This window comes from Pseudomonas sp. SID14000, assembly GCF_002165135.1.
Taxonomy (GTDB): domain Bacteria; phylum Pseudomonadota; class Gammaproteobacteria; order Pseudomonadales; family Pseudomonadaceae; genus Aquipseudomonas.
In genome coordinates this window covers 171,103-228,773 of sequence record NZ_NFZQ01000002.1, presented here as the reverse complement: position 1 = coordinate 228,773, position 57,671 = coordinate 171,103, and the positions used below count along the sequence as shown (strand labels likewise).

Sequence of the window (57,671 nt, the reverse complement as noted above, 5' to 3'; positions counted from 1 at the left end):
GTCTGGCTATCGGCCGCGACATTGGCCTCGTGACGGTAGCCGGGCAACTGCTTGCGCCCTTGCTTGCCGGCGGTGTACTGGCCACGCACGGAGTTTTTCAGGGCCATCTTCGCCGACCACGGGCGGATGGCGCCGACCACCTTGGCCTTTTCGCTGCGCACCGCATCAGCGGCGAACGCGGCCGGTGGCTCCATGGCCACCATCGCCAGCAACTGGAACAAGTGGTTGGGCACCATGTCGCGCAGCGCCCCGGTGCTGTCATAGAACGCACCACGGGTCTCTACGCCGACGGTTTCCGCAGCGGTGATCTGCACATGGTCGATGTAGTGGTTGTTCCAGAACGATTCGAACAAGCCGTTGGAAAACCGGCTGACCAGGATGTTCTGCACCGTCTCTTTGCCCAGATAATGGTCGATGCGGTAGATCTGCCGCTCGCCCATCACCTTCAGCAGGCAAGCGTTGAGCGCCTCGGCGCTGGCCAGGTCGGTACCAAAGGGCTTTTCGACCACGACGCGGCGAAAGCCGCCGGCCGACTCGTCGAGCAGCCCGGCCTGCCCCAGGCGCTGGGCCACCTCGGGGAAGAAGCGCGGCGAGGTCGCCAGGTAGAAGATGGCATTGCCATGGCTGGTTTTATCGATGCGCCTGGCGAGGGCCTGGTAGGTGGCCGGATCGAGGAAATCCCCGGTCTGGTAATCCAGGCGCTTGGCCAGGCGTGCCCAGATCTTCTCGTCCAGGCACTTGGCCGTGCCCTCGCCACCTTTGTCACGCTCGACCATGAACGCATGCAGGCGCCCGGCGAATTCCTCGGCACTGGCCGGGTTGTGGTCGACACCGACGATACGCAGGTTGCGGTCCAGCAAACCGTCACGGCTGAGGTTGTACAGCGCCGGCATCAGCAGGCGCTTGACCAGGTCGCCATTGGCGCCGAACAGGAACAGGGTGCATGGCGGTGCGGCCGGAATGCTCTGCCTGGTCATTCGCCTTTCTTCTCGACATGGCCACCGAAGCCCAGGCGCATGGCCGAGAGAATCTTGTCACCATAGGTGCCCTGCTGCTGGCGCGAGCGGAAGCGGGCGAACAGCGCGCTGGACAGCACCGGCACCGGCACCGCCTGCTCGACGGCGGCGTCAATGGTCCAGCGGCCTTCACCACTGTCGGACACCGAGCCACTGAACTGCGACAACTGCGGGTCGGCCACCAGCGCATCGGCGGTGAGGTCGAGCAACCACGAGGTGACCACGCTGCCACGCCGCCATACTTCAGCGATTTCCGCCACGTTCAGGTCGAAACGCTGATCCTCCGGCAGTTCGTTACCGCCCTTGCTGCGCAGCAGGTCGAAGCCTTCGGCGTAGGCCTGCATCAGGCCGTATTCGATGCCGTTGTGCACCATTTTCACATAGTGCCCGGCACCCGCTGGGCCGGCGTGGATGTAGCCGTGCTCGGCGCGCTGGTGCTCGCCGCTGCGGCCATGGGTACGCGGGATGTCACCTACTCCCGGTGCCAGCGCCCTGAACAGCGGCTCCAGCCGCTCGAACACGTCCTTTTCCCCACCGATCATCATGCAGTAGCCACGGTCCAGGCCCCACACACCGCCTGAAGTGCCAACGTCCAGGTAATGCAGCCCGCGCTTGGCCAGTTCACCAGCGCGGCGCATGTCGTCCTTGTAGAAGGTGTTGCCGCCGTCGATGATTGCATCGCCCGGCTCCAGCATCTCGGCCAGTTGGGCGATGGTCTGCTCGGTGGGTTCACCAGCGGGCAGCATCACCCACACCGCGCGCGGTGCTTTGAGCTTCTGTACCAGCGCACCGAGGTCGTGCGCGCCCTGGGCGCCTTCGGCCTCCAGGCCGTTGATAGCCTCACGGTTGTGGTCATGCACCACAGTACGGTGGCCGGCGCGCATCAGGCGCCTTGCGATATTGCCGCCCATGCGGCCCAGCCCGATGATTCCCAGTTGCATGAGCCGATGCTCCCCTTTCGAAATAAATGACGACACAGTCCAGTTTTTCAGATTAGTCCAGCGAACCGCTCGAGGGTTCAGCGACGAACGGCGAGACAACGATAAACAAAAAAGTTCCCAAGCCCTGCGAAAGAATTCAGAATGCGCTCCGCGTGAAGCGTCTACGCTTTGACTTGTCACCAGCCAAAACCACGAGGTGTGCTCATGGGTACCTTGATGCCTGCAACCCCAACCCAGACCCTCTATGTCTCTGTGCGCCGTGATGAGCTGCGTAAATTGAAGGACGAACGTGACCAACTGCGTCAGCAGGTCGCTCAACTGAACCTGCTGCTGGCGCAACAGCGCGCTGAAGACAAAGCTGTGAGCCTTTGATTCTACCTTCCTCCCGTGGGGGCTGAATGGCTCCCACCCCTGTTGAATTCTCTCTACTCCACTTTTCCAGGTCCGGCCTCTTCGCGGGTAAACCCGCTCCCACAGAGAGCGCGCCACTTCTGAATTGCGCTCCGTTATGGTGCACCAGCCCACGCAAGCCACAATTTGGCGCACCACCAAAATCCTCTCGCTCCACACCTGTCCCACCCCTTTCACATCCAGTCACATACGCCAACGTTTGCGTCTATTCCGCGCATGGCAATAGTGACCAGTGGGTCACCTTTTTATCTATTTCTCTCCTACACTCGGGTTTCGGCCCGCCATTTGCTCAACGGAAGAGCGACGAAAAAAAGTCGAACTTTCGGGAACGCCGGCAGGTCAGGAACTAAGTAGGCCAAACGCAAGGGACATTCCCTGGCTCGGCCCACCCATCCCAACCAGTCCAATCGCCTTCGGCCGGAATGCCGATCGCGCCGTGCCTGCGCGCACGATCCTGGGGCATGGAACGCACTACGCAAAATTCAGAAGCAGAGAGAACCAACACGAAACATCGCCACGGGTGCCAACACCCAGCCAAGCATAGGGACGGAGAGAAGTATGATCAGTGCCGCTGTCGAGCCTCACGTAGATTCATTCACCCCGGACAACCGCGAACCGCTCACCCCGGACTTCGCCGCGACAGGCAAGGCACCCGGCGCCCAGCGCCAGCACAACCGCAACAAGCGCAAGATATTGTTCGTGACCTCAGAAATCGCCGACCTGGTGAAAACCGGCGGCCTGGGTGATGTGTCCGCTGCCCTGCCCCGCGCCCTGGCACACCTGCACGATGTGCGGGTGCTGATCCCCGGCTACCGCCAGGTGATGGAAAGCGACAACCCCATCCACATCGTCGGTGAACTGGGCGGCCACGCCGCCCTGCCGCCGTGCAAGATCGGGCGCATGGACATGGCCGACGGCCTGGTCATCTATGTACTGATCTGCCCCGAACTGTACCAGCGCGACGGCACCCCCTATGGCGCCAACAACGGCCGCGACTGGCCCGACAACCACATCCGCTTTGCCCGCCTGGGCCTGGCCGCCGCCGAAATTGCCGCCGGTGAAGGCAGGATCCACTGGAAGCCCGAAGTGGTGCACGCCCACGACTGGCCCGCTGGCCTGGCGCCGGCCTACATGCACTGGCGCGGGCTGAACACACCAACCTTGTTCACCATCCACAACCTGGCCTACCAGGGCGTGTACAGCCGCGGCTGCAGCCCGGAGCTGGCGATCCCCGAGCACGCCATGCAGCAGGAAGGCATGGAGTTCTACGGCAAGCTGTCGTTCCTCAAGGCCGGCCTGGCCTACTCCAGCCACATCACCACGGTCAGCGCCACCTATGCCCGGGAAATCACCACCCCGGAATTCGGCTGCGGCCTGGATGGCTTCCTCGCCAGCAAGGCCCAACAAGGCCTGCTCGGCGGCATTCCCAACGGCATCGACGAAAGCTGGGACTCGGCTACCGACAAGCACCTGCAGCACAACTTCAGCATCAACGATTGGGAAGGCAAGGCGCGCAACGCCCAGGCAGTGCGCGCGCTGTTCGAACTGCAGCCCTCCGAAGGCCCACTGTTCGCCGTGGTTTCGCGCCTGGTCTACCAGAAAGGCCTGGACCTGACCCTGGGTGTGGCCGACTACATCGTCGAGCAAGGCGGGCAGATTGCGATCATCGGCCGTGGCGAGCCGGAAGAGGAGCAGGCCATGCGCGAGCTGGCGCTACGCCACCCGGGTCGCATCGGCGTGCGCATCGGCTTCAACGAAACCGATGCCCGACGCATGTTCGCCGGCAGCGACTTCCTGCTGATGCCGTCACGCTACGAGCCGTGCGGTCTCAGCCAGATGTATGCGCAGCGCTTCGGCTCGCTGCCGGTGGCGCGCAACACCGGCGGCCTGGCCGACACCATCGAGTGCGGTGTTACTGGCTTCCTGTTCAATGAGTCCACCGTCGAGAGCTATCGCCAGGCACTCAGTCGCGCCTTCTATGTATACGGCAAGAAGGACCTGCTGAACGCCATGCGCTGCCTGTCGATGACCCAACCGTTCAACTGGTGCCAGGCCGTGGAACCCTATGCACGCCTGTACGAGGATCTGGTCAAGCAAGCGCAGCACAGCCATTACTGAACGGGGAGCAGAAGATGCACAGGCATGGCGCACACCTGCTGGACGCCACGTCGGCGCGCTTCGCCCTCTGGGCCCCGGATGCGCGCAGCGTGAGCTTGGAACTGGAGCAACAGCCGGCCATCGAGCTGTTGCCTGATGATGATGGCTGGTACACCGGCGTAGCCCCGTGCCAGGCCGGTGACCGTTACCACTACCGTATCGACGGTGAACTGCAGGTGACCGACCCGGCTTCGCGCTACCAGCCCGAGGGCGTGCAGGGGCCGAGCCAGGTGGTGGATGTGGCCAGCTACGTCTGGCAACACCCCTGGCAGGGCCGGCCCTGGCACGAGGCGGTAATCCAGGAACTGCATGTCGGCCTGCTCGACGGCTACGCCGGGGTCGCCCGGCAACTGCCTCGCCTGGCCGAACTGGGCATCAGCGCCATCGAGCTGATGCCGCTGGGGCAGTTCCCCGGCGAGCGCAACTGGGGCTACGACGGCGTGCTGCCCTATGCGCCGCAAAACACCTACGGCAGCCCCGAGCAACTGTGCGCGCTGGTCGATCAGGCCCATGGCCAGGGGCTGATGGTACTGGTCGACGTGGTGTACAACCACTTCGGCCCCGACGGCAATTACCTGCACCAGTACGCCAGCACGTTCTTCCGCGACGACCGGCAGACCCCGTGGGGCGCAGCCATAGACTTCCGTCGCCCGCAGGTTCGCGAGTATTTCATCCAGAACGCCCTGATGTGGCTGTGCGACTACCGCTGCGACGGCCTGCGCCTGGATGCCGTGCACGCCATCGACCAGCCCGACTTTCTGGTCGAGCTGGCGCAACGGGTACGCGCTGCTATGGAACCAGGTCGTCACGTATGGCTGGTTCTGGAGAACGAGCACAACCAGGCCTTCTTGCTGGAACAAGGCTTCGATGCCCAGTGGAACGACGACGGCCACAATGCCCTGCATGTTCTGCTGACCGGCGAAACCCAAGGCTACTACGCCGACTACCAACAGCGCCCCATCGACCAGTTGGCCCGCTGCCTTGCCGAAGGTTTCGTGTTCCAGGGCCAGGCCAACCGCCATGGCACGCCCCGCGGCGAACCCAGCGGGCACCTGGCGCCCACCGCCTTCGTGCTGTTCCTGCAGAACCACGACCAGGTCGGCAACCGCGCCCTGGGCGAGCGCCTGACCCGCCTGTGCCCGCCGCCGGCGCTACGGGCGGCCACCGGCCTGTTGCTGCTGGCCCCGATGATACCGCTGCTGTTCATGGGCGACGACGACGGCAGTTGCCGGCCGTTCCTGTTCTTCACCGACTTCCATGACCAGTTGGCCGACGCTGTGCGCGAGGGTCGGCGTAGCGAGTTCGCCCACTTCGCCGCCTTCGCCGACCCGGAGCAGCGCCAACGCATCCCCGACCCCAATGCCGAACAGACCTTCGAGGCCTCCCGCCCGCAGGCCACGGAAGTGGTCGCCGGCTGGCACGGCCTGTACCAGCAGTTGCTCGACCTGCGCCGCCGCCATGTGATCCCGCACCTGCCTGGCAGCCGTGCGCTGGGCGCCGAGGTACTCGGCGACAAGGCACTGACCGCACGCTGGCGCCTGGGCGATGGCAGCACCCTGCGCATCGACCTGAACCTGGCCGCCACCCCGCAGGCAGTCGAGCTGCCCGCGCCAGCCACCCGGCTGTTCGACAGCGCCGATACCCGGCACCCCGATACTCATCTGGCCGCGTACAGCTGCGTGGTCAGCCTGCTTCCCCCTGCCCAGGAGCGCCCATGAGCGAAACCGCCCTGCACCGTCTGGCGACCCGCGTCGGGCTAAGCCGCGACTGGATCGACGCCAACGCCCGGCCCCAGCGCGTCAGCGACGAGGTACTGCGCAATATCCTCGAAGGCCTGGGCCACCCAGCCGCCGATGACGCCGCCATTGCCGCCAGCCTGCGCGCCGTCGACGCGGCCGAAGACAGTGAGCACCTGCCGCCACTGCTGACCGCCGACCTGGGCCAGCCACTGCCACTGGCGCGCTACTTCAGCGCCGCCAGCGTCGCGCACTGCACCCTGGAGGACCACGCCTCACTCACCCTCAACCTCGACAACCAGGCTCGCCTGCCCGGTGAACTGCCCATCGGCTACCACCAGGTGGAAATCGACAGCCGCCGCTTCACCGTGGCCGTGGCCCCGCCACGCTGCCACAGCCTTGAAGACCGGGTGCAGCAGCCGCCCCCGCGCTGCTGGGGCCTTGCCGTGCAGTTGTACAGCCTGCGCCGCCCCGGCGATGGTGGCTACGGTGACTGCCTGGCCTTGGAGCAACTGGCCCGCGCGGCCGCCGAGCGCGGTGCCGATGCCCTGGCCATCAGCCCGATCCACGCCCTGTCGGCCATCGACCAGGAGCACTACAGCCCCTACTCACCCTCCAGCCGCCTGTTGCTCAATACCCTGTACGCCAGCCCCGCCGCGCTGCTGGGCGAGCGGGAGGTGCGCATGGCCATCGAAGCCTGCGGCCTGGAGCAGCAACTGGAAGACCTGGAGCAATGCCCGCTGGTCGACTGGCCGCGTGCCGCCAGCGCCCGCCAGCGCCTGCTCGAAGCCCTGTACCAGGGTTTCAGCCAGGGCGACCACCCGCTGCGCAAGGATTTCGACAGCTTCCGTGACGCGGGCGGCCAGGCCCTGGAACACCACTGCCGCTTCGAGGTGCTGCAGGCCCAAGCCGTGGAGCACGGCCTGGGCGCCGACTGGCGCCATTGGCCCAAAGCCTGGCACGACCCGTACCACCCGGAAGTAGAGGCCTTCGCCAACACCTACCCGGCCAAGATCGAGTTCCATGCTTTCTGCCAATGGCTGACCGAACGGGGCCTGCAACGCGCCCAGGAAGCAGCACGCGGCAACGGCATGGCGGTTGGCCTGATCGCTGACCTGGCGGTGGGTGCCGACGGGGCCGGCAGCCAGGCCTGGAGCCGTCAGGACGAGCTGCTGGCAGACCTGAAGGTGGGCGCACCGCCCGACATCCTCAACCGTGCCGGCCAGGACTGGGGCATCTGCGCCTTCTCGCCCGAGGGCCTCAAACGCAACGGTTACCGCGCCTTCATCGAAATGCTGCGGGCCAACCTCGCCCACGCCGGCGGCCTGCGCATCGACCATGTCATGGGCCTGCGCCGGTTGTGGCTGATCCCGCAGGGGGCCAAGCCCAGCGAAGGCGCCTACCTCAACTACCCAGTGGACGACCTGCTGCGCCTGCTGGCGCTGGAGTCGGTGCGCCACCAGGCAATCATCCTCGGCGAAGACCTGGGGACCGTGCCTGACGGTCTGCGCGAGCAACTGGCGGCCAAGGCCGTGCTGGGCATGCGCGTGCTGCCCTTCGAGCAGACCCAGCCAGGCCATTTCAAGCCGATTCTCGACTGGCCGGACAACGCCCTGGCCACCACCGGCACCCACGACCTGGCGCCGCTGGCCGGCTGGCTGGAAAACCGCGACATCGACTGGAACCACCGACTGCAACTGATCGACGCCGCCACCGAATTGCACTGGCGCCACGAGCGGCAGAAGGAGCACGACGGCCTGCGCCGCATCCTGGAGGCCAACTACGGCACGCTGGCGGACAACAACGCGCTGATCGACGCGGCCATCCGTTACGTTGGCCACACCCGCGCACCGCTGGTGCTGGTACCGCTGGAAGACCTGCTGGGCTGTGACGAGCAACCCAACCTGCCGGGCACCACCACCGGCCACCCCAACTGGCGCCGGCGCTTTGCCCGGCCGGTACGCGAGCTGCTCGACGACGAAGACGCCGCCAGGCGCCTGGAGTTGTTGGCACAAGCCCGCGAACAGGCCTGGGAGCGTGACCGATGAAACCGCTGACCGCGACCCTGCGCCTGCAGTTCCATAGCGACTTCAGCCTTGATCACGCCGTGCCGCTGGTGCCGTACTTCGCCCAGCTGGGCATCAGCCACCTGTATGCCTCGCCCATCCTCAAGGCCCGCACCGGCTCACGTCACGGCTACGACGTGGTCGACCCGACCTGCGTCAACCCCGAGCTGGGTGGCGAGGCGGCGCTGGAAAGGCTGGTCGCAGCCCTGCGCCAGCACGGCATGGGGCTGATCCTCGACACGGTGTCCAATCACATGGCCGTGGGCGGTGCCGATAACCCTTGGTGGCAGAACCTGCTGGCCTGGGGCCGGCGCAGCCCGTATGCGGAGTTCTTCGACATCCAGTGGCACTCCAGCGACCCGCTGCTGGCCGGCCAACTGCTGTTACCGTTCCTCGCCAGCGACTATGGCGTGGCGCTTGAAAATGGCGAGATACCGCTTCAGTTCGACAAGCACCTGGGGCTCCTGCAGGTCGCTCATTACGAGCATCGCTTCCCGATCTGCCCGATCGACTACGGCTGGATTCTCGCCCTGAGCCCGGAGCCGGCACTCCAGGCCCTGGCCGAACGCTTCACCGCATTGAGCGCGTCTGCCACCCCGCTGGCTGACGCCCTGCCCCTGCAAGCCGAACTGGCGCGCCTGATCCGCGAAGGCGCCGATATCGAATCGGCCTTGGCGGCATTCGACAGCCGTAGCGACAAGGGTTTCAAGCGCCTGCACCTGCTGCTGGAACGCCAGACCTACCGCCTGGCCAGCTGGCGCACCGCCGCCGACGACATCAACTGGCGACGCTTCTTCGACATCAACGAACTGGGCGGCCTGCGGGTTGAGCGCGCCGTGGTATTCGAGGCCACCCACGCCAAGCTGTTCGAACTGATCGAACGTGGCTTGGTGGATGGCCTGCGCATCGACCATATCGACGGCCTGGCCGACCCGCGCGGTTATTGCCGCAAGCTGCGCCGACGGGTCGATGGCCTGCTGGCGCGGCGGCCGTTGAATGCTGCCCTGGAGCATTTCCCGATCTACGTGGAGAAGATTCTCGGTGCCAACGAACACCTGCACCGCGACTGGCTTACCGATGGCACTACCGGCTATGAGTTCATGAACCAGGTCTCGCTGCTGCAGCACGACCCGGCGGGCGAAGCAGCGCTGACCGAGCTGTGGAGCAATGTGAGCGAACGCCCGGACTTCCCCGAAGAAGTGCGTCAGGCCCGCCATCTGGTGCTCAATGCCAGCCTGGCCGGCGACTGCGAATCGGTGGCCCAGGCGTTGTTGCAGGTAGCGCGCAACGACCTGATGACCCGCGACCTGACCCTGGGCGCTATCCGTCGCGCCTTGCAGGCGCTGGTGGCGCATTACCCGGTGTACCGCACCTACTTCAATGCCTGCGGGCGCCCGGCAGAAGACGAAGGGTTTTTCCAGCAGGCCCTGGCCAATGCCCGCCAGGACCTCGGCGAAGCCGACTGGCCATTGCTCGATCAGCTTGACAAATGGCTGGGCGGGCAAGCCTGGCGCCGCCTGCCGGCGGGGCGGGCACGCAAGCAGCTGCGCCACGCCTGCGTGCGCTTCCAGCAACTGACTGCGCCCAGCGCCGCCAAGGCCGTGGAAGACACCGCCTTCTACCGCAGCGCCCGGCTGCTGTCGCGCAACGACGTGGGCTTCGACGCCGAGCGCTTCAGCGCCCCGCTCGAACACTTCCACAACGAGGCCCAGCGGCGCCTGCGCGACTTCCCCGACAACCTGCTCGCCAGCGCCACCCATGACCACAAGCGCGGCGAAGACACCCGCGCGCGCCTGGCCGTGCTCAGTGAGCGCGGCCCGTGGCTGGCCAGCCGGATGGAACACTGGCGCGAACTGGCGACACCGTTGCGCACGCAACTGGACGACGGCCTGGCGCCCAGCCCCGGCGATGAGCTGATGCTGCTGCAGACCTTGCTTGGCAGCTGGCCACTGGACCTCGACCTGCACGATGACAACGCCCTGCGCCAGTACGCCGAACGCATTCGCCAGTGGCAGCAGAAGGCCCTGCGCGAGGCCAAGCTGCGCAGCAGCTGGAGCGCGCCGAACGAGGCCTGCGAAAGCGCCTGCGCCCGTTATATCGACGGCCTGCTGCTGGACAGCGAGAACCAGCAGCTGCGCAAATCACTGGCCGATGCCGCGCACCTTCTGGCCTGCCCCGGCGCCCTCAATGGCCTGGTCCAGGCCCTGTTGCGCATGACCACGCCGGGCGTGCCTGACCTGTATCAGGGCACCGAATACTGGGACTTCAGCCTGGTCGACCCAGACAACCGCCGCGCCGTGGACTACGCTTGCCGGCGTCGCACCCTGGACGATGCAACACCAGTAGCCGAGCTGCTGGCGCACTGGCGCGACGGCCGCCTCAAGCAGGCGCTGATCGCCCGGGTGCTGGACTGCCGCCAGGCCCACCCCGAACTGTTCCGCCGTGGTGGCTACCTGCCGCTGACCGCGCACGGCCGGCATGCCGATAAGGTGGTGGCCTTCGCCCGCCTGGGCGAAGGCGAGCGGGCCGTCATCATCGCGCCACGCCTGGCCAGTACCCTGCTGGCGGGAGCACCGATACCCCTGATCCCGGCACAGAACTGGGACGACACCCGGGTAAGCCTGCCGTTTGCCTTGTCGCCTGCCAACTCGACAGGACTTTTCCCCAGTGCTGCGGTCAGCTCTTCCAAGGAGCTGTTGTTGAGCGCCGTGCTGGCGGAGTTTCCGGTCAACCTGCTGATACAACAATCTTGAGCATCAGGAGCGTCATGATGAGTGTCGATGAAAAACGTATCCGCGAATTTGCCTACCAGATCTGGGAATCCGAGGGTAAGCCCACCGGCCAGGAGGACCGCCATTGGGACATGGCCCGCAAGCTGGCCGAAGCCGAGGCCTTGGCTCCCAAGGCGGCGCCGCGCAAGCGGGCACCGGCCAAGCCCAAGGTAGCCGCTGAGCCGGTTGAGAAGGCCGTGGCAGCGAAGAAGCCCCGGGCGGTGAAAAAGCCGGCTGCCGGTTGACCCGGCACTGGCCTCTTCGCGGGTGAACCCGCTCCCACAGGTACGGCGTAATGCTCAGGCCTGGCCCCATTCCTGTGGGAGCGGGTTCACCCGCGAAGAGGCCGGTGCAGGACTGCACAGTTCCCCCTCCGCCACGGCCACAGAGGACCGCCATGAGCCCCCGCATCCCGAAGAAAACCCGCTCGGTCGCCCCATCGCGCATCCGCGAAGGCCTGCCCTTCCCCCTCGGTGCCACCTGGGATGGCCTGGGTGTCAACTTTGCCCTCTTCTCGGCCAACGCCACCAAGGTCGAGCTGTGCCTGTTCGATTCCACTGGCGAGCACGAAATCGAACGCATCGAGCTGCCCGAATACACCGACGAGATCTACCACGGTTACCTGCCCGACGCGCACCCCGGCCTGGTCTACGGCTACCGCGTGCACGGCCCCTACGAGCCGGAGAACGGCCACCGTTTCAACCCCAACAAACTGTTGATAGACCCTTATGCCAAGCAATTGGTCGGCAGCCTGCAATGGTCCGAAGCGCTGTTCGGCTACACCATCGGCCACCCCGACGGCGACCTGTCGTTCGACGAGCGTAACAGCGCGCCCTTCGTGCCTAAATGCAAGGTGATCGACCCTGCCTTCACCTGGGGCCGCGACCAGCGCGTACAGATCCCCTGGGAACGCACGATCATCTACGAGGCTCACACCCGTGGCATCAGCATGCGCCACCCGGCGGTGCCAGAAAAACTGCGCGGCACCTTTGCCGGCCTGGCCAATGACGAGCTGCTCAGGCACATCAAGGAGCTGGGTGTTTCCAGCATCGAACTGCTGCCGATTCACGCCTTCGTCAACGACCAGCACCTGCTGGACAAGGGCCTGAACAACTACTGGGGCTACAACAGCATCGCCTTCTTCGCCCCCCACCCGCGCTACCTGGCCAGCGGCAAGATCGCCGAATTCAAGGAAATGGTCGCGCACCTGCACGACGCCGGGCTGGAGATAATCCTCGACGTGGTCTACAACCACACCGCCGAAGGCAACGAGCGCGGGCCAACGCTGTCGATGCGCGGCATCGACAACGCCTCGTACTACCGCCTGATGCCGGACGACAAGCGCTATTACATCAACGATTCCGGCACCGGCAACACCCTGGACCTGAGCCACCCCTGCGTGCTGCAGCTGGTCACCGACTCGCTGCGCTACTGGGCCGGCGAAATGCACGTGGACGGCTTCCGCTTCGACCTGGCGACCATCCTTGGCCGCTACCACGACGGCTACAGCGAGCGCCACGGGTTCCTCGTTGCCTGCCGCCAGGACCCGATGCTGAGCCAGGTGAAGCTGATCGCCGAACCCTGGGACTGCGGCCCGGGCGGCTACCAGGTGGGCAACTTCGCCCCGGGCTGGGCAGAGTGGAACGACCGCTTCCGCGACACGGTGCGCGCCTTCTGGAAAGGCGACGAAGGCCAACTGGCCGACTTTGCCTCGCGCATGACCGCCTCGGGGGACATGTTCAACAACCGTGGCCGGCGCCCCTATGCCTCGGTCAACTTCGTCACCGCCCACGACGGTTTCACCTTGCGCGACCTGGTGTCGTACAACCACAAGCACAACGAAGACAACGACGAGAACAACCAGGACGGCACCGACAACAACCTTTCGTGGAACTGCGGTGTCGAGGGGCCGACTGACGACCCGGGCGTGAATGCCCTGCGCATGCGCCAGATGCGCAACTATTTCGCTACCCTGCTGTTGGCCCAGGGCACGCCGATGATCGTCGCCGGTGACGAATTCAGCCGCACCCAGCACGGCAACAACAATGCCTATTGCCAGGACAGCGAAATCGGCTGGGTGAACTGGGACCTGGACCAGGAGGGTGAAGAGCTGCTGGCCTTCGTCAAGCGCCTGACCCGCCTGCGCCTGGCCTACCCGGTACTGCGCCGCTCGCGCTTTCTGGTGGGCGACTACAATGAGGCAATCGGGGTCAAGGACGTGACCTGGCTGGCACCGGATGGCAACGAGATGAGCGTGGAGCAATGGGAAGACCCGCACGGGCGATGCCTGGGCATGTTGATCGATGGCCGCGCGCAGGTCAGCGGCATTGCCCGACCAGGCGCCGAGGCCACCGTGCTGCTGATCGTCAATGCCCACCATGACATCGTACCGTTCAAGTTGCCTACCGTACCCGATGGGGATTACTGGAGCTGCCTGGTCGATACCGACCGGCCAGAGCTGCGCAAGGGGCAGCACCTGCAATTCGACAGCGCTTTCGAGGTGAAGGGGCGGTCGTTGCTGCTGATGGTGTTGCAGCGTGATGAGGAATGAACCTGACAGCCTGGTATCTGTCCGTTGTAGGAGCAGCCTTGTGCTGCGAAGAGGCCATTACCGGCACAGCAAATGGTTTGCCTTATCGGCCCTTTCGCAGCACAAGGCCGCTCCTGCAAGGATCCGCGCAAACCGTTGATTGAGGAGTAACCGTGAACCCCGAAGCCGGCAGTAAAGGTTTCGCCAGCGTCAACCAGGCCCCGGCCGTTAAGCGGCTGCGGGTGCTGACGGTGAATACCCACAAGGGCTTCACCGCCTTCAACCGGCGCTTCATCCTGCCGGAACTGCGCGAGGCGGTGCGCAGTACCCAGGCCGACATCGTCTTCCTCCAGGAGGTGCTCGGCAGCCACGACCGCCACGCCGCGCGCTACCCCGGCTGGCCGCAGACCTCGCAGTACGAGTTCCTCGCCGACAGCATGTGGAGCGACTTCGCCTACGGCCGGAACGCGGTCTACCCCGACGGCCACCACGGCAACGCGCTACTGTCCAGATACCCGATCATCGAACACCGCAACCTCGATGTGTCGATCACCGGCCCCGAACGTCGTGGCCTGCTGCACTGTATCCTCGACGTGCCCGGCCAGCGCCAGGTGCATGCCATCTGCGTGCACCTGTCGTTACTGGAAAGCCACCGCCAGAAGCAACTGCAACTGCTGCGCAAGCTGCTCGAATCCTTGCCTGCCGACGCCCCGGTGATCATCGCCGGCGATTTCAACGACTGGAAATCCCACGGCAACCGCACCTTGGGCCTGCAGCGCGACCTGCACGAGGCCTTCGAACGCCACCACGGCCACCTGGCCCGCACCTATCCTGCGCGCTTGCCGCTGCTGCGTCTGGACCGCGTCTACCTACGCAACGCCGAAAGCCATGGGCCGCGGATTCTGGGGCACAAACCTTGGTCGCACCTCTCGGACCATCTGCCGTTGGCGGTCGAAGTCAGGCTCTAGCAATCATTCTTCATAGCCACGGAACGGCAAATAGCGAACCCCGCTATAACCTGTTTTTTTATCATTTAAATCAAATGGTTGAGCAAAGTTACGGAACACGAACACTTCTTTAACGATTTCTTGACGCAAGCGGCTCCCTCTCCTTAGCTGAACATATCTGGCAGTAATGATCTCGCGCCGGGCCTCTAGCTCGCGCCTTCGTGCGCGCTGACGAAAGCCTGGCGTGCTGGTTTGGGTCGCCCACTGTTTTTGCCGTACAGCTCGTGACAACAGGCCAGGTCCTAGGGCTGTAACACAAAAACAAAGGAGATCCGCCATGAAAAGCACCTCGAAACCCTTGCGCTTCGACAGCATTTTCTACGCGGTTTCCACGTCGCTGCTTCTGGCAACCCCGGTGGAAACTATCGCGTATGAATTGCAGGACGACCCGGCCTCGCCCGGTTTCCTGCAACAACCGGCAGTACCACAGCTGTCGCTCGACCCGGTCAACGCCAGCGGTTTGAATATCAGTACCTTGAATGCGTTTTCGCACGAGATGAGCGAGCGCCATAGGCAAGCTGCACCGGACCTGGTCGCCAGCCAGTGGGCGCAGTTCTTCCCCGGCACTGCTCGCAGTGGCGCGCAGCCCCCCGACCAGCTGGAGGCCCCCAGCCAGCAATTGATGATCGGCCCGGACCTGTTCGTGCGTGAAACGGCAGCGGGCAATGTGCACCGCGCGGGGATCTTCGTGGGGCAAAACAACCTGCAGACCAATTTCAACGGCATGCGCCGGCTGCTGGGCGACAAGCAGCGCAATGCGGTGAACCTGAGCGGTGAAAGCCTGGGAGTGTACTGGAGCATGACCCATGAACAGGGCTGGCACCTGGATGCCGTGGCCATGGGTTCGCGCATCGACGTCAATGGCCGTGGCGAAAACGGCAAGCGGCTGGACGACAGCGGTCACGCGATGACTTTCTCGCTGGAAGGTGGCATCCCCATCGGCCTGGGTGGTGGCTGGGTGATCGAGCCGCAGGCGCAGTTGATCAATCAGCAGTTCTTCCCTGGCAGCCGGGCGCAGGAAGAGACCCTGCAGGCCTTCGACAGCCAGCCGAGCTGGAGCGGCCGGGTCGGTGCCAGACTGTCCGGGCGCTATGAAGTGCGCGGTATGCCGATCGAGCCCTATGTGCGGACCAACGTATGGTATGACTTCAGCAATGCCGATGAGGTGAAACTGGACCAGGTCGACAAGATCTCCAGCTCGCGCTACTCGACCACGGTGGAACTGGGGTTGGGGCTGGTGGCGCGGGTGACGCCTTCGGTGGCGCTGTTTGTCAGTGCCGATTACAGCAGTGACGTGGATGACAATGACCTGAATGGGTTGATTGGCAGCCTTGGGGTGCGGATGCGGTGGTAGGCAGGTTCGGCCCTTTCGCGGGTGAACCCGCTCCCACAAGGACCGCACAGGGTCTGAAGCTTGTGCAATACCTGTGGGAGCGGGTTTACCCGCGAAGAGGCCAGTACCAGCAACACATCAGGCTGGTTTCATTATCAGAACCCCAAGTGGCGGCAGGTTCAGGGCCAGCGACAGCGGCTGGCCATGGCTGGCTATCTCGTCACTCTCCACCACCCCCAGGTTGCCGACATTGGACCCGGCATACAGCTCGGCATCGCTGTTCAACAGTTCCTGCCAGCGCTCGCCGAACGGCACGCCAATGCGATACCCCTCACGCGGCACCGGGGTGAAGTTGGCCACCACCAGCACCGGCTCGCCACTGCTGCTCCAGCGCAGCCAGGCATACACGCTGTTCTGCGCATCGTCACCAATCAACCACTGGAAACCCTGCGGCTGGCAATCCTGCTCGTGCAGCGCCGGCACTTCGCGGTACAGGCGGTTGAGGTCGCCCACCAGGCGCTGTACCCCCTGGTGTTCAGGGTACTGCAGCAGGTACCAGTCCAGCTCGCCATCGTGGTCCCACTCACGCCACTGGCCGAACTCGCAGCCCATGAACAGCAGCTTCTTGCCCGGATGCGCCCACATGAAGGTGAGGTAGGCTCGCAGGTTGGCGAACTTCTGCCAGCGGTCGCCGGGCATCTTGTCGATCAGCGAGTGCTTGCCGTGCACCACTTCGTCGTGGGAGATGGGCAGGATGAAGTGCTCGGAATAGGCATAGATCAGCCCGAAACTCATCTCGTTGTGGTGGTAGGTGCGGTGCACCGGGTCGTTCTGGATGTAATGCAAGGTGTCGTGCATCCAGCCCATGTTCCACTTGTAGGCAAAGCCCAGGCCACCCTGCTGGGTCGGCTGGCTGACGCCGGGCCAGGCAGTGGACTCTTCGGCGATGATCAGCGCGCCCGGGGCCTCGTGGGCCGCCACGCCGTTGAGGTGGCGGATGAAGTCGATGGCCTCCAGGTTCTCGCGCCCGCCGTGGCGGTTGGGCACCCACTCGCCGGCCTTGCGCGAATAGTCGCGGTATAGCATCGAGGCCACCGCATCGACGCGCAGGCCATCGATGTGGAAGTGCTTCAGCCAGTGCAACGCCGAGGCCATCATGAAGCCGCGCACTTCGTTGCGACCAAGGTTGTAGATCAGCGTATTCCAGTCCTGGTGGTAGCCCTCCAGGGGGTTGTCGTATTCGTACAGGGCGGTGCCATCGAAACGCGCCAGGCCGTGTTCGTCGGTGGGGAAATGCGCTGGCACCCAGTCCAGCAGCACGCCAATGCCGCCCTGGTGGCAGGCGTCGACGAAGGCGGCGAAGTCCTCGGCGCTGCCGTAGCGCGAGGTGGGCGCGAACAGCGACAGCGGCTGGTAGCCCCAGGAGCCGCCGAACGGGTGCTCCATGATCGGCAGCAGTTCGATGTGGGTGAAGCCCAGTTCCTGAACGTACGGCACCAGGCGCTCGGCCAACTCGCGCCAGTTGTAATAACGCCCGACTTCACCCGCCTCATCCAGCTCGCAGCGCCACGAACCTGGGTGCAGCTCGTAGATCGACAGCGGCGCGTTGTAGGCATGGCGCTGCGCGCGTTGCGCCATCCAGTCGTGGTCTTGCCAGTCGTGGCTGAGCGGCCCCGCCACCTTGGAAGCGGTGCTCGGCGGCAGTTCGGTGGCGCGCGCCAGCGGGTCGGCCTTCAGGGGCAGTATGCCGTCCTTGCCCAGTACTTCGAACTTGTAGGTTTCGCCCACACCCAGGCGCGGGACGAACAGTTCCCAGACCCCGGCGCTGTGGCGCAGGCGCATGGGGTGGCGGCGGCCGTCCCAGTTGTTGAAATCACCCACCACCGACACCCGGCGCGCGTTCGGCGCCCACACCGAAAAGCACACGCCGTCGATGCCATCGGCCTGGATCGGCTGGGCGCCGAAGCGCCCGGACAGGTCGCGATGGTTACCTTCGGCGAACAGGTACAGGTCCATGTCACCCAACTGCGGGCCAAAGCTGTAGGGGTCTTCGGTGACCTGCTCGCCGCCGGCCCAGCCGATCTGCAGCAGGTACGGGTGTGCCTCATCGAGGTGCGCCCAGAACAACCCGGGCAGGCTGCCCTGCTCCATTTCGGCGAGGATGCGCCCGTCATGCCGGGCCAGGATGCGCACATTCAGGGCATTGGGCAGGAAGACACGGACCACCTGCCCCCCCGCGCCGTCGCCGTGGGGGCCGAGTACCGCAAATGGATCGGCGTGCTCGGCGCGGGCCAGGGCGTCGAGGTCCCGTTGCCAAAGGCCGCCGTTTTCACGCGTGGTTGCATTCATCTATGACTCTCCCCAGGTACTGATCAGTCCATGCAGACCATGCAAAGGCACGGCCAGCCAACTCGGACGGTTCTCGGCTTCGTATGTGATTTCATAGGCGGCTTTTTCCAGGCAGAACAGCTCCAGTGCGGCACGCTCGCCCTCGGCCTGCTGCCAGGCATGGGGCATGGCCGCAGTGGCCAGACCATAGGCTTCGACAAAGGCATGCCGCGACTGGTGCAGGTACTGCCTGGCAACCCGTTGCCGGGCTTGGCGTGCCGGGTCGGAAAGGTCGACCGCAGACGCGCTGCGCAAGATCATGGCAGCAGCATAGTCGAAGGATCGCAGCACGCCGCTGACATCCTTGTACGGGCTGTGTTTTGCCCGGCGCTCTTGCAGCGGCCGGGCGGGTTCACCTTCGAAATCGATGAGGTAGGCATCGCCCTGCACCACCAGCACCTGGCCCAGGTGCAGGTCGCCGTGCACGCGCATCAGCAGGCCGCCCTGGGCCTGACGGGTCAGGTTGGCAATGTGCTGGGCCAGGCCGTCGCGCTGTTGCTGCAGGTCGTCGACCAGCACCTGGCTGTCACTGTCGAGGCTGTCGCGGTGCTGGGCCAACAGATCGAGAGCATGGGTAAGTTCGGCACTGATCTGGGCACTCCAGCGCTCGCTGTCGTCGGCATCGCTTGGGCGCGGCTGAAAGGCCTCGTCACTGGTCGGTGCGGCCAATAGCAGGTGCATCTCGCCCAGGCGCTGACCTAGCAAGGCGGCAAAGCCGGTGAGTTCGGCCAGTGCGTCGGTGTGCGCGTCGGCGTCGAGGCTGGAAGGTTCCATCTGGTCGCGGATGGCCCGCTCCAGGGTGTTCTGGGTCCAGGCCCAGGCATCACCCTGGTTGCTCAGGTAGCCCTGGGCGATCATCAGCAGGTGTGGCGCGCCCTGCTCGTCCACCCGGCTGACCCAGGCCAGCAACGGCGAAATATTGGCAAAGCCTGCAGCGGTCAGGTAGGCACTCATTTCCAGCTCCGGGTGCACGCCCGGGTTGACCCGGCGGATCAGCTTGAGCACCACATGGTCGCCGATCACCACCGAGCTGTTGGACTGCTCGGCGCTGAGGTAGCGCACGGTGCTTTCGTCGTTCAACGCCAGGCCCGCCAACTGCTGCGTACTTTCGAAGCGCAGCTCGCCCTCACCGTTGCCACAAGGCAGTTGCATGCCCTCCTCACAGGCACGCAGCACCGCGCGGATGAACGGTTCGAGAACAAAGGCGTCGGTGATCAGGCCAACCTGATGGGCACGGCGTACCCGCGCCAGGGCCAGCTGTTGCGGCAGCGCGCTGTTGATCTGCTCTTCGGGCAGCAGGCCGAACGGCAGTTGGTAGCGGTTGGCCACACCGTCGCTGAGCACTTCGATTTCACCGAGCAGCACCGGCGTGGTGGCCGTGCCGAAGCGCACGCCGTAGCACAGGCGCACGGCGTCGATCGGCCCTTCCTTGCCGGCGAACCAGCGCCGCTTGGGCAGGTACTGCGGCAGGATGGCGCTTTGCAGGGTATCGCTGGCGGGGGCTTGCAGCAGTTCTTCCATGCGTTTGCGCAGTACCAGCGTGGTCAATTCGGGTAACCCCTCGGAGGCCTGGATGTGCCAGCTGGGCATGCGGTCGTGGGAGGCCAGCAGGAACCAGTAGAAGGCGTAGGGTGGCAAGGTCAGCAGGAACGGCAGTTGGCCGATCGGCGGGAAGGCGCTGCCGCCGAGCATCTCCACCGGTACTTTGTCGGCGTATTGTGACAATTCCAGTTCGGCCGCCTGGGCGGCACGGGAAACGTTGGCCACGCACAGGATGACCTCGGTGTTGCCCTCGGCGTCGGTGTACTCGCGCAGGTAGGCAAGGATGCGCCGGTTGTTCGGTGTGAGGGTGCGCAGGCTGCCACGGCCAAAGGCCTTTTGCTGCTTGCGCACCGCCAGCATGCGCCGGGTCCAGTTCAGCAATGAGTGCGGGTCGTTGGCCTGGGCCTCGACGTTGACGGTCTGGTAACCGTACAGCGGGTCCATGATCGGCGGCAGCACCAGGCGCTGCGGGTCGGCGCGGGAGAAACCGCCGTTGCGGTCCGGTGACCACTGCATGGGCGTGCGCACGCCGTCGCGGTCGCCCAGGTAGATGTTGTCGCCCATGCCCAGTTCGTCACCATAGTACAAGGTAGGCGTGCCGGGCATCGACAGCAGCAGGCTGGTGAGCAGTTCGATGCGCCGGCGATCACGCTGCAGCAACGGCGCCAGGCGGCGGCGGATGCCCAGGTTAATGCGCGCGCGGCGGTCTTCGGCGTAGTAGTTCCACAAATAGTCACGCTCGCGGTCGGTGACCATTTCCAGAGTCAGCTCATCGTGGTTGCGCAGGAAGATCGCCCATTGGCAGTTGGCGGGGATTTCCGGGGTCTGGCGCAGGATATCGGTGATCGGGAAACGGTCTTCCATGGCCAGGGCCATGTACATGCGCGGCATCAACGGGAAGTGGAAAGCCATGTGGCATTCGTCGCCCTCGCCTTCGCCGAAGTACGGGCGGGTGTCCTCGGGCCACTGGTTGGCCTCGGCCAGCAGCATGCGGTCGGGGTAGTTGGCATCGATTTCGGCGCGGATCGCCTTGAGTACGTTGTGGGTTTCGGCGAGGTTCTCGTTGTTGGTGCCGTCGCGCTCGATCAGGTAGGGGATGGCATCCAGGCGCAAGCCATCGACACCCAGGTCGAGCCAGAAGCGCATCACCTTGATCACGGCCTTGAGCACTTGCGGGTTGTCGAAGTTGAGGTCGGGCTGGTGCGAGTAGAAGCGGTGCCAGAAGTACTGGCCGGCGACCGGGTCCCAGGTCCAGTTGGACTTCTCGGTGTCGAGGAAGATGATGCGCGTGCCGTCGTACTTCTGGTCGTCATCCGACCACACATAGAAGTCCCGCGCCTTGCTGCCGCGCTTGGCATGCCGGGCGCGCTGGAACCAGGGGTGCTGGTCACTGGTGTGGTTGATGACCAGCTCGGTGATTACCCGCAGGCCGCGTTTGTGCGCTTCGGCGATGAAGCGGCGGGCATCGGCCAGGTTGCCGTAGTCGGGGTGCACGGCCTTGTATTCGGCGATGTCGTAGCCGTCGTCACGGCGTGGCGAGGGATAGAACGGCAGCAGCCACAGGGTATTGACGCCCAGCTCGGCAATGTAGTCGAGCTTGCTGATCAGGCCGGCGAAATCGCCGATGCCGTCGTTGTTCGAATCGAAGAACGACTTGATGTGCAGCTGGTAGATGACGGCGTCCTTGTACCACAGCGGGTCGTCGATGAAGGCTGCCGGGCGGGAACGCTTGGCCATGTGCGACTCCTTTCAATTCCAGGTTGCTCTGGCCCCAATGCACACGCAACTGACTTGACACGATCCCTGTGGGAGCGGGTTTACCCGCGAACACCGGCGAAGCCGGTGCCATGCTCCGCGGCGCCTGCTTCGCGGGTAAACCCGCTCCCACAGGGGATGGCGTGCACCGTGTTAACGGGCCTTTTCGATGCGCCAGATGCCGAACGGCAAATGCCAAGGCTCGATGCGCATCCATTGGGTCTTGCCGTACCACGACCAACGGTGGCCGTTCATCAGGTCTTCACCCTGGGTTTCGGCGTTGTCGTCCAGCCCCAGCTCCCACAGCGGCAGCTCGAAATGCGCCTCCTGGGCGTTGTGCGGGTCGAGGCTGATTGCCACCAGGATGTAGTTGTCACGCTCGGGCGTGCGCTTGGCGAAGTACAGGATGTTGTCGTTCCAGCAGTTGAAGAACGCTACGCCCAGGTGGGTCTGCAAGGCACGGTTCTGCCGGCGGATGCGGTTGAGCTGGGCGATCTCGGCGATGATGTTGCCCGGCTGGCTGAAATCGCGCGGACGGATTTCGTACTTCTCCGAATCCAGGTACTCCTCCTTGCCCGGCAGCGGCGTGCCTTCGCACAGTTCGAAGCCCGAGTACATGCCCCACAGGCCCGAGCCCATGGTCGCCAGCGCCGCACGGATGAGGAAACCGGCACGGCCGGAGGTGTGCAAAAAGTATGGGTTGATATCCGGCGTATTGACGAAGAAGTTCGGCCGGTAGCACTGGCTCCACGGCGGCTGGTTGAGCTGCTCGTAGTACTCGCGCAGTTCCTGTTTGTGGTTGCGCCAGGTGAAATAGGTATAGCTCTGCGCATACCCGATCTTGCCCAGGCGAGCCATCATCGCAGGCCGGGTAAAAGCCTCGGCGAGGAAGATGACCTCGGGGTGCTGGCTACGCACATTGGCGATCAGCCATTGCCAGAACGGCAGTGGCTTGGTGTGCGGGTTGTCGACGCGGAAGGTTTTTACCCCTTCCTCGACCCAGCCGACCACCACGTCACGCAGGGCCAGCCACAACGAGGGCACGGCGTCGGGAGCGTAGAAATCGACGTTGACGATGTCCTGGTACTTCTTCGGCGGGTTCTCGGCGTAGCGGATGGTGCCGTCCGGGCGCCAACTGAACCAGCCGGGGTGCTCCTTGAGCCAGGGGTGGTCCTGGGAGCACTGAATGGCGAAGTCGAGGGCGATTTCCAGGCCATGTTCGGCCGCCGCGGCCACCAGCCTGCGGAAGTCGTCGCGGCTGCCCAGTTGCGGGTGAATCGCCTCGTGGCCGCCTTCCGGGCTGCCGATGGCATACGGGCTGCCCGGATCGCCGGGCTCGGCTTTCAGGGCATTGTTACGGCCCTTGCGATGCTGCATGCCGATGGGATGAATGGGTGGGAAGTACAGCACGTCGAAGCCCATGTCGCGGATCATCGGCAGGCGCTCGTGCACATCATTGAAGGTGCCGTGGCGCTCGGGGCTGTCGGTGATCGAGCGCGGGAACAGCTCGTACCAGCTGGCGAATTGCGCCGCCGGGCGGTCGACATCGACGGGGAACTCACGGCTGCGGGCCAGGTAGCTGCGGTGCTCGGCGTCGCCCATCAGGCGGGCGGTGGCAGGGTCGAGAAACAGCGCCACCTGGTCGTCGGCATCCAACGTGGAAAGGCGCTGCTGTATGGCCTGGAGTTCCTCGCGCAGGGCACCGTTGCACAGCTCGATGCCCTTGCCCAGCATCAACCGGCCTTCCTCCAGTTCCAGCCTGACCTCGACACCGGCGTGGTACTTCTTCTCCAGGTCGTGGCAATAGGTGGCGAACGGGTCGATCCAGGCCTCGATGCTGAACAGGTGCGGGCCCAGTTCGATGGGGGTGAACTCGGCCAGCCACAGGTCGTTGCCCGGCGAGTGCATGGGCACGCAATGCCAGCGCCGGCTGTGGGCCTGGCGCCAGTGGAGCATTACCGCCAGGCGGTCGTGGCCGTCAGTGAAGACCTTGCTGCTGACGGCAACCACCTGGCCGCTGACCGCCTTGGCGGCGAACGCCCCAGCGTCGAGCACCGGCTGGGTGTCTTCGATAACGATGCGCGGCGCCAGCAGCGCCTGGGACAGGCTGATGGCCTGATCCGGGTGATCGTTGGCCATGGGCACGCTTTCGAAGGGCTCGTTTCGTGACATCGGACCTTGCTCCCTCAGGCTGGTAGCGGTAAGGGTTCAGAGCCGGGCACAGGCGTGGGGTTCAAAAAAAATGAGCGAACGGCAGCTGCCAGGGGTCGAAGCCTGCAGCACCTCTTCAATTACCCATGCGAGGTCAGGCCATGAACATTCCCATTCCACCGGAGACACCCGACCCCAACATCGACGACCCGAGCCTGCCGCCACCCGTGCCGGAAGAAGACCCGGACGAGCTGCCGATCAAGCCGACCGTGCCGCCGACGGTGGGCGACCCACCCAACCAGGAGCCACCGGTAGAGGCTTAAGGGTAGACCAGGATTCTGTGCTGGCAGGGCCGGCCTCTTCGCGGGTAAACCCGCTCCCACAGGTACAGCACCAACCTCGAAGGCGGCGCAATACCTGTGGGAGCGGGTTTACCCGCGAAAGGGCCGGCGGACCTGGCCGATCAACCGGCAGATACAGCCGAAATCTCCGCCACACTGATCTCCCGCATGCGGAACTTCTGCACCTTGCCGGTCACCGTCATCGGGTACTCGTCGACGAAGCGGATATGCCGCGGCACCTTGAAGTGTGCAATGCGCGCCTTGCACCAGCCCTGCAGTTCCTCGACCGTGGCGCTGTGCCCCGGGTGCAGCTTGATCCAGGCGACGATCTCCTCGCCATAACGGCTGCACGGAATGCCGATCACCTGCGCATCGGCCACCGCCGGGTGGGTGTAGAAGAACTCTTCCAGCTCACGCGGGTAGATGTTCTCGCCGCCGCGAATGATCATGTCCTTGTTGCGCCCGACGATGCGTACATAACCGTGCTCGTCCATCACCGCCAGGTCACCCGAATGCATCCAGCCAGCCGGGTCGATGGCATCCGCCGTGGCCTCGGGGTTGTCCCAGTAGCCGAGCATCACGCTGTAGCCGCGGGTACACAGCTCGCCGATCTCGCCGCGAGGGACGATGCAGCCGTCGGCATCCACCAGCTTGGTCTCCAGTTGCGGCTGAGTGCGGCCGACGGTGGTCACGCGCAGTTCCAGGCCGTCGTCCGGGCCTGTCTGCAGCGACACAGGGCTGGTTTCGGTCATGCCGTAGGCGATCTGCACTTCGGCCATGTGCATCTGGTCGATGACCCGGCGCATCACCTCGATCGGGCAGGTGGCACCGGCCATGATGCCGCTGCGCAGGGTCGACAAATCCATTTGCGCGCGCGCGGGGTGGTCGAGCATGGCGATGAACATGGTCGGCACGCCGTAGAGGATGCTGGCGCGCTCTTCGACGACGGCGCGCAGGGTGAGTTCGGCGTCGAAGGCGTCGTTGGGGTAGACCATGGTGCTGCCATGGGTGATGCAGCCGAGGTTGGCCATGACCATGCCGAAGCAGTGGTACAGCGGCACCGGGATCACCATGCGGTCGCTCGCGGTCAGGCCCAGGCTTTCGCCGACCATGAAGCCGTTGTTGAGGATGTTGTAGTGGCTCAGCGTGGCGCCCTTCGGCGCGCCGGTGGTGCCGGAGGTGTACTGGATGTTCACCGGCTGGTCGAACTGCAGGCTTTGCTGGCGCGCCGCATAGGCCTCGGGCGAGGTCTGCCCTGCCCGCTCGGCCAACGCTTGCCAAGGCAGGAACCCCGTCGGCGGGTTGGCGGCCAGGCTGACCACACCACGCAGGTCGGGCAGGCGTTCACTGGCCATTTCGCCCGGGGTGGCGCTGGCCAGCTCCGGTGCCAGTTCCTGGACCATGGCGTGGTAGTCGGACGTCTTGAAGGCATCGGCACACACCAGCCAGCGGCAGCCGGACTGACGCAGCACGTATTCCAGCTCGCCCACCCGGTAGGCCGGGTTGATATTAACCAGAATGGCGCCGACCTTGGCGCTGGCCAACTGCAGGATGCACCACTGGGCGCAGTTGGGCGACCAGATGCCGACCCGATCGCCGGTGTTCACGCCCAAGGCCATCAAGGCACGAGCATGCACCTCGACCTGCCCGGCCAGCTGCCGCCAGCTGTAGCGCAAGCCCTGGTGGCGCGACACCAAGGCCTCGCCATCGGCACAACGGGCCACGGTGGCGTCGAAGGCCTGGCCGATGGTCTGGGTCAGCAAGGCTTGGTCCTGACGACCGCGGGTATAGCTTGGTTGACTCATGGGTGTCCCTTCTTGTGGTTGTTCTGGGCACGACTGAAGCAAGCGGGGAATACTCTGGCGCAGATTTACGTTTACGTAAAGGTGATGAGTCGATTGACAGTGAGCTCATGCAGGTTTACGTTAACGTAAAGGTGAAAACGACATCGGGTTTGTCGGCGTATCACCGACCCTGTGGGAGCGGGTTTACCCGCGAATGCGATCATCCAGGCAATGACGGTGGCCCTGCTGACGCATTCGCGGGTAAACCCGCTCCCACAGGGCCGGTGGATAGCCCTTGAGCTACGGTGTTACCCAATTTCAAGAACAAGAAGGTGCCCCAGCATGCATTACCCCACCCTGAACTTCGCCCTGGGCGAAACCATCGACATGCTGCGCGACCAGGTGCGCACCTTCGTCGCCGCCGAACTGGCCCCGCGCGCCGCGCAAATCGACCACGACAACCTGTTCCCTGCCGACATGTGGCGCAAGTTCGGCGACATGGGCCTGCTGGGCATCACCGTGCCGGAAGAATACGGCGGCGCCGGCCTGGGCTACCTGGCCCACGTGGTGTCGATGGAAGAGATCAGCCGCGGCTCGGCCTCGGTGGCCCTGTCCTACGGTGCCCACTCCAACCTCTGCGTCAACCAGATCAACCGCAACGGCAGCCACGAGCAGAAGCTCAAGTACCTGCCCAAGCTGATCAGCGGCGAGCACATCGGCGCCCTGGCCATGAGCGAACCAAACGCCGGCTCCGACGTGGTATCGATGAAGCTGCGCGCGGAAAAGCGCGGCGACCACTATGTGCTCAACGGCAGCAAGACCTGGATCACCAACGGCCCGGATGCCAACACCTACGTGATCTACGCCAAGACCGACCTGGACAAGGGCGCGCACGGTATTACCGCGTTCATCGTCGAGCGTGACTGGAAAGGCTTCAGCCGCAGCAACAAGTTCGACAAGCTGGGCATGCGCGGCTCCAACACCTGCGAGCTGTTCTTCGATGGCGTCGAAGTACCGGAAGAAAACATCCTCGGCCAGCTTAACGGTGGCGTGCGCGTGCTGATGAGCGGCCTGGACTACGAACGCGTGGTGCTGTCCGGCGGGCCGACCGGCATCATGCAAAGCTGCATGGACCTGGTGGTGCCCTACATCCACGACCGCAAGCAGTTCGGCCAAAGCATCGGCGAGTTCCAGCTGATCCAGGGCAAGATCGCCGACATGTACACCCAGCTCAACGCCAGCCGCGCCTACCTGTATGCCGTGGCACAGGCCTGCGACCGTGGCGAGACCACCCGCAAGGACGCCGCCGGGGTAATCCTGTACACCGCCGAGCGCGCCACGCAAATGGCCCTGGAGGCGATCCAGATTCTGGGTGGCAACGGCTATATCAACGAATTCCCGGCGGGCCGCCTGCTGCGCGACGCCAAGCTGTACGAGATCGGTGCCGGCACCAGCGAAATCCGCCGGATGCTGATCGGCCGCGAACTGTTCAACGAAACCCGCTGAGCACAGGGGACGGGCGCATATGGCTACCTTGCACACCCAGATCAACCCGCGTTCGGCGGAGTTCGCCAGCAACAGCGCGGCCATGCTCGAACAGGTCCATGCCCTGCGCGGCCTGCTCGCCCAGGTGGCCCAGGGCGGCGGGCCCAAGGCCCAGGAGCGGCACACTTCGCGTGGCAAGCTACTGCCGCGCGAGCGTATCGACCGCCTGCTGGACCCGGGCTCGCCGTTCCTCGAAATCGGCCAGCTGGCCGCCCATGAGGTGTATGGCGAAGACGTGCCCGCTGCCGGCGTGATCGCCGGCATCGGCCGCGTCGAAGGCGTGGAATGCATGATCGTGGCCAACGACGCCACGGTCAAAGGCGGTTCCTACTACCCGCTGACCGTAAAGAAGCACCTGCGTGCGCAGACCATCGCCCTGCAGAACCGCCTGCCGTGCATCTACCTGGTGGACTCCGGCGGCGCCAACCTGCCACGCCAGGACGAAGTGTTCCCCGACCGCGAGCACTTCGGGCGGATCTTCTTCAACCAGGCCAACATGAGCGCACTGGGCATCCCGCAGATTGCCGTGGTGATGGGCTCGTGCACCGCCGGCGGTGCCTACGTGCCCGCGATGGCCGACGAAGCGATCATGGTGCGCCAGCAGGCGACCATCTTCCTCGCCGGCCCCCCACTGGTAAAGGCCGCCACTGGTGAGGTGGTGAGCGCCGAAGACCTCGGCGGTGCCGATGTGCACTGCCGCACCAGCGGCGTGGCCGACCACTATGCCGACAACGACGAACACGCCCTGGCCCTGGCCCGACGCAGCGTGGCCAACCTCAACTGGCACAAGCTGGGCAAGCTGCAGCGCCTGGCCCCGGTGGCACCGCTGTATGCCGCCGATGAGCTGTATGGCGTGGTGCCGGCCGATGCCAAGCAACCGTTCGACGTGCGTGAGGTGATCGCACGCCTGGTCGACGGCTCGGTGTTCGATGAATTCAAGGCGCTGTTCGGTACCACCCTGGTGTGCGGCTTCGCCCACCTGCACGGCTACCCGGTAGCGATCCTGGCCAACAACGGCATCCTGTTCGCCGAAGCCGCGCAAAAAGGCGCACACTTCATCGAGCTGGCCTGCCAGCGCGGCATCCCGCTGCTGTTCCTGCAGAACATCACCGGTTTCATGGTCGGTAAAAAGTACGAGGAAGGCGGCATCGCCAAGCATGGAGCCAAGCTGGTCACCGCCGTGGCCTGCGCCCAGGTGCCGAAGTTCACGGTGATCATCGGTGGCAGCTTCGGTGCCGGCAACTACGGCATGTGCGGTCGTGCCTACGACCCGCGCTTCCTGTGGATGTGGCCCAACGCGCGGATTGGCGTGATGGGCGCCGAACAGGCCGCCGGCGTGCTGGCCCAGGTCAAGCGCGAACAGAGCGAGCGCAGTGGCCACCCGTTCAGCGCCGAAGACGAAGCCCGGCTCAAGCAGCCGATCCTTGACCAGTACGAGCACCAGGGCCACCCCTACTATTCCAGCGCCCGCCTGTGGGACGACGGTGTCATCGACCCGGCACAGACCCGCGACGTGCTCGGCCTGGCGTTGTCCGCAGCGCTGAACGCACCGATCGAACAGAGCCGCTTCGGCATTTTCCGGATGTGACCATGAGCGATTTCAGCACCCTCGAAGTGATCCGCGACCCGCGCGGCTTCGCCACCCTGTGGCTGAGCCGCGAGGACAAGAACAACGCTTTCAACGCCTTGATGATCCGCGAACTGATCGTCGCCCTCGACCAGTTGGCCGAAGACGCCAGCCTGCGCTTCGTGCTGTTGCGCGGCCGTGGCCGACACTTCAGCGCCGGCGCCGACCTGGCCTGGATGCAGCAGTCGGCGCAACTGGACTTCAACACCAACCTGGATGATGCCCGCGAGCTGGGCGAGCTGATGTATGCCCTGCACCGCCTCAAGGCGCCGACCCTGGCTGTTGTGCAAGGCGCTGCCTTTGGCGGCGCGCTAGGCCTGATCAGTTGCTGCGACATGGCCATCGGCGCCGAAGACGCCCAGCTGTGCCTGTCGGAAGTGCGCATCGGCCTGGCACCGGCAGTGATCAGCCCGTTCGTGGTCAAGGCCATCGGCGAGCGTGCCGCGCGCCGCTATGCCCTCACCGCCGAGCGTTTCAGCGGCGTGCGGGCCCGCGAGCTGGGCCTGCTGGCCGAGGTGTACCCGGCCAGCGAACTGGACGCCCAGGTCGAAGCCTGGGTGGCCAACCTGCTGCAGAACAGCCCGCAAGCACTGCGCGCCACCAAGGACCTGCTGCGCGAAGTGGACGACGGCGAACTCAGCCCGGCCCTGCGCCGCTACTGCGAAAACACCATCGCCCGCATCCGCGTCAGCGCCGAGGGCCAGGAGGGCCTGCGCGCCTTCCTGGAAAAACGCCGCCCCGCCTGGCAAACCGATGACAAGAAGGAGCCGCGCCCATGAGCCGCCCCGCTTTGACCACCCTGCTGGTCGCCAACCGCGGCGAAATCGCCTGCCGGGTGATGCGCACCGCCAAGGCCATGGGCCTGACCACTGTCGCCGTGCACAGCGCCACCGACCGTGACGCCCGGCACAGCCGCGAAGCCGATATCCGCGTTGACCTCGGCGGCACCAAGGCTGCCGAAAGCTACCTGCTGGTGGACAAGCTGCTGGCCGCCGCCAAGGCCAGCGGCGCCCAGGCCATCCACCCGGGCTATGGCTTCCTGTCCGAGAACGCAGGCTTTGCCCGCGCCATCGAAGAGGCCGGGCTGATCTTCCTCGGCCCACCGGCCAGCGCCATCGACGCCATGGGCAGCAAGTCGGCGGCCAAGGCGCTGATGGAAGCCGCCGGCGTGCCGCTGGTGCCGGGCTACCACGGCGAAGCCCAGGACCTGGACACCTTCCGCGCCGCCGCCGAACGCATCGGCTACCCGGTGCTGCTCAAGGCCAGCGCCGGCGGCGGTGGCAAGGGCATGAAAGTGGTCGAGGAAGAAAGCCAGCTGGCCGACGCCCTGGCCTCGGCCCAGCGCGAGGCTCAGTCGTCGTTCGGCGATGCGCGCATGCTGGTGGAAAAGTACGTGCTCAAGCCACGCCACGTAGAAATCCAGGTATTCGCCGACCAGCACGGCAACTGCCTGTACCTCAACGAGCGTGACTGCTCGATCCAGCGCCGTCACCAGAAGGTGGTCGAAGAAGCCCCTGCACCAGGCCTGTCACCCGAATTGCGCCGGGCCATGGGCGAGGCAGCGGTACGCGCGGCCCAAGCCATCGGCTACGTGGGCGCCGGCACCGTGGAGTTCCTGCTCGATGCCCGCGGCGAATTCTTCTTCATGGAGATGAACACCCGCCTGCAGGTGGAGCACCCGGTTACCGAAGCCATTACCGGGCTCGACCTGGTGGCCTGGCAGATTCGCGTGGCCTGCGGCGAGGCCCTGCCGATTACCCAGGACCAGGTGCCGCTGATCGGCCATGCCATCGAAGTGCGCCTGTATGCCGAGGACCCGGCCAACGACTTCCTGCCCGCGACCGGCAAGCTGGCGCTGTACCGTGAATCGGCAGCCGGCGAAGGGCGACGGGTGGACAGCGGGGTCAGCGAAGGTGATGTGGTGTCGCCGTTCTACGACCCGATGCTGGGCAAGCTGATCGCCTGGGGCGAAGACCGCGAACAGGCACGCCTGCGCTTGCTGGCCATGCTCGACGAGTTTGCCATTGGCGGGTTGAAGACCAACATCGCCTTCCTGCGGCGCATTCTCGCCCACCCGGCGTTTGCTGCAGCGGAACTGGATACCGGCTTCATTCCGCGTCACCAGGAAGTTTTGCTGCCCGCGCCGCAAGCGCTGCCGGCAGGCTTCTGGGAAGCAGCGGCCGAGGCCTGGCTGCAGGGTCAGGCCGCACATCAGCGGGACGACGACCGCAGTTCGCCATGGGCCGAACGCAACGGCCTGCGCCTTGGCTTGCCGGCGCGCAGCAGCCTGCATCTGGTGAGTGGCGGGCAGGACCAGGCAGTTGCCCTGGAGCGCAGCGCTGCGTCTACCTGGCAGCTGGTGGGCGAGCAGTTGGTACATGACCAGGCGGGCGTGCGTCGCCAGCATCTGGCGATCCGCCGCGGTGGCACGCTGTACCTGCACTGGGAGGGTGAGATGCATGCCATCGAAGCCTTCGACCCGATTGCCGAGGCCGAGGCCAGCCATAGCCATCAAGGCGGCCTGGGCGCGCCCATGAACGGCAGCATCGTGCGGGTGCTGGTGGAGCCGGGGCAGGTGGTGGAAGCGGGTACGGCGCTGGTGGTGCTGGAAGCCATGAAGATGGAGCACAGCATTCGCGCGCCGCATGGCGGCACGGTGAAGGCGTTGTTCTGCCAGGAAGGGGATATGGTCAGCGAAGGGACGGTGCTGGTCGAACTGGCGGAGTGAGTTTGGGGCGCTTGGCTTGGTTTTTTTTGCGCCTGTGAGATCGAGCGCCGCCCGCGCGGCGCTTCGCGGGACAAGCCCGCTCCCACATTTGTTGCAACGTGGCCATGCCTGTGGGAGAGGCGTTGCCAGCCTTGGTGCAAGGATTGAGACAAGTGGAGCGGCAGTAGTGCCAACCCAGAACTACAGCCATGCCACCAAGGCTGACAACCATGGCCTGTCAGGTTCGGCACGTTGCAACAAATGTGGGAGCGGGCTTGCCCCGCGAAGCGCCGCGCGGGCGGCGCTCGATCTCACAGGCGCAGAAAGTGTCAAGGCGAATACCCGCGAAGCGCCGCGCGGGCGGCGCTCGATCGACAGGGCGCCGCAACACCCATGCCTTGCACCCGCCAACCCCGATCAAAAGACCCCATGCACCCGCACTACCACCCCCAGAAACTCGCAGCCATCCTCACACAACAGCGCCGGGTAGTTGCTGTTAAGTGCCTTCAGGTACCGTTGCCCACCTTCCTCCGCCAACTCACGGAAGATCGCCGGTTTGCCCGGCTGACGAGCAATAACCAGACGCCCTGGCTCGGCATCTACCCCAGGGTCCACCAACATCCGCATGCCCTGCGGCACACTGCGCCCACTGACAGCACTCATCGCATCATTCTCGACGGTCAGCCAGAACGCCTTGCCTTGGGCCAGGTAGTCCGTCTGCTCGAAAACGCCAGGCTCCGCGCCCTCTGCAACACCTGGCTCATCCCAACCCAGCACCGGGTAGCGGAAGCACACGATGTATTGCATGAGGTCCAGATCGTCATCGGCGCCATCCACCTCGTAAACGCTCGGCTCCCCGTCCTGCCCCTGAATGCGCAGCTGCAAGCTGACGCTGTAATGGGGCATGCCAATCTCGACGAGCGTGCGATTCATCGACTCGATCTTCGGCTGACGCCGCTTGTTCACCCAATGCCCCACGCTGCCTTGAGACACGCCAACGCGCTCGGCCAGCTGTTCTTGAGTGAGCCCTAGCTCTTCCATCCGGTTACGGACCAGGGCGATCCATTTATCCATATTCATCGCTGCCATGAGCCTCCTGCAAAGGCGTGCGTCACGATCAAACCCGACACGACCGCTGTAGGAGCGGCCTTGTGTCGCGACAGGGCTGCACAGCAGCCCCCGGCAAGCTAGAAAACCTCGTGCCCCCGCACGACCACGCCCAGAAACTCGCAGCCTTCTTCACACAGGACTGTCGGATAGCGCGTATTCAGCGGCTTGAGCATCTTGTCTCCGCCCTCCTCGACCAACTGCCGCAATACTGCCGGCCGCCCGGGCTGCCGCGCGATTACCAACCTCCCTGGTTCTGCCGGCAGGCCGGTATCCACCAGCACACGCATGCCCTCAGGCACGCTCTTGCCGCTGGCGGCATTCATCGAGTCGTTTTCTACCACCAACCAGAATGCATTGCCTGCGGGCATATAGTCCGTCTGTTCGTGGGCCTTGCTTGTCTCTGGCAAAGGCCCCTGCAAGTCAGCCCAACTCAGCACCGGGAAGCGAAAGCTCGCATACAGCAGCGCTTCGGCCGAAACCGGCTGTTCAGCCGCATAGTGACCAGGCGATTCGCGCACGATATCGCGCTCCACCACCATGACTTGGGCTTCCAGAAACACCAGCCCAAGTTTTTCGAGCTTTTCGTTGATGGTTTCCAGCGTCGGCCGCCGCGTGCCACGCAGCCAATGCCCCACGCCCCCCTGAGTCATGCCCAGGCGTTCGGCCAGCTTCAGTTGGCTGAGATTGTGTTCGCGCTTGTAGCGCTTGAGAAATGCGTTCCAGTTTTCCATGAGCGGCAACAATACGGACTGTATTACTCGCAGCAATACACAATCTGAATTATTTATTTTTCGATAGATAGTACAGACTGACCTATCCTGTGATTCCCGCGTGTTTGAAGGGACATCAGAAGGTATCGCGATGAAACATCCGAAAAACGACGAAACAGATCTCGACAGCGAAGCCGCCCGCCGCGCTCTCGACTACTACCTCAACCCCAACCCGCCGCGCCCCACCCTGGAGAACAGGATCTGGACCCTGCACGAGGGCGTAACCACCGACCAGGCCCAGGAGCACGCCATCGCCCTGCTGCGCTGCGCCGCCGCCACCGCACAGGAAACCGCCACCCATCAGCAGGGCAGCCAGCGCGAACTGACCTTCGCCCTGATGCACATGATGGACATGGCCCGCGCACTGCTGGAGCACAAACGCACCGGGGAACCGGGTTTGTAGACACGAAAAGAAGGGAGAGAACGTGATGGCCGGGTAACGGCAAAGGCCCCGATTGCCGGGACAAGGAAGCGCATCGGTAAAACTTTTTTACCGGATTAGCGAAAATTCATTTGACTGGCAAATGATAACGATTATTATTGCACTCAGCTGATCGCAAGATCTGCTGGATAACCTGGAGCTTAGGTCGCTCTCAGATTATCTCCTCATCAGGCTAATCACGGTTTTTGACCCGGCTTTTTGCTGGGTCTTTTTTTTTGGCTCTTCAGGCTAATGAAGATCGTGATGGCGCGCATGATAGCAAAGGTGTTTCAGGGCGTGAACGCTCATTACAAAACTTTGCGAAATCAGCACTTGAGAATCAATCTCGTTTCACCTACGCTGATCGTGCATCACGGAAGATGCCCCCACCCTCTCCCCTTACTAGAGCAAGGAGCTGTCCATGACCCGTCTGCTGCTGCCCCTTGAGCACCCAACCTCTGCTGCCGAACATCATGCCGACGACGCCCTGCTACACGCCCTGAAACGCCTGCCACGGCGTGTGCAACAAGTGTTCCTGCTCAACCGCCTCGACCAGCTGGACTTCGCCAGCATCGCCGCCCGCCTCGACCTGCCATTGGCGAGCATAGAGCGGCACATGGACCAGGCACTGCAGGCCGGCCGCTCGCGCCGGGATGTGCTGGCGAGTGTTGCCGGGCAATGGTACGTGCGCTTGCAGAGCCCACAGGTAACGGCCTGCGAGCGGATTGATTTTCGCCGTTGGCTGGATGCGGACATGGCGAATCTGCAGGCGTTCCATGATACGGAACTGCACTGGCGCAGCCTGTTGGCACCGGCACGGCATCTGGGCCAGGACGGCTGGTATCGGCAAGGTCGGGCGGCGCTGTCGTTGGGCGGCTGTTCGGTTGCGGTCGGGCTTGGCGTGGTGGCGTTGGTGCTGTTTGGTTTCTGGGCCTGATCAACACCCCAGCTACGCCGTAATCGTTTTCACCGAGGATGGCTCGCTTGCTATCAAGTTCGAGTGCTCGATAGCGTTTCCGTCAGGCATGCAAGCAGTAGCCATCCGCACAAACTGACACCCAGGAACAGCAGCCCCAGGCTCATCGGCAACGCGCTTTCGACGCCAGCAACCAGACTGCCAGCCAAACCACCACCTGCGAACAACAATGTCGTATTGAGCGACGCAGCCGCACCGGCCTGCTGCGGGTAACGCGCCAAGGCCTGGGTCGTTGCAGCCGGACGCACCAGCGTTGTCCCGGTCGTGCAGATGATCATCGGCAGCAGCAGCCCCGCCACCGTCAATCCTGCTACCTGTTCCCAGATCACCAGTGTGATGCCCCCGGCAGCTATAAGCAGGAACCCTGTCTTGATCTGAACCTGCGGGCTTACACGATTGTTCAAGTAGGTCGCGGCTGCTCCGCCAGCGATATACGCAAGCCCATAGGCGATAAATACCACCGAGAATTGATATGGCGTCAGCCCCAGGCTGTCCATCAACGCCAATGGCGCGACAACGATGACGGAAAAATGGCAGGCAAACGCGAGACTGGACAGCAGGGAGTGCGCAAGATAGGTCGTATCACGCAGCATGACCCAATAGCTGCGCATGCCTGAAGTACGGCCTCGCGATGCAGGCGTGTCCTGCAACAGTGCATACGAAAGGCATGAAACGACCACGGCGATGAAAGCGAATACCGTAAAGCTGCCCTTCCAGCCAAAGGATTGTTGGAGAAAAGCGCCTGCGACCGGTGACAACGAGATGAACAGCCCACTTGCGCTGGTCAGCAGGATCCGCATGGCATTGCGCTGTTTACCACTGTACAGATCCTGCACAAGCGCCTGGCCCAGCACGAAACTCCCGCACCCCACGGCCTGCAGCAAACGGAACGCCATGAACGTCTCATAGCGGGTTGAAAATACACAACCCACCGCCCCTGCAATGGACACACCCAGCCCAGCGAGCAACAACGGCTTGCGTCCCATGCCATCCGACAATGGCCCGATCACCAGTTGCGCCAAGGCAACACCAAACGCAAAGAAGCTCACCGAGTAGGCTATCTGCTGTGACTCGACGTGAAACTCGTCTGCGAGCGCAGGGAATGATGGCAGGATTACATCCAGCGGGAATACACCCAATAGACACAACAGAATCAACAAGGCCGAGCACAGAAAGCTCCTGGGTGAACACAAGGGCCGGTTCACGCTACTAACCCCGGTTTTCTTGTATTGCCGGAAAAGGTCACTGGAATCTCCCTGGAAGCGCCGAACCCTGATGGTAGCGACACCCTTAAGGTGTACAAACCGGACTGGGCAGTGAAACTTCCGATAGAGCCGTAGGACCTCTCCCTTGTCACTGATTGCCGATGAGTTCTGGTGCTACCTGGAAACTCTGCCGACGTGTTAGCCGGCCCCCAGCGACGTTCCAGGGTTCGAATCCTGACACTGTCGCCGGGCAAGCCCTTCCAGAAAACCGCTTAGCCTTCCAGCCCTTTCTTCAGCGCCGCCAGGCCATCTTCGTAGATGCCGGCAAACAGCGCGGTTGCTTCAGCATCGCTGATACCCACCGGCACGAACGAGCCGGACCATTCCACGCGAGACCCGCTACCTTCAGCCACCACACGCAGGGTCGACTGGTAGTCACGTACTGGCGCCGGGCCCGTGAGGATGGTGTAGCTGTAGCTGCGGCCGGCTTCGTTGAAGTCCAGCAGGCGCTCGATGATGGTGTCGCCAGCCACGCTCTTCAGGGTGCGGACGCGGCCGCCTTCGCTCAGGGTGCTTTCGGGAATGAACGGCAGCCAGTCGGGCAGCGCGTCGAAACCGCCAATCAGCTGCCAGACGCGATTGGCATCGGTTGCCAGGGTGATGGAAGCTTGTGCAGTTGCCATGGTGATTCTCCTCGGGGCGTGGCCCCATTGATTCGGGTAGACAGGGCCGCAATGCGGCCCTGCAAGATCGGTTTAAACAGCAGGTACCGGAGCCTGGGCGTTGATCAGCCCTTGCTGGCGCAGGTCGTTCCAGAAGGCCATCGGGATCACCTTGCTCAGGGCGGCGAAGTCTTCGTTGGCGTGCGCAGGGCGGGTGGAACCCGGGATCACCGAGACCACGGCCGGGTGGGCCAGGGCGAACTGCAGGGCGGCCGCCTTCACATCTACACCATGGGCATGGGCCACGGCGCGGATGCGCTCGAGTTTGGCCAGCACCGGCTGGGTGGCTTTCTGGTACTCGAAGTGCTCGCCGCCGGCGGTGACACCCGAGCTGTACGGGCCACCCACGACAATGCCGACACCCTGCTCCACCGCTTGCGGCATGACGCGTTGCAGCGCGCGGTCGTGGTCCAGCAGCGAGTAGCGGCCGGCCAGCAGGAAGCCGTCCGGACGGGCTTCTTCCAGGTCGAGGGTCAGCTCGATCGGCTCGACGCGGTTCACACCCAGGCCCCAGGCCTTGATCACACCTTCTTCACGCAGACGGGTCAGTACGCGGAAGGCACCGGTACGGGCGACTTCGAACTGGCTCAGCCATTCGTCACCGTAGAAGTCCTGGGCGATGTCGTGGATCCAGACGATGTCCAGGCGGTCGGTCTTCAGGCGGCGCAGGCTGTCTTCGATCGAGCGCAGGGTGGCGTCGGCGCTGTAGTCGTTGACGATACGGTTGCGGTTGCCGTGCTCGAACAGGCCGCTTTTTTCGCCCAGTTCACGGGCAGCCGGGTCTTCCAGTTCGTCGAGGATGATGCGGCCGACCTTGGTGCTGAGCACGTACTCGTCACGTGGGCGGCCGACCAGGGCATTGCCAAGGCGGGTTTCGGAGAGGCCGGCACCGTAGAACGGGGCGCTGTCGAAGTAACGCACACCGTTGTTCCAGGCGGCATCGATGGTAGCCTGTACTTCGTCTTCAGGTACGTTGCGGAACATGTTGCCCAGTGGGGCGGTACCGAAGCCCAGCGGGTTGGCGATAAGGGATTTGAGGTTCATGTGCATTTTCCTGATGAGGGAGTCGGTTGTGAACTCCAGTGGCTGCAATCCTATGCCCCACCCACCAAGACCGTCCAAGTCATATTTCGAACGACTTGAGACCTTTCATGCAACACCGTGAAATCTTCATTCGAACTGCTGCTGGGCATGCCGGTACTTGGCGGGGCCATGGCCGTGGCGTTACGCCGGATGGCGTAGGCCAGGCCAAGGCTGCCGAGGCTCAGCGGTTCCAGGGTGCCTCGGCACGTGCGTCGATGCCATAACGCTGCCGCGCTTCGGCGTGCTTGCCAGGATCGATGCCTGCCAATGCCGCCAGGGCAATGTGCTGACGATCAACCTCGAAGAAGCGACGCAGTGCAGAGCGCGTGTCACTCCGGCCAAAGCCGTCGGTACCCAGGGCGGTGAACGGCGCGCAGACATGGGCAGCGATCAACTGGGCATAGGCGCGCACGTAGTCACTGGCCGCCACCACCGGCACAGGCCCGGGCAGGCAGCGCTGCAAGTGGCTCTGCCCTTCGCGCTGGCTGCCAAAAAGGCGCTGGCGCTCTACCTCGCGAGCATCGCGTGCCAGCTCCGAGAAACTGGTGACACTCCAGATCTGGCTACTGATACCCCAGTCCTGCAGCAACAAATCGGCGGCGGCGATCACCTCCCGCATGATGGCGCCGGAACCCAGCAGGCGTACCGCAGGCTCATCGGCTCCGCGCGTGCCGTACAGGCGCATGCCGCGGATGACATCGTCGTGTTCGCTGTCCTGCAGCGGGGCCTGGGTGTAGTTCTCGTTGGTCACCGTCAGGTAGTAGAACTCATCGCATTGCTGCTCGAGCATGCGTCGGCTGCCATGGTCGATGATCACGGCCGCCTCGCTGGCGAACGCCGGGTCGTAGGCGCGGCAGTTCGGCACCGTGGAGGCGATGAGCTGGCTGGTACCGTCCTGGTGTTGCAGGCCCTCGCCTGCCAGGGTGGTGCGGCCAGCGGTGGCGCCAATCAGGAAGCCACGGGCTCGCTGGTCGGCAGCCGCCCAGATCAGATCGCCGATACGCTGGAAACCGAACATCGAATAGTAGATATAGAACGGCAGCATCGGCTCGCCGTTGACGCTGTAGGAGGTCGCTGCGGCGACCCACGAAGAGACAGCACCGGCTTCGGTAATGCCCTCCTCCAGCAACTGGCCGTCGGTGGATTCCTTGTAGTACAGCAATGCACCGGCGTCTTCCGGTTCGTAGAGCTGGCCAACCGGTGAATAGATGCCAACCTGGCGGAACAGATTGGCCATGCCAAAGGTACGCGCCTCGTCGGCCACGATGGGCACTATGCGTGGGCCGAGCTGCTTGTCCTTGAGCAGGTTGGTGAAGAGCCGGACCACAGCCATCGTGGTGGAAATCTCACGATCGTCAGGGGCCAGGGCGAACCGTGCATAGTCAGCGAGTGGCGGTACCGCGATGCTGGGGGCCAGGCTGGTGCGTCGAGGCAAGTAACCACCCAGTGACTGCCGACGGGCATGCAAGTAGCGCAGTTCGGGGCTGTCATCGTGCGGTCGATAAAAGCGCATCTCCTCCACTGCCTGGTCATCCAGCGGCAGCGCAAAACGGTCCCGAAACGCCTTGAGGGCCTCGACGTCCAGTTTCTTCTGTTGGTGCGCGGTGTTGCGCGATTCGCCGGCCTGGCCCATGCCAAAGCCTTTCTTGGTCTTCGCCAGGATGACCGTCGGGTGCCCCTTGTGGCGCTTCGCTGCGTCGAATGCAGCGTGCAACTTGCGAAAATCGTGGCCGCCGCGACGCAGGCCATCGATTTCGGCCGGGCTCATGTGAGCGACCAGCGCGTGCAGCTCCGGGTCCAGGTCGAAGAAGTGTGCAAGGTTGTAGGCAGCATCGTTGGCACCCAGGGCCTGGTACTGGCCATCGACGGTGCTGGCCAGGCGGCGCAGCAGAACGTGGTGGTGGTCCCTGGCGAACAGGGCATCCCAGCCCGACCCCCAGACCACTTTGATGACATTCCAGCCAGCTCCCTTGAACAGCGACTCCAGCTCCTGGATGATTTGCCCGTTACCGCGCACAGGCCCGTCAAGCCGCTGCAGGTTGCAGTTGATCACGAAGGTGACATTGTCCAGCTTCTCCCGTGCGGCAAGCGACAGTGCTGCGATGGATTCCGGCTCGTCCATCTCGCCATCGCCGAATACCCCCCAGACATGGCGACCTTCGGTCGCGGCAATACCACGGTGTTGCAGGTAACGCAGGAAGCGGGCCTGATAGATCGAGCTGATCGGGCCAATGCCCATGGAGCCGGTCGGAAACTGCCAGAAATCCGGCATGAGCCAAGGGTGGGGATAAGAGCACAGCCCGCCGCCGTCCACCTCCTGCCGATAACGCTCGAGTTGCTGCTGCTCCAGCCGGCCCTCCAGGAAAGCGCGCGCATAGACACCTGGCGCGGAATGCGGCTGGAAATACACCAGGTCGCCCTTGCCCTGTTCAGTATCGGCACGGAAGAAATGGTTGAAGCCCACTTCGAAGATTTCCGCGGCAGAGGCGTAGCTGGCAATGTGGCCGCCCAGCTCGCCATAGGCCTTGTTCGCCTTGGCCACCATGGCCAACGCGTTCCAGCGAATGATTGAGGTAATGCGCTCTTCCATCGCCAGATCACCGGGGTACTCCGGCTGCTGTTCCAGTGCGATGGTGTTCTGGTAAAGCGAGTAAGGGTTGGCCGCGATTCGAGCCCCCAGGTGGCCGGCGTGTTCGGCCAGGCGTTGCAGCAGGAACTCCACCCTCGCACTTCCCTCGACGCGAGCGACGCCCTCCAGGGCATCCAGCCACTCGTTCGTCTCGACGGTATCAATATCTTCAGTACCTTGATCGACGATCTTGGGCACTTGAATCGGGTTACTCATTTCACACGACCTCAGGTGATTGAAACGACAGCCGCAGGGCAACCGGCGATGTGCTCGCCGGAAGATAGGCTCAAGGCTATCAGATGCCAGCGCCTTCACGGCTGCATGCCCAACTCGCCATCGTCCATCAGGCCGGTGATGGTCAGTACCCGTACATAGCCCACCAGTTCCGAAGATTGCTCACGGGCATCACGGCAGGGAATGCGGTTTTCGCCCTAGCAGGAGGTGGTTAGCCAACGGTGAATCGAGTGTCGTCTGTGGTCCGTGTTCAATCCCCTGAAGATTCTCGGCTGCCTGGTCGTGCCCGCGAAAGACACCTAACCCCCTGCCACGCTACCGATGAAGTTCGCCAGCTCTGCTGTTCGGGGTGCCGCGAAAACCTCGCGCGGATGCCCCGTCTCGTGGACCTTGCCCTGATGCATGAAGACCAGCTTGTCCCCGACTTCCCGGGCAAAACGCATTTCGTGGGTGACCATGATCAGGGTCATGCCTTCACTGGCCAGCTGGCGCACCACACCAAGCACTTCATTGACCAACTCGGGGTCGAGCGCCGAGGTGATTTCGTCGCACAGCAACACCTTTGGCGACATGGCAAGCGCCCGGGCAATCGCCACGCGCTGCTGCTGGCCGCCGGAAAGGCGGTCCGGGTAGGCATCGAACTTGTCGCCCAGCCCAACCCTGGCGAGCATCTGCTCAGCCAACTGGCGAGCCTCGGCCTTGTCGGCCTTCTTCACCACCTGGGGCGCAAGCATGACGTTCTGGCCCACGGTCAGGTGAGGGAAGAGGTTGAATTGCTGGAACACCATGCCGACCTTCTGCCGTAGCGAGCGCAAGTCGGCACGGCTGGCATCCAGGTATTCGCCATCCACCTCGATCACCCCGTCGCTGATCGACTCCAGGCCGTTGAGGGTACGCAGGAAGGTACTCTTGCCGGAACCGCTACGGCCGATGATGGCGACCACCTCGCCCTCCTCGATCGCCAGGTCGACACCCTTGAGCACATGGTTGTCGCCGTAGTACTTGTGCAATGCGGACACTCTAAGCAGGGGCATGCAGCCTCCTTTCTAGGTAACGGGCGCTCAGCGAGAGCGGGTAGCAAAGGACGAAGTAACCCACGGCCACCAGGCCGTAGATCAGAAACGGTTCGAACGTGGCGTTGGCCAACATGCCGCCGGTCTTGGTCAGTTCGGTGAAACCGATGATCGAGGTCACCGCCGTGCCCTTGACCACCTGCACCGAGAACCCGACGGTCGGCGCGACGGCAATGCGCAGGGCCTGGGGCAGGATCACGTGGCGCAACTGTTCCAGACGGCTCATGGCCAGGCTGCCGGAGGCCTCCCACTGGCCATGTGGTATGGACTCGACGCAGCCCCGCCAGATCTCGGCGAGAAAGGCACTGGTGAACAACGTCAAGGCGATGGCCGCCGCCATCCAGGCCGAAACATCGATGCCGAACAGGGCGATGCCGAAAAACACCATGAACAGCTGCATCAGCAGCGGCGTCCCCTGGAACAGCTCGATGTAGCTCCTTGCCGCGCCACGCAACAGCCGGCTATCGGAGATTCGCGCCAACAGCAGTAACAGCCCGGCAATACCACCGCAGACGAATGCCACCAGCGACAGCAGCAAGGTCCATTGCAAGCCAGCGAGCAGGTTGCGCACGATGTCCCACAAGGTGAAATCCATTCAGCGTCTCCCCGTCAACACGCGCCGGCCGAACCATGTCAGCAGCTGGCGCACCAGGATGGCCATGACCAGGTACAAGGCCGTGGTCAGCAGATATGTCTCGAAAGCCCGGAAGTTGCGCGACTGGATGAAGTTGGCAGCGAACGACAGTTCCTCTGTGGCGATCTGCGAGCACACCGCCGACCCGAGCATCACGATCACGATCTGGCTCGACAGGGCCGGCCAGACCTTGGCCAGTGCCGGTTGCAGCACCACATGGCGAAAAGCCTCGAAACGGCTCATGGCCAATGCCGCCGCAGCCTCCAGTTGCCCTCTGGGGATGGCCTGGATACCCGCCCGAATGATCTCGGTGGAGTAGGCGCCAAGGTTGATCACCATGGCCAGTACCGCCGCCTGCCATTCCGTCAGCCGAACGCCAAGCGCGGGCAGGCCGAAGAAGATGAAGAACAACTGGACGATGAAGGGCGTGTTGCGGATCAGCTCCACGTAAAGGCCGAACAGGGCATCGAACGGCCGTAGTCGCCAGGCGCGCACCACCGCGCCAAGCACACCGATGGCCACCCCGAACAGGGTGCCGATCAACGTCAGCTCAAGCGTGAACACAGCCCCTTCGAGCAGCAGGCCGCCCTGGGCCAGCACAGGGGAAAAGTTAAATTGATAGGCCATGGGTCAACGACTCCAGGGCCATTCAAAGGTCGGCCGGCAATGGCTGCTTCAGCCATTTTTCGGCATTGCGGTTGAGGCTGCCGTCGGCCTTGGCCGCATCCAGGGTGGCGTTGACCTTCTCGAGCAAGGCCGGCTCCTGCTTGGCCAGGCCCACGTACACGGGCGAGTCCTTGAGCTTGACCTTCATCACCGGCACCTTGCTCGGGTTCTTCTCGGCAATGACGGCCATCACCACGCTGCCGCTGGCGATCAGTTCGACCTGGCCCGACAGGTAGGCGGCAATGGTCGAGTTGTTGTCCTCGAAGCGCTTGATGATCGTACCCTGTGGGGCGACCGCGGATAACGCCATGTCCTCGATCGAGCCACGCGTGACACTGATGGTCTTGCCGGCAACGGCACCGATATCGTCGATAGACGTCTCAGCCGGCCCGAACACTGCCAGGTAGAACGGCGCGTAGGGGCGGGAAAAATCGATCACTGCTTCTCGCTCGGCGTTCTTGCCCAGGCTGGAAATCACCAGGTCGACCTTGCCGGTAGTGAGGAACGGAATGCGGTTGGTGCTGTTGACCGGGGTCAGCGCCAGCTTGACGCCGAGCCTGTCAGCCAGTAGTTGCGCGGTGTCGATGTCCAGGCCACGAGGTTTGAGGTCCGGCCCTACCGAGCCGAAGGGAGGGAAGTCCTGGGGTACGGCTACCTTGAGCACGCCCCGGGCAGTGATGTCGGCCAGCGCATCGGCCTGGGCATGGGAAACGGTCATGACGCCGCCGCAAAGCAGGCTGGCCAGAAGCAGGGAACGGATTTTTTTCATGGGAAATGCCTCGGGTGCATGCGAAGAAGTTCGCCTTGCCCGAAAAGCACAGGCCGTGCCAGTGTTGCCCGGCAGCCTCGGAACATGCTCTCGCCTCTTGGCATCAGGCGGTCTTACTGGTCTGAACAGATAGCGCCCACTCCCTGCCATCGCCCCCCTTTCGTGCAACCACCTGCTCCGTTGCGTCAGCGTGGGGCGACACTTGCCAGGCAACCGGTAAAGCCTTTAAAAAGCGCAGACCCCTTGCCAGCTGGTCTGAACAGATGCTCGACACACTCCCCCGTGCAGTTCCGGAAATCGCTTTGCAGGCTATCCGCAAGCTGATCCAGGACGGCGACTACCAGCCTGGTGATGCTCTGCCCTCCCAACGCGATCTGGCAGAGCAGCTGGGTGTAAGCCGCGCCTCCCTGCGCGAGGCGCTGTCATCCTTGAGCGCCTTGGGGCTGGTGAGCGTACAACCGGGCAAGGGGGTATTCGTCCAGGCGCCACCACCCGCCACCGGCTTCTCCTGGCCCTATGCCGAACAGGTATCCGCTGTCGATACGTTCCAGTTGCGCTATGCACTCGAAGGGTTCGCCGCCGGCTTGGCGGCGCTGTACCTGACGGCAGCGGACATCGATGCGCTCGAAGCCAATGTCGAGTCGATGCGCCAGGAGCTGCGTGCTGGCCATTTCGAGGCCGCCGCGCGCCTGGACTTCGCCTTTCACTGTCGCCTGCTGGAAGCGAGTGGCAACCACGCCATGCTGCAGGTGATCACCACCAACCAGGACATTTTCCTGGAGAGCCAGAAGCTGCCGTTCATTCGCCCTGAACGCGCCATGGAGACCTGGCAGGAACACCGCAAGATCCTGCGCCAGCTTGCCCGTGGCAACCAGGCCGGCGCGCAGCGTGCGATGCAGGAGCATATCCGCAACGCGGCATCGCGCACGAACGTGGTGTTCGCGTGCTGACTAGTCCGCCCTACTACCGGCATGACAACACCTTCGGTGACAACCAATTGCCGGGCGTCGCTGGACCTGAAGAACCTGACGAACAAGGCGTACGTGACGGCGGTGACGCCGGTGTACAACACGAACGGGTGTTGTTCTGGCCGGGGGATGGGGTTGGCGCGTAGGTGGCCGTCGAGGTCAGGTACTGAGCACATGATGCGGCCAGGTGCCTGACGACACGTCCAATCAAAGAGGCAACATCTGAATGGCGATGCTGTTACCGCTTGGCATCGTGCAATGCCCCACTCACGCGTATCCGCTCGCCAGCTCACAATTTATAGCCAATCTGCCGTAGCAAGCCCTTACGCCGCAAAATGTCCTCATCGCCTTCAATTTCAGTGGCACATACCCCATCCACTATCCCCAGGACTGCTCGCCCCTGTTCCGTCTCGGCGAGAATCACTTCAACCGGATTGGCTGTCGCACAAAAAATGCGGCACACCTCTGGAACCAGCTTGATGGTGTTCAGCACGTTCAGCGGATAGAAACCATCAGCGAGAAAAATGATGAAACTATGGCCAGCCGCAATGGTTTGTGCATTTTTCCGGGCAAGCTCGATCATCGTGGTATCGGTACCAGACCAGCGCACCAGGTGTTCGCCGGACGCCTCACAGAAAGCAAGTCCAAACTGGATACCTGGCACGGTATTTACCAACGCTTCGTGGATGTCCTCGACTGACTTGATAAAGTGCGTCTGGCCAAAAATGAAGTTCGTCGTTTCTGGCTTGTCGATTTTCAGAGCGATGAGTTGCATCAAGCACCTCCTTTCACGCTGTGGGCAGAAGGTTCTGGCGATAGATCAAGCTTAGCCACTCAGGGGCGACTATGGCCTGGCTGCGGGACTCTCCCTGGATGCAGCCCATAACGAAAAATGCCCCGTATCTTTCGATACGGGGCATTCTCTTGACGGGCTCTGGCAGATTGCCAGACTTTGCGCAGCGTGCGCATGCCCTTTTTCACAATTTGCAGACAAAAAAGAAAATCTGCAGATCTTTAATCTGGAGCGGGAAACGAGACTCGAACTCGCGACCCCGACCTTGGCAAGGTCGTGCTCTACCAACTGAGCTATTCCCGCGTCGTGATGGGTGCCATTCTAGCGATTTCTAAAACAGCGTCAACCCCTTGATTCAAAAAACTTTTATTTCTGCTCCGAGCCTTCGCGCAGGTGCGGCCAGGCGGCCAGCAGGTAGTGCACCATCGACCACAGGGTCAGCCCCGCCGCCACCAGCAGCAGCGCGTAGCCGAGGATTACCCAGAAGGTCACCGCCGGCGGGTTGGCCAGCAGGATCACCAGCGCCAGCATCTGGGCCGCGGTTTTCCACTTGCCGAGGTTGGACACTGCCACATGCGCCCGCGCGCCCAGTTCGGCCATCCACTCGCGCAGCGCCGACACCACGATCTCGCGGCCGATGATTACCGCGGCCGGCAGGGTCAGCCAGAAGTTGGCGTGGGTCTGCACCAGCAGCACCAGGGCCACCGCCACCATCAGCTTGTCGGCCACAGGGTCGAGGAAGGCACCGAACGGCGTGCTCTGCTGCAGGCGACGCGCCAGGTAACCGTCCAGCCAGTCGGTGGCGGCGGCAACGGCGAACACACTGCTGGCGGCCATATAGCTCCAGTGGTAAGGCATATAGAACAGCAGGATGAAGATCGGGATGAGCAGGACGCGTAGAACGGTGAGCAGGTTTGGAATATTCATCGGTACGACTGGCCGCAAGTTGAGCCCGCATTCTACTCGCTATGCAGGCTGGCATAAATCGACTCGGCAAGCTTTTTACTGATGCCGGGTGCTTTGGCGATTTCATCGATACTGGCGCGGTTGAGCTCCTGCAGGCCGCCGAAATGTTTCAGCAGGTCGCGCCGGCGCTTGGGCCCTACCCCGGCCACATCCTCCAGGCTGGACACCCGGCGGGCCTTGCCACGGCGGGCGCGGTGGCCAGTGATGGCGAAACGGTGGGCTTCGTCGCGGATCTGCTGGATCAGGTGCAGGGCCGGTGAGTCACCCTTGAGGGTGAACTCGTGGTGCACGTCGTTCAGGTACAGGGTTTCGAAACCGGCCTTGCGCGTCACGCCCTTGGCCACGCCAAGCAGGGTCAGGTCACTGAAGCCCAGCTCCTGCATCACGTCACGGGCCATGTTCAGCTGACCTTTGCCGCCGTCCACCAGCAGCACGTCTGGCAGCTTGCCCTCGCCGTCCTTGATGCGCCCGTAACGGCGGGTCAGGGCCTGGTGCATGGCGGCGTAGTCGTCGCCGGCAGTGACGCCTTCGATGTTGAAGCGGCGGTAGTCGGACTTAAGCGGGCCTTCGGGGCCGAACACCACGCAGCTGGCCACCGTGGCCTCGCCACTGGAATGGCTGATGTCGTAGCACTCCAGGCGCTGCGGCACCTCGTCCAGCTTCAGCACCTCGGCCAGGGCCTCGAAACGTGCAGCCATGTGCTGGCGGTTGGCCAGGCGGGCATTGAGCGCCTGCTCGGCGTTGGTTACCGCCAGTTGCTGCCAGCGGGCGCGGGTACCGCGTACCCGGTGGCTGATGGTCAGCTCGCGGCCGCGCAGCGTGTGCAGCGCTTCAGTGATGGCTTCGAAGTCTTCGTGCACCACGTTGACGATCAGCTCGCCCGGCAGTTCGCGCTCGGCATTGCCCAGGTAGTACTGGGAAAGGAACGCCGCCATCACTTCGGCCACCTCCTCCTCGATGCCTACCTGCGGGAAGAAGTTCTTGCTACCCAACACTCGCCCGCCGCGCACGCTGATCAGGTGCACGCAGGCGCCACCGGGGTTGACGAAGGCGGCGATGACATCGACATCGCCGCTGCCGCCTTCGATGTACTGCTGGTCCTGGACCCGGCGCAGCAAGGCGATCTGGTCGCGCAACTCGGCGGCTCTTTCGAAATCGAGGGCCATGGCGGCCTTCTCCATCTCGGCATTGAGCTCGTTGCCCAGTTGCTGGCTACGCCCTTCGAGGAACATCACCGAGTGGCGCACGTCCTCGGCATATTCCTCGGCGGTCACCAGGCCCGTGCAGGGCCCTTTGCAGCGCTTGATCTGATATTGCAGGCACGGCCGGGTGCGGTTGGCGTAGTAGCTGTCTTCGCACTGGCGCACCGAAAAGGCCTTTTGCAGCAGGCTGAGGCTTTCACGAATGGCCCCGGCACTGGGGTACGGGCCAAAGTAGCGGCCCTTGGCCTTCTTCGCCCCACGGTGAATACCCAGCCGCGGGAACTCGCCGTCGGAAAGGAACACGTAGGGGTAGGATTTATCGTCGCGCAGCAGGATGTTGTACGGCGGCCGCCATTCCTTGATCAGGTTCTGCTCCAGCAGCAGCGCCTCGGTTTCGTTGGCGGTGATGGTGGTTTCGACCTGGGCGATGCGAGCCACCAGCGCGGCAGTCTTGGGCGCCAGGCCGGTCTTGCGGAAATAGCTGGCCAGGCGCTTCTTGAGGTTCTTGGCCTTGCCCACGTAAAGCAGCCGGGCTTCACCGTCGAACATCCGGTAGACGCCCGGGCGGCCACTGCAGGTCGCCAGGAATGCGCTGGCATCGAAAACTTGGGACATGAGGTTTTACAGGCTTGCGTCGACCATACCGTGGCGAACGGCCAGCAAGGTCAGTTCGACGTCGCTGGTGACCGAGAGTTTTTCAAAGATCCGATAACGGTAAGTATTGACGGTCTTGGGCGAGAGGCACAACTTGTCGGAGATGATCTGCACTTTCTGACAGCCGACGATCATCAGGGCAATCTGGATTTCCCGTTCCGACAAGGCATCGAACGGCGAGCCCTGTGGCTGGAACGGTTTCAGCGCCAGCTGCTGGGCAATCTGCGGGCTGATGTAGCGCTGGCCGGCAAAGGCCAGGCGGATGGCCTGGACCATTTCGTCAAGGCCGGCGCCCTTGGTCAGGTACCCAGCGGCACCGGCCTGCAGCAGGCGCGTGGGGAACGGGTCTTCCTCACACACGGTCACGGCAACCACCTTGATGTCGGGGTGGCTGCGCAGCAGCTTGCGGGTGGCCTCCAGGCCACCGATGCCGGGCATTTTCACGTCCATCAGCACCACATCCGGCTTCAGCTCACGGGCCAGCTTGAGTGCCGATTCGCCCGAATCACCCTCGCCCACCACCTGCAGGCCATCGATGTCGGCAAGCATGCGTGTAATACCGGTTCGTACCAGATCGTGATCGTCGACCACTAAGACCCTAATCAAGCACACACCTCGTCAGCAGGGCGATTGGATCCCGTCACCTTAACAAAATTTTTCACGGCGGGCCTAACGCATTCCTTCCGTAAGAAACGCCTGACGTTCAACCATGAGCGGTCTCGCTGCCAGCCGGGATTTTTCATTGTTGGTCAACCGCAGCAGCAGGTGCCAGATTGCCGCCTGATCGTCACGCGACAACTGCCGGAAAGTCCCCAGCAAACCGGACTCATCGGTACTCAGCCCCTCGAGCGGTGCCGGGGTACGGATACCACTGAGCACATATAGCGCATCCACGCCCCTGGCCGCCAATGCCGCCAGGTAATCGACCCGCGGCGAGCGTTCACCACTCTCGTATTTGCCCTGGGCATTGGGTTCGACCCCGCCGATATCGCCAAACACGCGCTGGGTCATCCCCAGACGCTCACGCTCTTCCCGCAGCCGCGGACCGATTCCATTCATGGGGGGCTCCTTGTCCCTGTTCACACTCATGTACGGCCTACCCGCCTGCAGGCAGCCGTAAACGCCTGGGTTCACTATGCCCATGCTCACCAGTCGCGACAAGCCATCATTGCGCTATTAGTCGATCGTACGCTGCATGCGCACAAAGCATTCGTCCTCACCCATTTCGACGAAACCATGGCGCTGGTACAGCACACGCGCCGGGTTGCTGCGAAACACCATCAGCCGTAGCAGCGGCAGATGCCGCTGGCGGGCCCACAGCGCCAACTGCTCCAGGACCCAGCTACCGACACCGCGCCCACGGTACTCAGGCAGCAGGTGCAGCTCGCGGATGAACAGTGCCTGGCGGTCCTGGCTGAGGCTGCAGAAGCCGAGCACGGTGTCACCTTCAGTCACCAGCCACTGCTCGCGCCAGCCCCAGGCTTCGTCGAAGGCTTGCTCAAGCCACAACAGGTCGTATTCACGGTAGTACGGCAGCATGGCGCGGCGCGTGAGATCGCGGGCGAAGGTGCAGTGGGTGTCGTTAGCGGGGGTCAGTTTCAGGGACATCACATTTCGGACTCTTCGGTTTGCCAGGCCCGGCCCTATCGCCGGCACAACGAATATCAATCATTGGACGTAGCACACGGGCGAACTGCCGGGCCCACGCCGGTCCAGTTCGTCCTCCAGCCATTCAGCCAACACCCGGGCATTGTTGTGCTCGGTATCCTTGCCCGCATAAAGCAATGTCAGCGTGCCCTTTCCGGCCAGGTCCAGCAGCAGGTACCAGTGCTCGGGGTGGGCAGCCAGCTCTTGCTGGTAGCGCTGGGTGAAACCGGCGAAATCCACTTCACCCTGGTGAAACGCCTTGCGCAATTCATCCGAGGGTGCAACTTCGCGCAACCACTGTCCGTGCAGGTCTTCCTTGCGCTTGTTACGCGGCCACAGGCGATCGACCAGCACGCGCTGGCCATCGTCTTGCTCAACCGCATCGTAGACACGCTTGCAGCGAATCATGGGTTTCTCCTGCCACTACCGTCCGTCTTGAGCCTAGATAAATCATTGATCGAGGTCACGGCCGGGTTACGAATTGTTTCTATGCTCAAGGCCTTCGGCACCTTTGCCTCACCCCAACCGGAGCCACCATGGCAACCCCTTCACTGGCCAGTCTGCCGCAACTGGCCCAACGCGATGCCCGCCCGCAACTTGCCCACAAGCCCGGGCGAGCCACCCTGGTGTTGTTCTTCGGCCTGCTGCTGGCCGGTATCGCCTACACCGCCTGGAGCCTGAAGCAGGATGTGACGGCCAGCGGCACGGTAATCACCACGGTCACACCATTCCTGCTGCTGGGCCTGGCGTTACTGATTGCCTTGGGCTTCGAGTTCGTCAATGGCTTCCATGACACCGCCAACGCAGTGGCCACCGTCATCTACACCCATTCGTTGCCTGCCCCCATCGCCGTGGTTTGGTCCGGGCTGTGCAACTTCCTCGGCGTGCTGCTTTCCAGCGGCGCGGTGGCGTTCGGCATCATCGCCCTGCTGCCGGTGGAGCTGATTCTGCAGGTCGGCTCCTCGGCCGGATTCGCCATGGTCTTCGCCCTGCTGCTGGCGGCGATCATCTGGAACCTCGGCACCTGGTGGCTGGGCCTGCCGGCGTCATCCTCGCACACCCTGATCGGTTCGATCATCGGCGTGGGCGTGGCCAATGCGCTGATGCACGGGCGCGACGGTACCAGTGGCGTGGACTGGGCCCAGGCCAGCAAGGTCGGTTATGCCCTGCTGTTCTCGCCACTGATCGGCTTTGCCTGCGCTGCCCTGTTGCTGCTGGCCCTGCGCGCGCTGGTCAAGCGCAAGGCGCTGTACCAGGCGCCGGAAGGCCAGACACCACCACCGTGGTGGATCCGCGGCGTGCTGATCCTGACCTGCACCGGGGTGTCCTTTGCCCACGGCTCCAACGACGGCCAGAAAGGCATGGGCCTGATCATGCTGATTCTGGTCGGCACCCTGCCGATGGCTTATGCGCTAAACAAGACCATGCCCAATGAGCAGGCGCTGCAGTTTTCCGCCGTCGCCGAGGTAACCCGCCAGGCACTGGTGCGCAACGCCCCGCAAGCGGCACCGGCTGACCCGCGCCAGGTGCTGACCACGTTCATTGCCGAACCCAAGGCCAACCCGCAACTGGTACCGGCGCTGGCGGCGCTGACCGGCATGATCGGCGAAGAGGTCAAAGGTTATGGCTCGCTCAAGCGCGTACCAGCCGAAGCCATGGCCAACGTGCGCAACGACATGTACCTGACCAGCGAAGCCATCCGCCTGATCGAGAAGAACCAGCTGGTGGTGTTCGATGCCGACACACGCAGCCATGTGCTGCTGTTCAAAACCCAGCTGGACGACGCCACCCGCTACATCCCACTGTGGGTGAAAGTGGTCGTGGCCATCGCACTGGGGCTGGGGACCATGGTCGGCTGGCGGCGTATCGTGGTGACGGTAGGCGAGAAAATTGGCAAGACCCACCTCAGCTATGCCCAGGGTGCTTCGGCCGAAGTGGTGGCAATGTGCACCATTGGTGCGGCGGACATGTTCGGGTTGCCGGTGTCGACCACCCACGTGCTGAGCTCCGGGGTGGCCGGGACCATGGTGGCCAACGGGTCGGGGATTCAGAAGCGCACGCTGGTCAACCTGCTGATGGCCTGGGTGCTGACCTTGCCGGCAGCGATGCTGTTGGCCGGGAGCCTGTACTGGCTGCTGCATCACATATTCTGAATCTGTACTCCCACAAGATCAGTGCCAACTGTTCAAGCCGGGGTTTTCAGACCACGCTGCACCGCCGGCCGCTCGAGGAACGCCGCCAGCACCCGCTGCACTTCCTTGAACTGATCGAAGCCGACCAGGTCTCGGGCGTTGTAACGCTCAACCAGGTTACGCACCCACGGGAAGATCGCGATATCGGCAATGCTGTACTCGTCGACCATCCATTCCCGGCCTTTCAGATGCCGGTCCAGCACACCGAGCAGGCGCCTGGATTCGTTGACATAACGGTCCCGCGGGCGCTTGTCCTCGTATTCCTTGCCAGCAAAGAAATGGAAGAAGCCGACCTGGCCGAACATTGGGCCGATGCCGCCCATCTGGAACATCAGCCACTGCAGGGTCTGGTAACGCTGGGCCGGATCCTGGCTGAGCAATTGGCCGCTCTTCTCCGCCAGGTACTGCAGGATCGCCCCCGACTCGAACAACGGCAGCGGCTGGCCGCCCGGGCCATTGGGGTCGAGGATGGCGGGAATCTTGTTGTTGGCGCTAAGCGAGATGAACTCGGGGCTCAGCTGATCATCATTGTCGAAACTGACCTTGTGCGGCTCATAGGCCAGGCCGATCTCCTCGAGCATGATCGACACCTTGACGCCATTGGGCGTTGGCAGTGAATACAACTGCAGGCGCTCGGGGTGTCTGGCGGGCCACTTGCGGGTAATGGGGAAAGCACTGAGATCGGTCATGATCAACCTTGCCTGGGGGAATGAACCTCTCACTCTAGAGACATCCCCGGCCGCTGACCATCACCGACCACTTGTCCGCACGGGCGCGTCAAGCTTGGCCGTGGGCCTTGAGCTTGAGCTTTTCGGTATCGACGCGGACGAACACCGAATCGGCAGTCACTGTCAGCACATCGCCAGCCCAGACTTCGCAGATCACCCGGGTCTTGCGCCCGACCTCACCTTCCACACGCGCCTTGAGCAACAATTCGACGCCCATGGGTGTGGGCTTGAGGTAGTTCAGGCCGAGGCTGCCAGTGACACAGTCGATACGCGGCAGGCTGCCCGGTTCGCGGCCTTCGTTACGGTAGTGGTAAGCCATCGCCGTCCAGTTGGAGTGACAGTCGACCAGCATCGCCAGCAGGCCGCCGTAGACCAGTCCGGGCCAGCCGATGAAAGTGCTGTCGGGCGCATGCCGGCACAACAGGTGAATGCCGTCGGCGTCCCAATGGCTTTGCAGGTGAAGGCCGCTGGGGTGGGAGCAACCGCAGCCGTAGCAAGTGCCGTCGGGCGCCGCAAGGGCCTGGAGGGAAAGGGAGTGGTCGTTCATACGCTTCCTGTGCTTATTGATATGGGGGCGCGCAACGCCCCCACATTAAACCAGAAACATCAGGCCGTCTGGGCAACCACCCTGGCGCGCCGCTGGGTCAGCGAAACCAGCAGGATGAATACGGTCACCCCGGCAGTCATCAGCGTCTCGTAGCGGTAGGCATCGCTGAACAGCATGTAGCCCAGCACCATGACGATGGTGCCGATCACCAGCCAGGTCAGCCACGGGAACAGCCACATCTTCAGCTCCAGCGGCCGCCCTTCACGATCGGCACGGGCCCGCATGCGCAGCTGCGACACAGCAATCACCAGGTACACCAGCAAGGCGATGGCGCCCGTGGTGGACAGCAGGAAGCCGAATACCTTGCCTGGGAACACATAGTTGACGAAGCACCCGGCAAAGCCGGCCAAGGTCGAGAAGATGACCGCCACGGTCGGTACGCCAGAGCCGGAGATACGCTTGGTTACGCTCAGCGCCTGGCCACGGGCGCCCAGCGAATAGAGCATGCGCGACGCGGTGTACAGGCCCGAGTTCATGCAACTGGTCACGGCCACCAGCACCACGATATCCACCAGCAGCTTGGCGCCCGGCACGTTCAGCACTTCAAGCACACGCTGGAACGAACCCACCGCTTTCAGACCCGGGTCGTTCCAGGCCACCAACGATACCACCAGGAAGATCGACGCCAGGTAGAAGATGGCGATGCGGTACACCACCAGGTTGGTGGCGCGACGGATCTTGTCTTTCGGGTTGGCGGTTTCGTCTGCGGCAATGGTGACGATTTCAGCGCCGAAGAACGAGAAAATGGTGATCAGCACGCCACCGAGCACGGTACCAAAGCCGTTGGGCATGAAGCCACCGTTGTCCCACAGCCGGCTGACCCCGGACACCTCGGCCAGCGGCCAGACGCCGAACACCGCCAGGCTGCAGACGACGATGAAGGCAATGATCGCCACCACCTTGACCAGCGCGAACCAGTACTCGAAGGCACCGAAGTTCTTCACGCTGATCAGGTTGGTACCCGACAGCACCAGCATGATCAGGAACGCGAACAGCCACGACGGCACACCGGGGAAGTAGGCATGCAGGATGTCTGCGCCGGCAATGGCCTCGACCGGAATGATCAGTACCCAGAACCACCAGTACAGCCAGCCGATGGTAAAGCCTGCCCAAGGGCCGATGGCTTCGGAGGCATAGGTGGAAAACGAACCGCTGTTGGGGTTGGCGATGGCCATTTCGCCCAGCATGCGCATCACCAGCAAGACCAGCAGGCCGGTCATGGCGTAGGAGATGAGGATGGCCGGGCCGGCGGTGGCGATGGCGTTGGAGGAACCGATGAACAGGCCGGCACCGATGATGCCAGCAATGGAGATCATGGAAACCTGACGGGACGTCAGGCCGTGCTGCAGAGAGCGCTGTTTGTTGTTGTGTAGCGAAGCCATGAAGAACCCTCGAATGGGTCGGCCGCGGCGGAGCGGCGGAAGACTGGAGCAGAATTCTTATAAATTTCTGATGTTCGTTGTTGTTGTTTTCGCAAATGCCGGAACAGGTACTGACCTCCTCTTCGTACGACCGGTTGTAATCGTTGATCCAGGTCAGTATTAATCTATAGGCCGGGGTCAACAAACGACCTTTTCGAAACACATGATTCCTTTATGGAATGAACTCCTTCCTTTTTCGCTCGGTATTTGCCCGTCATGTCCAAACGCCTGATGCCTTCGACCACCGCCCTTCAGTGCTTCGAAGCGGCCGCCCGCCACCTCAGCTTCACCCGCGCGGCCCAGGAACTGCACCTGACCCAGAGCGCCGTCAGCAAGCAGGTGGCGCAGCTCGAGGACATGCTGTCGCACTCACTGTTCCAGCGCATTCGCCGGCGCCTGCACCTGACCCCGGCCGGCGCGCTGTACCTCACCGAAGTGAACAAGATCCTCACCCAGATCGATATTTCCAGCCGCTACATCCTCAGCTACGGCGACGAGACCGAAGTGCTGCGTATCGCCACCCAGCCCACCTTCGGCGCGCGCTGGCTGGTACCCCGGCTGAAGGGTTTTGGCGACCGCTACCCGCGCATTCACCTGGATATCCGCAACGAGCTGGAGCCGTTCGACCTGGTGCAGGCCAAGGCCGACATTGCATTTTTCTTCGGCCAGGGCACCTGGCCTGGGGCAACCTGCATAGAGCTGTTCAGCGAGGAAGTGGTGCCGGTATGCAGCCCGCAACTGCTGGCCGACCACCGTTTCGACAGCGCCCAGGCGCTGACCGAACACCGCCTGCTGCAGTGCGTGTCGCGCCCGGAGGCCTGGCACGAATGGTTCCTGGGGCTGGGTTTACATAGCCAGAACAGCTACCACGGGCCACGCTTCGACACGTTCTACCTGTGCATCCGCGCGGCCATTGCCGGCTGCGGAATCGCCCTGATTCCGCGCTACCTGGTGGCCGAAGAACTGAGCGAGGGCAAGCTGGTGGTGGCCTGGGACCACCCGGTGGCGAGCAATGGCCGGCACTTCATCGCCCACGCCGAGCATGCGGCCGAAGTGCCCAAGGTCAGGGCCTTCGTGCAGTGGATTCGGGAGCGGGTGGCCGAGGGGGATTGATTTGACCTGTACCGGCCTCTTCGCGGGTAAACCCGCTCCCACAGAGATCGCACAGCTTTCAAGTGTGGCGCCGTACCTGTGGGAGCGGGTTCACCCGCGAAGAGGCCAGTGCTAGCAATACATAATCAGCCAAGATCACGAATCCAGGGAATGACCGCAATCGAATAATTCGTTTGCGGAATAACCCGCCAACACGCTTGGATAATAAGAAATTCGAACAAAGGTCCGCGTGCCCATGAACCAGGAAAGTATCAGCCAATCCATTGCCATCGTTCACCCGATCACACTTTCCCATGGCCGTAATGCCGAAGTCTGGGACACCGATGGCAAGCGTTACATCGACTTCGTCGGCGGTATCGGCGTACTCAACCTGGGCCACTGCAACCCGGCCGTGGTCGAGGCGATCCAGGCCCAGGCCACTCGCCTGACCCACTACGCCTTCAACGCAGCCCCCCACGGGCCATACCTGGCACTGATGGAGCAACTGAGCCAATTCGTGCCGGTCAGCTACCCCTTGGCCGGCATGCTCACCAACAGCGGCGCGGAAGCTGCGGAAAACGCCCTGAAAGTAGCCCGCGGTGCCACCGGCAAACGCGCCATCATCGCCTTCGACGGCGGCTTCCACGGTCGCACTCTGGCCACGCTGAACCTCAACGGCAAGGTCGCCCCGTACAAGCAACGGGTCGGTGAACTGCCGGGGCCGGTGTACCACCTGCCCTACCCCAGCGCCGACACCGGGGTAACCTGCGAACAGGCCCTCAAGGCCATGGACCGCCTGTTCAGCGTCGAGCTGGCCGTGGAGGACGTGGCGGCGTTCATCTTCGAGCCGGTGCAGGGCGAAGGCGGCTTCCTCGCCCTTGACCCAGCCTTCGCCCAGGCCCTGCGCCGCTTCTGCGACGAGCGCGGGATCCTGATCATCATCGACGAGATCCAGTCGGGTTTCGGTCGCACCGGCCAGCGCTTCGCCTTCCCGCGCTTAGGGCTTGAGCCCGACCTGCTGCTGTTGGCCAAGAGTATTGCCGGCGGCATGCCACTGGGTGCGGTGGTCGGGCGCAAGGAACTGATGGCAGCGCTGCCCAAAGGCGGCCTGGGTGGCACCTATTCAGGCAACCCGATCGCCTGCGCGGCGGCCCTGGCCAGCCTGGCGCAGATGACCGACGAGAACGTCGCTACCTGGGGTGAGCGCCAGGAGCAGGCAATCGTGCGCCGCTACGAGCGCTGGAAGGCTTCTGGGCTGAGCCCGTTCATCGGCCGCCTGACCGGCGTCGGCGCCATGCGCG

The 57,671-nt window shown here is 63.6% G+C and carries 48 protein-coding genes and 1 tRNA gene (2 of these 49 only partly in view); 21 read left to right on the top strand and 28 right to left on the bottom strand.

Going from position 1 to position 57,671, the window contains the following annotated elements:
* Positions 1-977, bottom strand: the 5' portion of a protein-coding gene (zwf, locus tag CAY82_RS03850) for a glucose-6-phosphate dehydrogenase (RefSeq protein WP_087500005.1). 529 nt of this gene lie to the left of the window's left edge; 977 of the gene's 1,506 nt are visible here — the first part of the coding sequence; the start codon lies at positions 975-977; its stop codon lies off the left edge, out of view.
* Positions 974-2,137, bottom strand: a complete 1,164-nt coding sequence (gene gnd / locus CAY82_RS03845; RefSeq protein ID WP_256576221.1) for a phosphogluconate dehydrogenase (NAD(+)-dependent, decarboxylating) — start codon at positions 2,135-2,137, stop codon at positions 974-976. The genes zwf and gnd overlap by 4 nt, the downstream gene beginning before the upstream one ends.
* A 24-nt stretch (positions 2,138-2,161) precedes the next feature.
* Here gnd and CAY82_RS26605 point away from each other — a divergent pair, with 24 nt between their 5' ends.
* The 8 genes from CAY82_RS26605 to CAY82_RS03810 all read left to right on the top strand — a co-directional run bounded on the left by CAY82_RS26605 (position 2,162) and on the right by CAY82_RS03810 (position 14,596).
* Entirely contained in the window at positions 2,162-2,329 is a 168-nt protein-coding gene (locus CAY82_RS26605) for a DUF6026 family protein (protein WP_015270996.1), read from the top strand.
* 597 nt (positions 2,330-2,926) lie between these two features.
* Positions 2,927-4,486 (top strand): glycogen synthase GlgA, encoded by a 1,560-nt coding sequence (gene glgA / locus CAY82_RS03840; protein ID WP_087500004.1) that lies wholly within the window; start codon positions 2,927-2,929, stop codon positions 4,484-4,486.
* A 14-nt stretch (positions 4,487-4,500) separates the two neighbouring features.
* The gene (treZ, locus tag CAY82_RS03835; protein WP_087500003.1) at positions 4,501-6,243 is read left to right on the top strand and encodes a malto-oligosyltrehalose trehalohydrolase; all 1,743 of its coding nucleotides are present in this window, start codon (positions 4,501-4,503) and stop codon (positions 6,241-6,243) included.
* A complete protein-coding gene (gene malQ, locus CAY82_RS03830; protein ID WP_087500002.1) occupies positions 6,240-8,309 on the top strand; it encodes a 4-alpha-glucanotransferase in 2,070 nt (689 codons plus the stop codon). Before treZ ends, malQ begins: the two co-directional genes overlap by 4 nt.
* Positions 8,306-11,080, top strand: coding sequence for a malto-oligosyltrehalose synthase (locus CAY82_RS03825; protein WP_087500001.1), 2,775 nt, complete (start codon positions 8,306-8,308; stop codon positions 11,078-11,080). The genes malQ and CAY82_RS03825 overlap by 4 nt, the downstream gene beginning before the upstream one ends.
* A gap of 14 nt (positions 11,081-11,094) precedes the next feature.
* A complete protein-coding gene (locus CAY82_RS03820) occupies positions 11,095-11,343 on the top strand; it encodes a DUF2934 domain-containing protein (RefSeq protein WP_087500000.1) in 249 nt (82 codons plus the stop codon).
* Between the two features lie 152 nt (positions 11,344-11,495).
* On the top strand, positions 11,496-13,649 hold the full coding sequence (gene glgX / locus CAY82_RS03815; protein WP_087499999.1) for a glycogen debranching protein GlgX: 2,154 nt from the start codon (positions 11,496-11,498) through the stop codon (positions 13,647-13,649).
* A gap of 152 nt (positions 13,650-13,801) precedes the next feature.
* Complete coding sequence (locus CAY82_RS03810; protein ID WP_087499998.1) at positions 13,802-14,596, top strand: endonuclease/exonuclease/phosphatase family protein; 795 nt, start codon at positions 13,802-13,804, stop codon at positions 14,594-14,596.
* A gap of 3 nt (positions 14,597-14,599) precedes the next feature.
* Here the strand turns inward: CAY82_RS03810 and CAY82_RS25720 are convergent, their stop codons facing one another.
* Positions 14,600-14,914, bottom strand: a complete 315-nt coding sequence (locus tag CAY82_RS25720; RefSeq protein WP_140399076.1) for a hypothetical protein — start codon at positions 14,912-14,914, stop codon at positions 14,600-14,602.
* Between CAY82_RS25720 and CAY82_RS03805 the strand changes: the two genes are divergently transcribed.
* Positions 14,913-15,989: an autotransporter outer membrane beta-barrel domain-containing protein gene (locus tag CAY82_RS03805; protein WP_087499997.1), complete on the top strand. Its 1,077-nt coding sequence runs from the start codon at positions 14,913-14,915 to the stop codon at positions 15,987-15,989. The two genes, CAY82_RS25720 and CAY82_RS03805, sit on opposite strands and share 2 nt — an antisense overlap.
* 117 nt (positions 15,990-16,106) lie before the next feature.
* Here CAY82_RS03805 and glgB read toward each other — a convergent pair whose 3' ends face one another.
* From glgB to CAY82_RS03790, 3 genes are all read right to left on the bottom strand, one after another.
* Entirely contained in the window at positions 16,107-18,317 is a 2,211-nt protein-coding gene (gene glgB, locus CAY82_RS03800; RefSeq protein WP_087499996.1) for a 1,4-alpha-glucan branching protein GlgB, read from the bottom strand.
* Positions 18,318-21,635, bottom strand: coding sequence for a maltose alpha-D-glucosyltransferase (gene treS, locus CAY82_RS03795; RefSeq protein ID WP_087499995.1), 3,318 nt, complete (start codon positions 21,633-21,635; stop codon positions 18,318-18,320).
* A gap of 171 nt (positions 21,636-21,806) precedes the next feature.
* Positions 21,807-23,825, bottom strand: a complete 2,019-nt coding sequence (locus CAY82_RS03790; RefSeq protein ID WP_087499994.1) for an alpha-1,4-glucan--maltose-1-phosphate maltosyltransferase — start codon at positions 23,823-23,825, stop codon at positions 21,807-21,809.
* Positions 23,826-23,965: 140 nt separating this feature from the next.
* Between CAY82_RS03790 and CAY82_RS26600 the strand changes: the two genes are divergently transcribed.
* A complete protein-coding gene (locus tag CAY82_RS26600) occupies positions 23,966-24,127 on the top strand; it encodes a hypothetical protein (protein WP_170931020.1) in 162 nt (53 codons plus the stop codon).
* A 140-nt stretch (positions 24,128-24,267) separates the two neighbouring features.
* Here the strand turns inward: CAY82_RS26600 and CAY82_RS03785 are convergent, their stop codons facing one another.
* Positions 24,268-25,950, bottom strand: a complete 1,683-nt coding sequence (locus CAY82_RS03785) for an AMP-binding protein (protein WP_087499993.1) — start codon at positions 25,948-25,950, stop codon at positions 24,268-24,270.
* A 321-nt stretch (positions 25,951-26,271) separates the two neighbouring features.
* On the opposite strand from CAY82_RS03785, the gene CAY82_RS03775 reads away from it, so the two are divergent.
* The 4 genes from CAY82_RS03775 to CAY82_RS03760 are packed head-to-tail and all read left to right on the top strand — an operon-like array spanning position 26,272 to position 31,829.
* On the top strand, positions 26,272-27,435 hold the full coding sequence (locus CAY82_RS03775; protein ID WP_025339821.1) for an isovaleryl-CoA dehydrogenase: 1,164 nt from the start codon (positions 26,272-26,274) through the stop codon (positions 27,433-27,435).
* A 19-nt stretch (positions 27,436-27,454) separates the two neighbouring features.
* Positions 27,455-29,062: a carboxyl transferase domain-containing protein gene (locus CAY82_RS03770; protein WP_087499992.1), complete on the top strand. Its 1,608-nt coding sequence runs from the start codon at positions 27,455-27,457 to the stop codon at positions 29,060-29,062.
* Between the two features lie 2 nt (positions 29,063-29,064).
* Positions 29,065-29,880 (top strand): gamma-carboxygeranoyl-CoA hydratase, encoded by an 816-nt coding sequence (locus CAY82_RS03765; RefSeq protein ID WP_015271009.1) that lies wholly within the window; start codon positions 29,065-29,067, stop codon positions 29,878-29,880.
* A complete protein-coding gene (locus tag CAY82_RS03760) occupies positions 29,877-31,829 on the top strand; it encodes an acetyl/propionyl/methylcrotonyl-CoA carboxylase subunit alpha (RefSeq protein ID WP_087499991.1) in 1,953 nt (650 codons plus the stop codon). Before CAY82_RS03765 ends, CAY82_RS03760 begins: the two co-directional genes overlap by 4 nt.
* A gap of 396 nt (positions 31,830-32,225) precedes the next feature.
* Here the strand turns inward: CAY82_RS03760 and CAY82_RS03755 are convergent, their stop codons facing one another.
* Entirely contained in the window at positions 32,226-32,888 is a 663-nt protein-coding gene (locus CAY82_RS03755) for a LexA family transcriptional regulator (protein ID WP_170931028.1), read from the bottom strand.
* A 107-nt stretch (positions 32,889-32,995) separates the two neighbouring features.
* On the bottom strand, positions 32,996-33,649 hold the full coding sequence (locus tag CAY82_RS03750; protein ID WP_063912625.1) for a LexA family transcriptional regulator: 654 nt from the start codon (positions 33,647-33,649) through the stop codon (positions 32,996-32,998).
* Positions 33,650-33,779: 130 nt separating this feature from the next.
* Between CAY82_RS03750 and CAY82_RS03745 the strand changes: the two genes are divergently transcribed.
* Together CAY82_RS03745 and CAY82_RS03740 are read left to right on the top strand one after the other, a co-directional pair.
* The gene (locus tag CAY82_RS03745) at positions 33,780-34,091 is read left to right on the top strand and encodes a hypothetical protein (protein ID WP_087499989.1); all 312 of its coding nucleotides are present in this window, start codon (positions 33,780-33,782) and stop codon (positions 34,089-34,091) included.
* Positions 34,092-34,530: 439 nt separating this feature from the next.
* Entirely contained in the window at positions 34,531-35,046 is a 516-nt protein-coding gene (locus CAY82_RS03740) for a DUF4880 domain-containing protein (RefSeq protein WP_087499988.1), read from the top strand.
* 53 nt (positions 35,047-35,099) lie between these two features.
* Here CAY82_RS03740 and CAY82_RS03735 read toward each other — a convergent pair whose 3' ends face one another.
* The 8 genes from CAY82_RS03735 to CAY82_RS03700 all read right to left on the bottom strand — a co-directional run bounded on the left by CAY82_RS03735 (position 35,100) and on the right by CAY82_RS03700 (position 44,100).
* Positions 35,100-36,290 carry a Bcr/CflA family efflux MFS transporter gene (locus tag CAY82_RS03735; protein ID WP_087499987.1) on the bottom strand — a complete coding sequence of 397 codons (1,191 nt, stop codon included), beginning with the start codon at positions 36,288-36,290 and terminating at the stop codon, positions 35,100-35,102.
* A gap of 272 nt (positions 36,291-36,562) precedes the next feature.
* Positions 36,563-36,973, bottom strand: a complete 411-nt coding sequence (locus CAY82_RS03730) for an SRPBCC family protein (protein ID WP_085599438.1) — start codon at positions 36,971-36,973, stop codon at positions 36,563-36,565.
* A 72-nt stretch (positions 36,974-37,045) separates the two neighbouring features.
* Positions 37,046-38,056, bottom strand: coding sequence for an aldo/keto reductase (locus CAY82_RS03725; protein WP_087499986.1), 1,011 nt, complete (start codon positions 38,054-38,056; stop codon positions 37,046-37,048).
* A gap of 220 nt (positions 38,057-38,276) precedes the next feature.
* Positions 38,277-40,940, bottom strand: coding sequence for an alpha-ketoglutarate dehydrogenase (mdeB, locus tag CAY82_RS03720; RefSeq protein ID WP_087499985.1), 2,664 nt, complete (start codon positions 40,938-40,940; stop codon positions 38,277-38,279).
* Between the two features lie 317 nt (positions 40,941-41,257).
* On the bottom strand, positions 41,258-41,992 hold the full coding sequence (locus CAY82_RS03715; RefSeq protein WP_087499984.1) for an amino acid ABC transporter ATP-binding protein: 735 nt from the start codon (positions 41,990-41,992) through the stop codon (positions 41,258-41,260).
* Positions 41,979-42,626 (bottom strand): amino acid ABC transporter permease, encoded by a 648-nt coding sequence (locus CAY82_RS03710; protein ID WP_063912638.1) that lies wholly within the window; start codon positions 42,624-42,626, stop codon positions 41,979-41,981. The genes CAY82_RS03715 and CAY82_RS03710 overlap by 14 nt, the downstream gene beginning before the upstream one ends.
* A complete protein-coding gene (locus CAY82_RS03705) occupies positions 42,627-43,292 on the bottom strand; it encodes an amino acid ABC transporter permease (protein ID WP_087499983.1) in 666 nt (221 codons plus the stop codon). It abuts the gene before it with no gap.
* 22 nt (positions 43,293-43,314) lie between these two features.
* Complete coding sequence (locus CAY82_RS03700; protein ID WP_087499982.1) at positions 43,315-44,100, bottom strand: transporter substrate-binding domain-containing protein; 786 nt, start codon at positions 44,098-44,100, stop codon at positions 43,315-43,317.
* Positions 44,101-44,363: 263 nt separating this feature from the next.
* Here CAY82_RS03700 and CAY82_RS03695 point away from each other — a divergent pair, with 263 nt between their 5' ends.
* Both CAY82_RS03695 and CAY82_RS26595 read left to right on the top strand, forming a co-directional pair.
* Positions 44,364-45,050 carry a FadR/GntR family transcriptional regulator gene (locus tag CAY82_RS03695; RefSeq protein ID WP_087499981.1) on the top strand — a complete coding sequence of 229 codons (687 nt, stop codon included), beginning with the start codon at positions 44,364-44,366 and terminating at the stop codon, positions 45,048-45,050.
* Positions 45,044-45,214: a hypothetical protein gene (locus tag CAY82_RS26595; RefSeq protein ID WP_170931016.1), complete on the top strand. Its 171-nt coding sequence runs from the start codon at positions 45,044-45,046 to the stop codon at positions 45,212-45,214. Before CAY82_RS03695 ends, CAY82_RS26595 begins: the two co-directional genes overlap by 7 nt.
* A gap of 143 nt (positions 45,215-45,357) precedes the next feature.
* Here CAY82_RS26595 and CAY82_RS03690 read toward each other — a convergent pair whose 3' ends face one another.
* The 8 genes from CAY82_RS03690 to CAY82_RS03655 form a co-directional block, all read right to left on the bottom strand.
* A complete protein-coding gene (locus CAY82_RS03690) occupies positions 45,358-45,843 on the bottom strand; it encodes an adenosine-specific kinase (protein ID WP_087499980.1) in 486 nt (161 codons plus the stop codon).
* A gap of 245 nt (positions 45,844-46,088) precedes the next feature.
* Positions 46,089-46,164, bottom strand: a tRNA-Gly gene (locus CAY82_RS03685).
* Between the two features lie 63 nt (positions 46,165-46,227).
* Positions 46,228-46,788 (bottom strand): CDP-diacylglycerol--glycerol-3-phosphate 3-phosphatidyltransferase, encoded by a 561-nt coding sequence (gene pgsA, locus CAY82_RS03680; protein WP_015271035.1) that lies wholly within the window; start codon positions 46,786-46,788, stop codon positions 46,228-46,230.
* 32 nt (positions 46,789-46,820) lie between these two features.
* Positions 46,821-48,644 (bottom strand): excinuclease ABC subunit UvrC, encoded by a 1,824-nt coding sequence (uvrC, locus tag CAY82_RS03675; protein WP_087499979.1) that lies wholly within the window; start codon positions 48,642-48,644, stop codon positions 46,821-46,823.
* 6 nt (positions 48,645-48,650) lie between these two features.
* The gene (uvrY, locus tag CAY82_RS03670) at positions 48,651-49,289 is read right to left on the bottom strand and encodes a UvrY/SirA/GacA family response regulator transcription factor (RefSeq protein ID WP_003251380.1); all 639 of its coding nucleotides are present in this window, start codon (positions 49,287-49,289) and stop codon (positions 48,651-48,653) included.
* A 63-nt stretch (positions 49,290-49,352) separates the two neighbouring features.
* Complete coding sequence (locus CAY82_RS03665) at positions 49,353-49,742, bottom strand: helix-turn-helix domain-containing protein (RefSeq protein ID WP_087499978.1); 390 nt, start codon at positions 49,740-49,742, stop codon at positions 49,353-49,355.
* A 117-nt stretch (positions 49,743-49,859) separates the two neighbouring features.
* A complete protein-coding gene (locus CAY82_RS03660; RefSeq protein ID WP_087499977.1) occupies positions 49,860-50,291 on the bottom strand; it encodes a GNAT family N-acetyltransferase in 432 nt (143 codons plus the stop codon).
* Between the two features lie 60 nt (positions 50,292-50,351).
* The gene (locus CAY82_RS03655) at positions 50,352-50,738 is read right to left on the bottom strand and encodes a DUF488 domain-containing protein (RefSeq protein WP_087499976.1); all 387 of its coding nucleotides are present in this window, start codon (positions 50,736-50,738) and stop codon (positions 50,352-50,354) included.
* Between the two features lie 128 nt (positions 50,739-50,866).
* Here CAY82_RS03655 and CAY82_RS03650 point away from each other — a divergent pair, with 128 nt between their 5' ends.
* On the top strand, positions 50,867-52,483 hold the full coding sequence (locus CAY82_RS03650; RefSeq protein WP_087499975.1) for an inorganic phosphate transporter: 1,617 nt from the start codon (positions 50,867-50,869) through the stop codon (positions 52,481-52,483).
* Between the two features lie 32 nt (positions 52,484-52,515).
* On the opposite strand, the gene CAY82_RS03645 is transcribed toward CAY82_RS03650, so the two are convergent.
* The 3 genes from CAY82_RS03645 to CAY82_RS03635 all read right to left on the bottom strand — a co-directional run bounded on the left by CAY82_RS03645 (position 52,516) and on the right by CAY82_RS03635 (position 55,239).
* Positions 52,516-53,211, bottom strand: coding sequence for a glutathione S-transferase N-terminal domain-containing protein (locus CAY82_RS03645; RefSeq protein ID WP_087499974.1), 696 nt, complete (start codon positions 53,209-53,211; stop codon positions 52,516-52,518).
* A gap of 88 nt (positions 53,212-53,299) precedes the next feature.
* Positions 53,300-53,797: a PaaI family thioesterase gene (locus CAY82_RS03640; RefSeq protein ID WP_087499973.1), complete on the bottom strand. Its 498-nt coding sequence runs from the start codon at positions 53,795-53,797 to the stop codon at positions 53,300-53,302.
* A 59-nt stretch (positions 53,798-53,856) separates the two neighbouring features.
* Positions 53,857-55,239 (bottom strand): amino acid permease, encoded by a 1,383-nt coding sequence (locus CAY82_RS03635; RefSeq protein WP_087499972.1) that lies wholly within the window; start codon positions 55,237-55,239, stop codon positions 53,857-53,859.
* Positions 55,240-55,494: 255 nt separating this feature from the next.
* On the opposite strand from CAY82_RS03635, the gene gcvA reads away from it, so the two are divergent.
* Both gcvA and CAY82_RS03625 read left to right on the top strand, forming a co-directional pair.
* On the top strand, positions 55,495-56,391 hold the full coding sequence (gene gcvA, locus CAY82_RS03630) for a transcriptional regulator GcvA (protein ID WP_087499971.1): 897 nt from the start codon (positions 55,495-55,497) through the stop codon (positions 56,389-56,391).
* Positions 56,392-56,626: 235 nt separating this feature from the next.
* On the top strand, positions 56,627-57,671 hold the 5' portion of the coding sequence (locus CAY82_RS03625) for an aspartate aminotransferase family protein (RefSeq protein WP_087499970.1). The gene runs 206 nt beyond the window's last position; 1,045 of the gene's 1,251 nt are visible here — the first part of the coding sequence; it begins with the start codon at positions 56,627-56,629; the stop codon falls past the right edge of the window.

What these genes read in the sequence shown, in the direction of transcription:
- CAY82_RS26605 (WP_015270996.1), top strand. Translation starts at nt 2,162, where the DNA reads ATGGGTACCTTGATGCCTGCAACCCCAACCCAGACCCTCTATGTCTCT.
- glgA (WP_087500004.1), top strand. Translation starts at nt 2,927, where the DNA reads ATGATCAGTGCCGCTGTCGAGCCTCACGTAGATTCATTCACCCCGGAC.
- treZ (WP_087500003.1), top strand. Translation starts at nt 4,501, where the DNA reads ATGCACAGGCATGGCGCACACCTGCTGGACGCCACGTCGGCGCGCTTC.
- malQ (WP_087500002.1), top strand. Translation starts at nt 6,240, where the DNA reads ATGAGCGAAACCGCCCTGCACCGTCTGGCGACCCGCGTCGGGCTAAGC.
- CAY82_RS03825 (WP_087500001.1), top strand. Translation starts at nt 8,306, where the DNA reads ATGAAACCGCTGACCGCGACCCTGCGCCTGCAGTTCCATAGCGACTTC.
- CAY82_RS03820 (WP_087500000.1), top strand. Translation starts at nt 11,095, where the DNA reads ATGATGAGTGTCGATGAAAAACGTATCCGCGAATTTGCCTACCAGATC.
- glgX (WP_087499999.1), top strand. Translation starts at nt 11,496, where the DNA reads ATGAGCCCCCGCATCCCGAAGAAAACCCGCTCGGTCGCCCCATCGCGC.
- CAY82_RS03805 (WP_087499997.1), top strand. Translation starts at nt 14,913, where the DNA reads ATGAAAAGCACCTCGAAACCCTTGCGCTTCGACAGCATTTTCTACGCG.
- CAY82_RS25720 (WP_140399076.1), bottom strand. Translation starts at nt 14,914, where the DNA reads ATGGCGGATCTCCTTTGTTTTTGTGTTACAGCCCTAGGACCTGGCCTG.
- glgB (WP_087499996.1), bottom strand. Translation starts at nt 18,317, where the DNA reads ATGAATGCAACCACGCGTGAAAACGGCGGCCTTTGGCAACGGGACCTC.
- treS (WP_087499995.1), bottom strand. Translation starts at nt 21,635, where the DNA reads ATGGCCAAGCGTTCCCGCCCGGCAGCCTTCATCGACGACCCGCTGTGG.
- CAY82_RS03790 (WP_087499994.1), bottom strand. Translation starts at nt 23,825, where the DNA reads ATGTCACGAAACGAGCCCTTCGAAAGCGTGCCCATGGCCAACGATCAC.
- CAY82_RS26600 (WP_170931020.1), top strand. Translation starts at nt 23,966, where the DNA reads ATGAACATTCCCATTCCACCGGAGACACCCGACCCCAACATCGACGAC.
- CAY82_RS03785 (WP_087499993.1), bottom strand. Translation starts at nt 25,950, where the DNA reads ATGAGTCAACCAAGCTATACCCGCGGTCGTCAGGACCAAGCCTTGCTG.
- CAY82_RS03775 (WP_025339821.1), top strand. Translation starts at nt 26,272, where the DNA reads ATGCATTACCCCACCCTGAACTTCGCCCTGGGCGAAACCATCGACATG.
- CAY82_RS03770 (WP_087499992.1), top strand. Translation starts at nt 27,455, where the DNA reads ATGGCTACCTTGCACACCCAGATCAACCCGCGTTCGGCGGAGTTCGCC.
- CAY82_RS03765 (WP_015271009.1), top strand. Translation starts at nt 29,065, where the DNA reads ATGAGCGATTTCAGCACCCTCGAAGTGATCCGCGACCCGCGCGGCTTC.
- CAY82_RS03760 (WP_087499991.1), top strand. Translation starts at nt 29,877, where the DNA reads ATGAGCCGCCCCGCTTTGACCACCCTGCTGGTCGCCAACCGCGGCGAA.
- CAY82_RS03755 (WP_170931028.1), bottom strand. Translation starts at nt 32,888, where the DNA reads ATGAATATGGATAAATGGATCGCCCTGGTCCGTAACCGGATGGAAGAG.
- CAY82_RS03750 (WP_063912625.1), bottom strand. Translation starts at nt 33,649, where the DNA reads ATGGAAAACTGGAACGCATTTCTCAAGCGCTACAAGCGCGAACACAAT.
- CAY82_RS03745 (WP_087499989.1), top strand. Translation starts at nt 33,780, where the DNA reads ATGAAACATCCGAAAAACGACGAAACAGATCTCGACAGCGAAGCCGCC.
- CAY82_RS03740 (WP_087499988.1), top strand. Translation starts at nt 34,531, where the DNA reads ATGACCCGTCTGCTGCTGCCCCTTGAGCACCCAACCTCTGCTGCCGAA.
- CAY82_RS03730 (WP_085599438.1), bottom strand. Translation starts at nt 36,973, where the DNA reads ATGGCAACTGCACAAGCTTCCATCACCCTGGCAACCGATGCCAATCGC.
- CAY82_RS03725 (WP_087499986.1), bottom strand. Translation starts at nt 38,056, where the DNA reads ATGAACCTCAAATCCCTTATCGCCAACCCGCTGGGCTTCGGTACCGCC.
- mdeB (WP_087499985.1), bottom strand. Translation starts at nt 40,940, where the DNA reads ATGAGTAACCCGATTCAAGTGCCCAAGATCGTCGATCAAGGTACTGAA.
- CAY82_RS03715 (WP_087499984.1), bottom strand. Translation starts at nt 41,992, where the DNA reads ATGCCCCTGCTTAGAGTGTCCGCATTGCACAAGTACTACGGCGACAAC.
- CAY82_RS03710 (WP_063912638.1), bottom strand. Translation starts at nt 42,626, where the DNA reads ATGGATTTCACCTTGTGGGACATCGTGCGCAACCTGCTCGCTGGCTTG.
- CAY82_RS03705 (WP_087499983.1), bottom strand. Translation starts at nt 43,292, where the DNA reads ATGGCCTATCAATTTAACTTTTCCCCTGTGCTGGCCCAGGGCGGCCTG.
- CAY82_RS03700 (WP_087499982.1), bottom strand. Translation starts at nt 44,100, where the DNA reads ATGAAAAAAATCCGTTCCCTGCTTCTGGCCAGCCTGCTTTGCGGCGGC.
- CAY82_RS03695 (WP_087499981.1), top strand. Translation starts at nt 44,364, where the DNA reads ATGCTCGACACACTCCCCCGTGCAGTTCCGGAAATCGCTTTGCAGGCT.
- CAY82_RS03690 (WP_087499980.1), bottom strand. Translation starts at nt 45,843, where the DNA reads ATGCAACTCATCGCTCTGAAAATCGACAAGCCAGAAACGACGAACTTC.
- pgsA (WP_015271035.1), bottom strand. Translation starts at nt 46,788, where the DNA reads ATGAATATTCCAAACCTGCTCACCGTTCTACGCGTCCTGCTCATCCCG.
- uvrC (WP_087499979.1), bottom strand. Translation starts at nt 48,644, where the DNA reads ATGTCCCAAGTTTTCGATGCCAGCGCATTCCTGGCGACCTGCAGTGGC.
- CAY82_RS03665 (WP_087499978.1), bottom strand. Translation starts at nt 49,742, where the DNA reads ATGAATGGAATCGGTCCGCGGCTGCGGGAAGAGCGTGAGCGTCTGGGG.
- CAY82_RS03660 (WP_087499977.1), bottom strand. Translation starts at nt 50,291, where the DNA reads ATGTCCCTGAAACTGACCCCCGCTAACGACACCCACTGCACCTTCGCC.
- CAY82_RS03655 (WP_087499976.1), bottom strand. Translation starts at nt 50,738, where the DNA reads ATGATTCGCTGCAAGCGTGTCTACGATGCGGTTGAGCAAGACGATGGC.
- CAY82_RS03650 (WP_087499975.1), top strand. Translation starts at nt 50,867, where the DNA reads ATGGCAACCCCTTCACTGGCCAGTCTGCCGCAACTGGCCCAACGCGAT.
- CAY82_RS03645 (WP_087499974.1), bottom strand. Translation starts at nt 53,211, where the DNA reads ATGACCGATCTCAGTGCTTTCCCCATTACCCGCAAGTGGCCCGCCAGA.
- CAY82_RS03640 (WP_087499973.1), bottom strand. Translation starts at nt 53,797, where the DNA reads ATGAACGACCACTCCCTTTCCCTCCAGGCCCTTGCGGCGCCCGACGGC.
- CAY82_RS03635 (WP_087499972.1), bottom strand. Translation starts at nt 55,239, where the DNA reads ATGGCTTCGCTACACAACAACAAACAGCGCTCTCTGCAGCACGGCCTG.
- gcvA (WP_087499971.1), top strand. Translation starts at nt 55,495, where the DNA reads ATGTCCAAACGCCTGATGCCTTCGACCACCGCCCTTCAGTGCTTCGAA.